We start from the raw sequence: 55527 nt of genomic DNA on the forward strand, positions 1-55527 counted from the left end.
GTGATGGTCAAAGGCCTCGACTTCGTCGAGACAGGTGTGGCTCAATACGAGGCGAGGGTATTGGAAACCAAGCACCGCATTCTGCACCGACTGGCCCGCCAGCTCGGCCAGCGAATCGTCCCCAATCCAGCCGCCGTCGTCTGACAGACGTGTTCATGGAGAGGATCTCAATCCAGCCCCGCACGCTTCGCAGGCTTCTGCGTCTTCGGCAACGTCACGTCGGGCAGCGTCTCGCGCACGATCTCCGCGGCGGGGGCATCCGCCGCGACCGTCTCTGCGCGCACCGGCGCCACCCTCATCTCGCCGAGGCGCGCGCGAACCTGCGCCGTGAGGCCGGGATAGGAGGCAACCGGGGTGAAGTCGGCAGCCTGGTCGTTACCGACGCGGATACCGGTGTAGGCGACGAGGCCGTCGGTGGTGGCGATCACGTCGCCGGGTTTCAGCGACGAGTCCAGTGCCAGATCGACCGGAGCGAGGCCGACCGGCTCGCGGCCGTTGCAGGTGCAGTCGGCGCGCAGCGCCTTGCGATAGGCGAACGCATTCTCGCTGTCGGCGTAGCGCTCGCCGGTCTGCGACGCGGCGCCGTCGATCGACAAGCCGAAATAGATTTTTGTCGTGCTGGCAGGACAGAATGCCTGACACATCTGCGCGGGCGAGGTGAGGCCGCGCATCAGCGGAAAATATTTGCCGTCGCAGCTGCGCACGCAGAATGCGGGTCCCGAGCCGCCAGCCGCCGCCGATCGCGTCGGCGGCACGTATTGCGGGGATGCGGCGTTCTGCTGGCCGGTGAAGGGGTCGGTGTAGGAGCTCGCCTGTTGCGGCACCTCACGCTGCGGCCGTTGCTGCTGCATTCCGCCGAAGAAGAAGTCGAACAGGCCTTCGGCCGAAACCGGGGCCGGAGCCGCAAGCAGCGGTGCTGCCAGTGTGGCGGCGACAAGCATCACGCGCCGCCGCCGGCGCGCATGGGACATGACTGTACGCAAACGCTTACTCCACCCGACGCTACTCGACCGGCCGGGACCATCAGATCTCAGCACATGATTCACCATAACGCGGGATGGTAAATGAGCGGTTGAGGGCGAGGCTTCGTGCCCCGGATGCTGCGCTGCGCCTGGGACGGGGCGCCCTTAAGCCTTCAAAAACTCCGAGGCCCTGTACAGCGAGCGGAACGGCAGGCCGGCCGCGCCAAATGTGTCGTCGGCGCCTTCCTCGCGGTCCACCATGGTCAGCACCAGCACCACTTCGGCGCCCGCCTCGCGCACGGATTCCACCGCTTTCAGCGCCGAGCCGCCGGTGGTGGTGACATCCTCGACGATGACGACGCGCTTGCCCTCGAGTGTCTCGCCCCTGGGCAGTCCCTCGATGACGAGCTTCGCGCCATGCTCCTTCGGCTTCTTGCGCACGAAGAAGGCCGCGATCGGATGGCCCTTGATCCAGGAGATCTGCGCCAGCGCACCGGCCAGCGGCACCGCGCCCATCTCGAGCCCGCCGATGAAATCGAGCTGGTCGTCCTTCAGCGCTTCATAGGTCAGTTCGGCAAGCAGAGTGGCGCCCTCCGGATCGAGCATGGTCGGCTTGAGGTTGAAGTAGAAATCGCTCTTGCGGCCCGACGCGAGCGTCACCTCGCCGCGGCCGAAGGAGCGCCGGCGGATGATCTCGAACAGTCGGGCGCGGGAGGCGGATTTAGACACGGCGGGCCCTCGGGAGCGTTTTTGGAAGTGGCGGAATTTATCCGCGACGGACGCGACATTCCAGAGGGGGCTTCCCCCGTCAACAGGGATCGGCCATCCCGGCCCGCCGGTTGTGGGGGTGCAACCTTCTGGAGTAGGTGGATGCCAGATATTTCTTGGGCAGGAAACTGGACCACGAAACTGGTCAAGGAAACTGCGCAAGGAAACGGGGCAAGGAAACGCGAAAAATGACCATCGAACTGCACACCTGGAACACGCCGAACGGCCGCAAGATCTCGGTCGCGCTGGAGGAAATGGGGCTGCCCTACAAGGTGGTGCCGGTGAACATCAGCAAGGGCGAGCAGATGGCGCCGGATTTCCTGAAGCTCTCACCCAACAACAAGATTCCGGCGATCCTCGACCCCGAGGGGCCGGACGGCAAGCCCGTCAGCCTCTTCGAGTCCGGCGCGATCCTGCTTTATCTCGGCGAAAAGACCGGCAAATTCCTGCCGAAATCGCTGGCCGGCCGCATCCCGGTCTATGAATGGCTGATGTGGCAGATGGGCGGCTTCGGCCCGATGCCGGGCCAGGTGCACCATTTCATCGCGCTCGAGAACGAGCAGGACCGCGCCTACGGCCTCAAGCGCTATATGGCCGAGACGCGCCGACTCTACGGCGTGCTCGACCGCCGGCTAGCGGACCGCGATTTCGTTGCCGGCGAGATCTCGGTTGCCGATTTTGCCATCCTGGGCTGGGCATGGCGCCACCCTCGCCACAAGGTTGAGCTGCCCGATTTCCCCAACGTCAAGCGCTGGTACGAGGCCCTGATGGCCCGCCCGGCGGTGAAGCGGGGCATGGAGGCAAAGCTGGATTGAGGTTTCTTCTCCCTCCCCCCGCTTGCCCTTTGCGGGGAGGGTGGCTCGCCGCGCAGCGGCGAGACGGGTGCGGGGTCTGTCTCGCCGAACTCACCTGCATCTGTGCTCGAGGAGAGAACCCATCATCCGGTGCTTCGCGCCACGTTCTCCGCAAGGGGAGAAGGAAGAAAGCAATCACACCTTCTTCGCTTCCACCGCCATCCGCACCGCGAGCCCGGCCAGCACCGTGCCCATCAACCAGCGCTGCACCAGCATCCAGCTCGGCCGACTCGTCAGAAACAGCGCGATTGATCCTGCCGCGAGCGCGATCATCGCATTCACGCTGACACTGATCGCGATCTGGATCGCACCGAGCACCACCGACTGCGTCAGCACGCTGCTGGCGGTAGGGTCGATGAACTGCGGCAGCAGCGCGAGATACAGCATCGCGATCTTCGGGTTGAGCAGATTGGTGACGAACCCCATTGCGAACAATTTGCGCGGGCTGTCGATCGAAAGCTGCTTCACCTGGAACGGCGAGCGCCCGCCGGGCTTCACCGCCTGCCAGGCGAGCCACAGCAAATAACCGGCACCGGCGAAGCGCAACGCGTCATAGGCAAAGGGAATGGCGAGCAGCAGCGCCGTGATGCCGAACGCCGCGCACAGCATGTAGAACACGAAGCCCAGCGCCACGCCGCCGAGCGAGACGATGCCCGCCGCCGGTCCCTGCGTGATCGAACGCGAGATCAGGTAGATCATGTTCGGCCCGGGCGTGAGCACGAGGCCGAGGCAGACGAGGGCGAAGCCGAGCAAAGCGGAGGTGTGGGGCATGGCTGAACCGGTGCGGGAGACGGCACGGTTTTAGTGTGCGGGGGATCGCGAGGCCATCGCGCAATTGCACGGAGGACAATTCAGGTGCGGCCGCACGCGCTACGCTGCCTCGCCCCGTAAGCAGGGCGAGGCAAGAAAAATCAGTGCGCCTCGTCCCAATTGTTCGCCGCGCGCGCGTCCACATGCAGCGGCACCGAGAGCAGCACCGCCGGGAACGGCGCGTCCTGCATCACGTGCTGCACGACCGGCAGCGTCGCTGCGACCTCGGCGTCGGGCACTTCGAAGATCAATTCGTCATGCACCTGAAGCAGCATCTGCGCCGACAGCTTCTTTTCGGCCAGCGCATCCTCCATCCGCGTCATGGCGCGGCGGATGATGTCGGCGGCGGCGCCCTGGAGCCGCGCGTTGATTGCCGCGCGCTCGTTGAAGGCGCGCACCGAGGCGTTCGAAGCCTTGATGTCGGGATAGTACATCTTCCGGCCAAACAGCGTGGTGACGTAGCCGTGGCTGCGGCAGAAATCCCGCGTCTCGTCCATATAGGCGCGGATGCCGGGGAAACGCTCGAAGTATTTCTTGATGTAGGCGGAGGCCTCCTCGCGCGCGATGCCGAGCTGGTTGGCGAGGCCGAACGCCGAAATGCCGTAGATGATGCCGAAATTGATCGCCTTGGCGCGGCGCCGGATTTCGCTCGGCATGCCCTCGATCGGCACGCCGAACATCTCCGATGCCGTCATGGCGTGAATGTCGAGACCGTCGCGAAACGCCTGCTTCAGCACGGGAATGTCGGCGATCTCGGCGAGCAGCCGTAGCTCGATCTGCGAATAGTCGGCGGAGACGAGCTTGTGCCCCGATGTTGCGATAAAGGCGCGCCGGATCTTGCGTCCGTCCTCGGTGCGCACCGGAATGTTCTGCAAATTCGGCTCGTTCGACGACAGCCGGCCCGTCGTGGTCGCGGCCAGCGCGTAGGTCGTGTGCACGCGGTGGGTCTGCGGATGGACATAGGTCGGCAGCGCGTCGGTGTAGGTCGATTTCAGCTTTGAGACCTGGCGCCACTCCAAAATCTTCTTCGGGAGGTCATGGCCCTGCTCGGCCAGTTCGTCGAGCACCTGCGCGGTGGTGGACCACGCGCCGGTCTTGGTTTTGGTGCCGCCGGACAGTCCCATCTTGCCGAACAGGATGTCGCCGATCTGCTTCGGGCTGCCGACATTGACGGGCTCGCCCGCGATCCCTTGGATCTCGGCTTCGACGCGGGCCGCGGTCTGGGCGAAGTCGCCGGAGAGACGCGACAGCACCTGGCGGTCGATCGAGATGCCGCGCCGCTCCATACGTGCGAGCACTGTGACCAGCGGGCGTTCCAGCGTCTCGTAGACGGTGGTCATGTGCTCGGCGACAAGGCGCGGCTTCAGGACGCGCCAGACGCGCAAGGCGATGTCGGCGCCTTCCGCCGACAGCGGCGCGGCCTTGTCGATCGGCACCTGGTCGAACGTGATCTTGCCCTTGCCGCTGCCGAGCAGCTCGTTCTCCTTCAGCATGGCGTGACCAAACCAACGCTCGGAAAGCGACTCCAGTCCATGCGAGCCGCGGCCGGCGTCCAGCACATAGGAGATCAGCTGCGCGTCGTCGGCGTTGCGCAAGGTGATGCCGTGTTGCGCCAGCATCACGGCGGTGAATTTGACGTCGAAGCCGATCTTGAGAATGCCTGATGATTCCAGCACCGGCCGCAGCGCTTCGATAGCATCGTCGTGCTTGACTTGATCGGGCGCGAGGCCCGCGTCGAACAGGCCGGCGCCGCCGCCGGACTGCTTGTGCGCCAGCGGCACGTAGCAGGCCTCGTTCGGGGCCAGCGCCAGCGCGATGCCGCAGAGATCGGCCTGCATCGGGTCGATCGAGTTTCCCCGGATCTCGACCGAGACATGGCCGGCATCATGGATGCGCGCGATGAACGCGTTTAATTCCGCGAGTGTCTTGATGGCCTGGTACTTGCCGCGATCGACCGGAAGCTTGCGCAAAACATCTTCGCGCGCGGCTGCGAGAGAAATCGGCGCGCCTTTCGGGCTCGCGGCCTTGTCCTCTTTGCTCGCCGATGCGTTGCGCTGGCCCGCCTGAACTTGCGCCGGCGTGCCGGCTCCTGGTGCCGGCACGACGTCCGAAGGCGGCAGCGGCGAGAAGACGCTGGCGCCGCTGGCATAGCCGGGATCGGCATCGACGTTGGCAGGATCGATCTGCGAATAGTCGGCAACGCGGCGCGTCAGCGTCGTGAACTCCATCGCCTTCAGGAAAGCGACCAGCTTGCGCGCATCGGGCTCATGGACGGCGAGATCGTCCAGCGGCACCTCCAGCGCGACCTTGTCGTCGAGCAGCACGAGCTGGCGCGAGATGCGCGCCTTTTCCGCATGCTCGATCAGCGCCTCGCGCCGCTTCGGCTGCTTGATCTCGGTGGCGCGGAACAGCAATTGGTCGAGATCGCCATATTCGGTGATCAGCTGCGCCGCGGTCTTGATGCCGATGCCGGGCACGCCAGGAACGTTGTCGGTGGAATCGCCGGCCAGTGCCTGCACTTCCACCACCTTCTCCGGCGGCACGCCAAACTTCTCGATCACCTCGGGGATGCCGATGCGGCGGTCCTTCATGGTGTCGTACATGGTGACGCAATCGGTGACGAGTTGCATCAGGTCCTTGTCGGAGGACACGATGGTCGCGCTGGCGCCGCGCTCGCAGGCTTGCCGCACATAGGTCGCAATCAGATCGTCGGCCTCGAAGCCGACCTGTTCCAGGCAAGGCAGGTCGAACGCGCGCACCGCTTCGCGGATCAGCGAAAATTGCGGGATCAGATCGTCAGGCGCAGGCGGCCGGTGGGCCTTGTACTCAGGATAGATCTTGTTGCGAAAGGTCATTTCCGACTTGTCGAAGATGATTGCCAGATGCGTCGGCCGGTTGTCCTCGGGCATGTCGCGCAACAGCTTCCACAGCATGTTGCAGAAGCCGAGCACGGCATTGACCTGCAGGCCGTCGGACTTGCGGTTCAGCGGCGGCAGCGCATGGTAGGCGCGGAAGATGTAGCCGGAACCGTCGACCAGGAAGACGTGGTCGCCCTTGCCGGCCGGCTTGGCGGCGACGGGTTTGGCGGCGACGGGCTTGGCGGACGTGGGTTCGGCAGCTTTCGGGGAGATTTTGGGCATGCCGCAATGTATGAATTTTTGCGGGCTTTGACAGCCTTGCGGGTGGGATTTTTAGGGCAGTGACGCAGCTATCCCCCGCTGTCGTTCCTCGCGAAAGCGGGGCATCCAGTACGCCGCGGCTTATCGGTCGATCACTGCGGTTTCTGGAATACTGGGTCGCCCGGTCGAGCCGGGCGACGACAGCGAGCCCGGCTGCAGCCGCGCCCCGGCCTTCTTCGGTACAATCCAGAATGCATCCGGCCGCTCGAACAGGAAATTGGCGTCGAGCCGCAACGCCGCCTGCCAGATCGCGAGTGCTCCGATCACGCCGACGATGGTGACGATCAGCGACACCGTGCCGATGTCGGGAATGACACCCGTGCGTAGCAGCAGGGTTCGCGTGGCCGCCATCGGCAGGAAGAAGGCAAGATAGATCACGATCGAGTGCTCGCCGCAGAAGCGGAAAAAATTCAGCCAGCGGGCGCGTGCGAGCAGCGTGCCCATGGTGATGATGGCGCAGGCGCCGGCGAAGCCGAGCACGAGCGACACGATCTTCCATTCGCTGGCCCCACACACGACGAGGCCGGCATTGACCAGCGCCCACGTTGCGAGCGCTGCCAGCGCCCATGCGGGATGATTGCGCGCGCGATCCGCCAGCGCGAACACGTAGGGCGCGAACAGGTAGCCCGAATAGAAATAGACGAAGCGCGCGCAGAACTCGTCGATCGCGGTCCAGCCGGTTGCAACACGCGCCGTCTCCAGCGCGGCCGCGATGAGCCAGATCGCGGGCGGGGGGATTCGTCGTGTCAGTTTTGTGACGACGAAAAAGATCGGCAGCAGATAGATGAACCAGAGCGTGCCGAACGGCTCGACGAAGGATTCCAGATACAGCAGGCCGGCGTCGCGCCAGCTGGTTTCGGCGGCGAATGCGGGGGCCTTGAAGCCGAACTGGATTGTCACCCACACGACATAGAAATAGGCGAAATGCACCACCTTGCGGTCGAGATAGGTTCGCCAGTCCCGGTCGATCACCAGTGGCAGGAACAGGCCCGAAATCAGGAAGAAATCCGGCATCCGGAACGGCTTTGCGAAGGCCACGGCGACATGCATGAAACCGGTCTGGCCGGCAGCGAGCTCGACCCCCAGCACCGAATGCATCATCACGACCATGACGATGCAGATGCCCTTGGCGTAATCGACCCAATCGACACGCGCAGCAGAGGGGGCCTTGAGCCCCCCGCTCGTGGCGATTGTGCCCGATGATGCCATGGTGTCCCTTTTCGAGGCGTGTTCCGCCCGGATCTGTGTGAACGCGGAGCAGTGTGGCGCCTTGCGGCTTTCGATTTGTTTACCGTTGCAATTCAAGTGCCCGGTTTTTGCGGGCTGACGGTTCCCTTCCATGGGGAAAATGCTAAACCTTTCCCCGAATTGGGATTTCATTAACCAAGCCAAAACAGGGTTTTTCATGCGAATCGCGATGATCGGAACGGGCTATGTGGGACTGGTGTCCGGGGCCTGCTTTGCAGATTTCGGTCACGACGTCATCTGCGTCGACAAGGACGAGAAGAAGATCGCTGCACTTCATCGCGGCGAGATCCCGATCTACGAACCCGGGCTCGACGAACTCGTTGCGACCAACGTCAAGGCCAAGCGGCTGGAGTTCACCACCGACCTGTCCAAGCCGGTCGCCGATGCCGATGCCGTGTTCATCGCGGTCGGCACGCCGTCGCGCCGCGGTGATGGCCACGCCGATCTGTCCTATGTCTACGCCGCTGCGAAAGAGATCGCGCAGTCGCTGTCCGGTTTCACCGTCGTGGTGACGAAGTCGACCGTTCCGGTCGGCACCGGCGACGAGGTCGAGCGCATCATCCACGAGACCAACCCCAAGGCCGACGTCGTCGTCGCCTCCAACCCCGAATTCCTGCGCGAGGGCGCCGCGATCCGCGACTTCAAGTTTCCCGATCGCGTCGTCGTCGGCACCTCCGACGAGCGCGGTCGCAAGGTGATGGGCGACATCTACCGTCCGCTGTCGCTGAACCAGGCTCCGCTGATGTTTACGGAGCGCCGTACCGCCGAGATGATCAAATACGCCGCGAACGCCTTCCTCGCGACCAAGATCACCTTCATCAACGAGATCGCGGACCTCTCCGAAAAGGTCGGCGCCAACGTGCAGGAGGTCGCGCGCGGCATCGGGCTGGACAACCGCATCGGCACCAAATTCCTGCATGCCGGCCCCGGCTTCGGCGGCTCGTGCTTTCCGAAGGACACCAAGGCGCTGATCAAGATCGCGCAGGACTACGACGTGTCCTTGCGCATCGTCGAATCCGTGCTGGCGGTCAACGAGAACCGCAAGCGCGCGATGGCCCGCAAGGTCAGCCAGGCGCTCGGCGGCTCGCTGCGCGGCAAGACCATTGCCGTGCTCGGCCTCACCTTCAAGCCTGACACCGACGACATGCGCGATGCCCCGTCGATCCCGCTGGTCACGGGCCTGATCGACATGGGTGCGAAGGTGAAGGCGTTCGATCCCGTCGGCATGGAGCAGGCCAGGGGCGAACTGCCCAACATCACCTATTGCGAGGACGCCTATTCCTGCGCTGAAGGTGCTGATGCGCTGGTTGTCGTCACCGAATGGGTGCAGTTCCGCGGCCTCGATCTCGACCGGCTGAAGGCGACCATGGCCCAGCCCGTCGTCGTCGATCTCCGCAACATCTACCGCCCCGAGGACATGGCTGCGGCCGGCTTCACCTACGAAAGCATCGGCCGCCCGCCGGTGCAGGGCTGATCGCCACATATGATTGTCATACCCCGCGAAGGCGGGGTATCCAGTAATCCTGATCTTCTTAATCACGGGGATCTGAGTTTACTGGATCACCCGCCTTCGCGGGTGATGACGGGACGGAGATACTTGCCCCGCACTTTCGACACGCCCCTTCCGATCGATGCCGTGCTCGACCACCTCTCGCGCACGCTGGAGGCGCACAATGCGGCCGTGCTGGTCGCCCCTCCGGGCGCCGGCAAGACCACGCGCGTGCCGCTCGCGCTGCTCGATGCCCCCTGGGCCAAGGGCAAGAAGATCATCGTGCTCGAGCCGCGGCGCATTGCTGCGCGCGCCAGCGCCGACCGCATGGCCAAGTCGCTTGGCGAGAGGGCCGGCGAGACCGTCGGCTACCGCGTTCGCTTCGGCTCAAAAATCTCGCGTGCGACCCGCATCGAGGTGGTGACCGAAGGCATCTTCAGCCGTCAGATACTTGACGATCCCGAGCTGTCAGGCGTCGCCGCCGTCCTGTTCGACGAATTCCACGAGCGCTCGCTCGATGCCGATATGAGCCTTGCGCTGGCGCGCGACGCGCAACAGGGCCTGCGCGAGGATTTGCGCATCCTCGTGATGTCGGCAACGCTCGATGGCGCCCGTGTGGCAAAGCTGCTTGGGCAAGCGCCCGTCGTCGAAAGCGAGGGCCGCGCCTTTCCCGTCGAAACACGCTATCTCGGTCGCAAGGCGGATGCGCCGGTGGAGCGGCAGATGGCGGATGCGATCGCATCCGCGCTACGCGCCGATAGCGGCTCGGTGCTGGCGTTTCTGCCGGGTGCCGCCGAAATCCGCCGCACGCAGAATTTCCTCAGCGAACGCGTGCAGGATGCCGGTATCGAAATCGTGCCGCTGTTCGGCGCGCTCGATGCCGCCGTGCAGGACCGTGCCATCTCGCCGGCGCCGAAGGGCACGCGCAAGGTGGTACTGGCGACCTCGATCGCGGAAACCTCGCTCACCATCGAAGGCGTGCGCATCGTCGTCGATTCCGGTCTTGCCCGCGTGCCGCGTTACGAACCCGACATCGGGCTGACGCGGCTCGAGACCGTGCGCGTCTCGCGCGCGGCGGCGGACCAGCGCCGCGGTCGCGCCGGCCGCACCGAGCCCGGTGTCTGCTACCGGCTCTGGGACGAGCCGCAGACGGCGTCTCTCGCGCCCTATACCCAACCGGAAATCCTCAGCGCCGATCTGTCCTCGCTGGTGCTCGATCTCGCGCAATGGGGCGTCGCTGACGCTGCCGCGCTGTCGTTTCTCGACCCGCCGCCGCAGCCGGCCTGGAAGGAAGCCAAGAGCCTGCTCTCCGAGCTCAATGCGCTCGATGGCGACGGCCGCATCACCGCGGAAGGCAAGAGCCTGCGTGCGCTGGCGCTGCCGGCGCGGCTGGCGCGCATGATCGTGGATTCGCATCGTGCCGGCGAGGGCGAAGCCGCCGCCGAGATCGCCGCCATCATCACCGAGCGCGGGCTCGGCGGCGACAGCGTCGATCTCGAACACCGTCGCGACCAGTTCCGCCGCGAGCGCTCGCCACGCGCAACGAGCGCGCGCGACCTCGCCCGGCGCTGGGCTTCACAGGTGGCGGCGTCAGAGAAGACGGCGGCCGGAGAAGGTGACCTCTCGACGGGCCTGATGCTCGCCTATGCCTTCCCGGATAGCGTCGCGCGGAATCGCGGCAATGGTAGTTTCGTGCTTGCCAACGGTCGTGGTGCCGCCGTCGATCAGACATCGTCACTTGCCCGCGCACCTTATATCGCGATCGGCGAGATGACGGGGACGGCGGCGAGCGGCCGCATTCTGCTCGCCGCGCAAATCACGCAGGACGAGATCGAGCAGCATTTCGCCGAGCATATCGAGCCCGTCGACGAGATCTCGTTCGACCGCGGTGCGATGGCGCTGCGGGCGCGGCGCAAGCGCGCGCTGCACGCGATCACTCTCTCCGAGGCGACGCTTGCCGTGTCGCCCTCGGAAGACACCGCGCGCATCTTCGCCGACGGGCTCATTGCCGTCGGCCTCGACCGGCTGCCCTGGTCGAAGGCAGCAAAGCAATGGCGCGACCGCGTGATGTTTTTGCGTAAGGCCGAAGGCGGCAGCTGGCCCGACCTGTCGGACGAAGGCTTGATCGCGCGGCGCGACGACTGGCTGGTGCCGGCGCTCTACGACAAGATCGCGCTGAAGGACATCTCCACCGGCGATCTCTCCGACGCGCTGATGGCATTGTTGCCGTGGGAGACGCGCGCGCGGCTCGACCGCGAGGCGCCGACGCATTTCGAGGCGCCGACCGGCAGCGTGCTCGCGATCGACTACGAGGCCGAGCAGGGGCCGACCATCGCGGTGCGGCTCCAGGAATTGTTCGGCCTCAACACCCATCCGTCGGTCGCCGCGGGCAAGGTGCCGCTGGTGCTGGAATTGCTGTCGCCGGCGCAGCGCCCGGTACAGGTGACGCGCGATCTCCCCGGTTTCTGGCGCGGCAGTTACAGCGCGGTTCGCTCCGACCTGCGCGGCCGCTATCCGCGCCATCCCTGGCCGGAAGATCCGGCGAATGCGTTGCCGACCCGGCGAGTCAAGCCGCGCGGCACCTGAGAGTTACGAAGGCGCATTAACCGTCCGCTCATCCTTTTCGTCAAAATAGCACCGCTCTGGCCGCAGCGTCGCTCGCGGGCAGGCTTGCCGCGTGGTCAAATCGAGCTTTCCGGCTCGGAAGTGGTGTAATGCGTAACATAATGATCTTGGCGGCGATCATGATCGGCCTCGGCACTTTCATGGCGCAGATGGCGGACAGGATGAGCTCCGCCTCGGCGACGTCGGTGCCACGCACGACCGTGGCACTCGCGTCCACCGCGCCGGCCGGCGGCCGCAGCCTCAGCATCCCCCGCGACGGACGGGGTCATTTCCAGACCGACGGCCGGATTGAAGGCCAGCGCATCGGCTTCATGGTCGACACCGGCGCCTCCGTGGTTGCGCTGAACGAGACCTCGGCCGCCCGCTTTGGCCTGCGTCCCTCGCGCGGCGATTACAATGCGACCGTCTCCACCGCCAACGGCACCATCAAGGCCGCGCGCACCCGTATCGCCATGCTCGATGTCGGCGGCCTAATCGTGCGCGACGTCGACGCCATGGTGCTGCCCGACGAGGCGCTGTCCGAGAACCTGCTCGGCCTCTCCTTCCTCTCCCGCCTCAAGCGTTTCGAATACGCCAACGGCCAGATGGTTCTGGAGCAGTAAGGTCTCCCCGGCGGCCTTGTTAGGCCCTCCCGCTGGGGCGGGCGGAGTGCTATATTCCGCCAATGAACAGTCCCGATGCGATTGCCATCTTGCGACAGTCCGAACCTGCCCTGCGCGAGCGGGGCGTTTTGCATGCCGCGTTGTTTGGCTCGGTGGCGAGGGGCGAAAGCCATTCCGGCAGTGATGTCGATATCATAGTCGAGATCGATCCCGATGCGCGGATCACGATCTTCGATTACGTCGAGCTCAAGGAATATATTGCCAATCTTTTTGACGAGCCCGTTGACGTCGTCAACCGCGACGGCCTGAAATCATACCTCGCTCCCGCAGCGACGGCTGACGCTGTCTATGCCTTCTGATCGCATCGAGGGGACTCTCCGCGACGTCTTGCATCACATCGATCTGGCGATCGAGTTCGCCGGAGGCCTTGATCGTGATGCGTTCGCGGCGGATCTACGGACCGTCTATGCGGTAACGCGGTGCCTCGAGATCATTTCAGAAGCATCTCGCCGCCTGCCTGATGACTTGAAAACGAGGCACCCAGCGATCGCGTGGAAGCAGATGGCGGCTGCGGGCAATGTCAATCGCCACAACTATGAGGACGTTGCGCCCGTTTTGGGTGGGTGACGGTTCAACAGGCTCTTCCGCCTCTAAAGGCCGTCGTTGAAAAGGAGGTTGCACGCCTGCAGAGTTAGCCCATTCTGGTCAGAGATGCATATCACGTCGCGGGTACAAACCCCGTTACCAAACCGCCGCAATTATCCGCCATAAGCCTTCATTCCCGCCTTCCGCTGCGGCCCGGCATTCGCTAAGGCTGCACCAAATCCTGCCTCATTTCGCGAGACCGTCTCAATGTTTCCCAAGCCGAAATCCGTCTTGCTGCCCAACACTTACGCCTTCGAATCCGAGCCGATGGTGAAGGCCACGGGTTTTCGCGAATACGACGCGCGCTGGTTGTTCCAGAAGGAAATCAACCTGATGGGAATCCAGGCACTCGGCATGGGGCTGGGTGCGCTGATCGCCGAGCTCGGGGTCAAGCAAGAGATCGTCACCGGTCATGATTTCCGCGGCTATTCGGCCTCGATCAAATACGCGCTGATCTCCGGCCTGATGGCAGCAGGCTGCAAGGTGCACGACATCGGGCTCGCGGTGACGCCGATGGCCTATTTTGCGCAGTTCGATCTCGACGTGCCCTGCTGCGCCATGGTCACAGCCTCGCACAACGACAATGGCTGGACCGGCGTGAAGATGGGCGCCAATCGCCCGCTGACCTTCGGTCCCGACGAGATGACGCGGCTGAAGGAGATCGTGCTGGGCGCCGAGTTCAAGAACAAGGCCGGCGGCTCCTATCAGTTTCACGAGAATTATCCGGCGCGCTACATCGCCGATCTTACCAGCCGTCCGAAGCTCAAGCGCAAGCTCAAGGTCGTCGCGGCCTGCGGCAACGGCACCGCCGGCGCGTTTGCGCCGCAGGTGCTTGAAGCGATCGGCTGCGAGGTGATCCCGCTCGACACCGAGCTCGACCACACTTTCCCGAAATACAATCCAAACCCTGAAGACATGGAGATGCTGCACGCCATCCGCGACGCGGTGCTGCAGCACAAGGCCGATGTCGGCCTCGGCTTCGACGGTGACGGCGATCGCTGCGGCGTCGTCGACAACACCGGCGAGGAGATCTTTGCCGACAAGGTCGGCGTGATGCTGGCGCGCGACATGTCGGCGATCCACAAGGACGCGCAGTTCGTCGTCGACGTGAAGTCGACCGGCCTGTTCGTGACCGATCCGGTGCTGCAGAAGCAGGGCGCGAAGGTCGCCTACTGGAAAACCGGCCATTCCTACATGAAGCGCCGCACCCACGAGATGGGCGCGCTCGCGGGCTTCGAGAAGTCCGGCCATTTCTTCTTTAACAAGCCCTATGGCCGCGGCTATGACGATGGCCTGGTGTCGGCGCTCGCGATCTGCGATATGCTCGACCGCGCCCCCGGCAAGTCGATGGCGGACTTGAAGAACGCGCTGCCAAAAACCTGGTCGTCGCCGACCATGTCGCCGCATTGCGCCGACGAGACCAAATACGGTGTCATCGACAAGGTGGTGAAGCACTTCGAGGGCTTGCAGGCGAAGGGTGCCAAGATCGGCGGCCAGTCGATCCGCGACCTCGTCACCGTCAACGGCGTGCGCGTCACGGTCGAGGACGGAAGCTGGGGCCTGGTGCGCGCCTCCTCCAACAAGCCCGAGCTCGTCGTCGTGGTCGAGAGCCCGGTCTCCGAGCAGCGCATGCACGACATGTTCGAGATGGTGAACAGCGTGCTGCGCACGCATCCCGAGATCGGCGAGTACAATCAGAAGATCTGAGGCGCGAGGCTAGCGTCACTTGCTGTCATGCCCCGGCTTGACCGGGGCATCCAGTACGCCGCGGCCTCAAGCCGGGCGATGACAGCGTCTGGGTGGTGAGACCCTACGCCGTCACCACAGCCGGGATCGGCAGCGTGGTCACCGACTTGATCTTCTCCATCGCGAAGCGCGAGGTGACGTTCTTCAGCGGCACGGCGCTGATCAGCTTCTTGTAGAACACGTCATAGGCTTGCATGTCCGCGACGACGACGCGCAGCATGTAGTCGACGTCGCCGGCCATGCGATAGAACTCCATCACCTCGGGCATGGCGCTGACGGCTTCGGCGAACTTCTTCAGCCAGGCGTCGGAATGGTCGGCGCTCTCCACCGACACGAACACGGAGATGCCGAGCCCGATCTTGTTCTGGTCGACCAGCGCCACCCGCTTGATGATCACGCCGTCGGCCTCCAGGCGCTGGATACGCTTCCAGCAGGGGGTCGAGGACAGGCCGACGCGGTCGCCGATCTCGGCGACGGAGAGGGAAGCATCGTCCTGAAGGACCATCAGAATCTTGCGGTCGATGGCGTCGAGGCGGCGGCTGGTCTCGGGGATCTGGACAGCGAGATCGGTCATTTGAAGAACTTTGTTCCATTTCAAGGGGCGTTTTCCCTGATATAGAGAAAATCTTTCTATAGCAAGTCTATAATCTCGGCGCTCGATCGAGCGTCGCCGTCTGCGACATGCTTAAAAGCTTTTCAACTTCAATACGTTGCGGAGACGCCATGCCGCCGCCGTGGCGGGTGCATTTCAGCGCTGCGGCGGCCGCGGCGAATTGCAGCGCCTCCCGCACGCCGCCGCCTTCGGCGAGACGTAGCGTGAAGGCGCCATGGAACACGTCGCCGGCGCCGAGCGTGTCGACAGCCTGAACCGCGAACGCCAGCGTCTCCTCCAGCTCCCCCGCCTCGTTCAGCCAGATCGTGCCGCGCGGGCCGCGGGTGGCGGCGAGGAAGGCGGGCGTGAGCGCGGCCAAGCGCTTCAACGCCGCGCCGTCATCGGCGATGCCGGCCGTCTCCTGCACCTGTTCGCTGGCAAACAGCAGGTGCGAGGCGACCGTGAGCAGGCTGTCCTGCAACGACATCGCGCGATCGACGCCGACGATGACGGCAATGCCGCGCCGGCGTGCCTCAGCGCAGAGCGAGGTCGCGAATGCGGCGCAGCGGCTTTCGACGAGAACCGCCCGGCAATCGGCGAGCAGTGCGTCGGCGTCCGGCAGCTTCACGGTCGACAGCGCGGGATCGCGATAGATGGTGAGCGTTCGTTCGCCCGACGGATCGATCATGATCGCCGACACAGGCGTCATCAGCCCCGGCATGCGCACGATTTGTGTGGTCTCGATGCCTTCAGCTTCCATCCGTTCGAGGATGAAGCCGCTCGAAATCTCCCGGGCATCGCCCATGGGGCCCGCGAAAGAGACGCGGCCGCCAAGCCGCGCCATGGCGATTGCGGCATTGAGCGCGTTGCCGCCGCAGATCTCCGCGAGATGGGTGGCATTCGCCTTGCTGCCGCGCGCGGGCACGGCCTCGACCCGAAAGGTCAGGTCGCGCACGGGAATGCCGATGCAGAGGATGCGCGGCGCGATCCCTGATGCAGCCATCGGCGGTCTCAGCTCTTGCCGTGCACCCAGCGGCCGAGCAGGTGATGGGCGATGGCGAACGGATGCGGACCGGCGAGCCCGTCGGGATGCGTCCGCGTCAGCATCAGGGCGGCCTCCTCGCGCGTGAACCAGCGCGCATCCTCAAGCTCGGAATGATCGACGACGATGTCCTCGCTCACGGCCCGCGCGCTGCAGCCGATCATCAGCGACGACGGGTAAGGCCAGGGCTGGGTCATGTAATACTGCACGTCGGTGCAGCGGATCCCGGACTCTTCGAGGATCTCGCGGCGCACCGCGTCCTCGATGGTTTCGGCGGCCTCGACGAAGCCGGCGAGGCACGAATACATGCCGGGCGGAAACTGCTTCTGGCGGCCGAGCAGGCATTTTTCGCCGGAGGCGACGTGCATGATCACGACAGGGTCGGTGCGCGGGAAATGCTCGGCCTTGCAACTCGGGCATTCGCGCTTCCAGCCGCCTTCCTTCATCCCGGTCCGCGTGCCGCAATTGGCGCAATAGCCGTGGCGCTGATGCCAGCTCACCATCGATTTCGCCATTGCGATCGCCGACAGCTCCTCCGGGCGAACTGCGCCCTGCATCGCCATGCCGCGCAACTCGGTGAGGGCGTAGTCCTCGCGTCCGACCAGCTTCTCGGACGCGGCCTGCGACAGGCCCATACCGAACATGGCGGCGCCGTCGCGCAGACCCAAGAAGATCGTACCGGGATTGGCGCCGCATTTCAGCGCCTCGTCGATTCCCAGCAGGGCGCGCATTTTTTCGCCCTCGCGCTTCACCAGCAGCGAGTCTCGGTAGACGATATAGGCGCGCGACGACGGCTTCTGCTCCATCGCGAACAGCTTTTCGTCGTCGCGGCGCAGATGCGCGGCACGGTCAAGAATGTTGGTGACGAAGGCCGGTTGTCCCAGCGGAAACGAGTCGAATGCTGACATTTCTTGTTCTTTTCTCGTTCTTTCAACCCAACCAGATCTTGCGGCGAAGCGCGCTGATGAAATTCTGCACCTCTGTGGCATCGTGCGCCAAGGGCTGCATCACGCCCCAGACCGGCCGCGGCCAGGCGGCGTCGCCAGTGCGGCGCGCGATGATGTGGACGTGAAGCTGCGGAACGAGGTTGCCGAGCGCCGCGATGTTGAGCTTGTCGCAGTTGGTGATCTCCTTCAGCGCGCGCGAGACGCGGGAGATCTCCGTCATCAATTGCGCCTGCTGCACCTCGTCGAGATCGATGATCTCGACCGCATCCGCACGCCGCGGCACCAGCAGCAGCCAGGGATAATGCGCGTCCTTGATGACCAGCACCTTGGACAGCGGCAAATCGCCGATGTCGATGGTGTCCTCTTTCAGGCGGGAGTGCAGCGACCAGGCGGGATCAGACATATGTGTTTCCAGATTGCCCGGCGACCGGGCTCGTTTGGTCGGACCATACGATACCGATTCCGATAGGGGAAGGATCGGGGCTCCGCTGCCGCTGCATACTCGCTCGTCGTCCTGGACAAGCGAAACGCTGATCTAGGACCCCCGTGCGAGCGTTTGCGGGAGGCGTCTACGCCTCCGCCAGCACGCGCGCGTTGGCGCGGATCGAGGCTTCGCTGACGCGGATGCCGAGGCCGGGGCCATCGGGCACCACGACGTGCCCGCCGCGATTCGCGACGCGCTCTTCCAGCACGTCCTCGGTCAGCACATGATGCGGCATGTAGAATTCGCAGCCGAGCGAGATGCCGGGTGTTGCGGCGATCAGCTGCGTGCCGGCGGCCAGCCCAATGCCGCCTTCCCACAACGTGCCGCCATAACCGGGCAGGCCGGCGATGTCGGCGATCGCCATGATCGCCTGGGCCTCGAACAGGCCGCCGGCCTTCATCAACTTGATCGAGACGGCGTCTGCCGCCTCGCGGCGCACCACCTCCATCATGTCGCGGCGGTCGAAACAGCTTTCGTCGGCGAGCACGGGCGTTTCCAGCGCCGCCGTGAGCTGCGCCATCACGTCGAGATATTTGCGTGGCACCGGCTGCTCGATGAAGGTCGGCGCGAACTGCTCGACGTCGCGCAGGATCTTGATGGCGCCGAACGGCGCCAGCGCCTGGTTGTAATCGACGCGCAGATCGACCTTGTCGCCGAACTCGTTGCGGATCGCCTCAAGATGATCGAGGTCCTCGCTATGCGGCTTCACGCCGGTCTTGACCTTGTAGATGACGTTGCCGTCCGGAACCATCGTTCGCATGCGTTCGAGATCGGCGGCGAAATCCGGATCGGCGATGGAGAACGACAGCGGGATCGTGTCGCGCACGCGGCCGCCGAGCAAATCGGCAACCGAAAGTCCCGACGACTTGCCGACGATGTCGAGCAGCGCCATCTCGATCGCGACCTTGGCCTCGGCATGTCCGACCAGCGCACGGTCGAGCTCAGCCATCAGCGCGCGGATGCGGCGCACCGGCTTGCCCAGCACGATCGGCCGCAAATAGATGTCGAGCGCAGAAAACGCCGCTTCCGGCGTTCCCGTGAACACCTCCCACGGGGCAGCCTCGCCCCAGCCGATCACGCCGTCGCTCGAGGTGACCTCGATCAGCACGCGCTTCACCGTGCCCTTGACGTTGCCGACGCCCTGGAGGCGCGCCATCTTGATCGGGCTTTCGATCAGGAACAGCCTGATGCGTTCGACGGTCGCTTCGATCATGTCAGGCCTCCATTGACGTGCCAAACCTGGCCGGTGACGTAGGATGCTTTTGGTGACGCCAGGAAGGCGATGATCTCGGCGACTTCCTCCGGTCGTCCGCGACGCCCCATCGGGATCAGCGCCTCGGTTGCGGCGATCTGCTCGGGCGAAAGCCTGCTCTCGCTCGGTCTGTCCTTGAGGATGAGGCCCGGCGCGACCGCGTTGACGGTGATGCCGTCCTGGGCGAGCTCGACCGCAGTGAGGCGCACCAGGGCTTCGAGCGCGGCGCGGCTTGCGGCGGTCGCGGCGAACGGCGCGAATTCAGGCCGGATCGCATGCGCCACGAACGACGACACCGCGACGATCCGCGCATCGTGTCCCGCCCGCAACAGCGGGAGCGCGGCGTCGACCAGGCGCGTGAACGCCAGCGCCGATTCGTCCATCGCCTGACGGAACTGATCCGCCGGCGTGCCGATCGCGCTGCCGCGGCGGGCATGGCCGCCGACCAGGATCAATCCATCGAGCCGGCCGTAAGCGCGTTGCGTAGCGGCGATGGCGTCAGTGGCTGCAGTCTCCTCAGCGAGATCGCCGAGGCATTTTGCGACGATCGCGCCTTGCGCTTCGGCTTCCGCCGCCGTGGCGTCGAGGCCGGCTGCATTGGAGCGCGTGTGCAGTAGCAGCGCGTTGCCGGGGGCGGCGAGCAGTTTTGCGGTGGCGCGGCCGATGCCGCTGGCGGCGCCGGTGACGAGATAGACACGATCGATATCAGGCATCACGATATTGCGTTGGCCGGCGGAAGCGCGCCGGTGCGGTGGAAATGGCTGAGGAAGGCGCGCGTCGCCGCTTGCTGCGGATTGTCGATCACCTGTCGCGCCGGACCTTCCTCGACCACGACGCCGTCGCGCATGAAGATCAGACGGTCGGCGACTTCGCGGGCAAAGGCGATCTCGTGGGTCACGATCACCATGGTCATGCCCTCGGACGCCAATTGCTGGATGACGGCGAGCACCTCGCCGACCAACTCGGGGTCGAGCGCAGAGGTCGCCTCATCGAACAGCATCACGTCCGGCTCCATGGCGAGCGCGCGGGCGATCGCGACGCGCTGCTTCTGTCCGCCTGAGAGCGTTGCCGGATATTGGTCCGCCTTCTCCGCAAGCCCAACTTTGGCAAGCTGTATCCGCGCCAGCTTTTCGGCGTTAGGCTTGGCCATCCGACGCACCGTGACCGGTCCCTCCATCACGTTCTGGAGCGTCGTCATGTGCGGAAACAGATTAAAGTGCTGGAACACCATGCCGGTGGTGGCGCGGAATCGTGCCAGCGTCCTCACATCGGGGAGCTTCGTACCCTCGCCGAACGAGAAGCGCGTGTCGCCGACGCGAACGCTGCCGCCGTCGGGCGTCACCAGGAGATTGACGCAGCGGAGCAGCGTCGACTTGCCGGAGCCGGACGGTCCGATCAGCGCCACGACGCCGCCCTTGGCGACCTCCAGGCTGATGCTCTTCAAAACCTCGTTGCTGCCAAAGCTCTTGCGCAGGCCGCGGATCTCGATTTTCGACGTGTCGCTCATTCGCTGACCGCCAGTCGCTTCTCGCCGCGCCGGACCATAATGGTCAGGGGAATCAGGATTGCCGCATAGGCGACCGCGACGGCGGTGTAGGTTTCCAGCGGACGGTAGCTGTCATGGGCGGCGACCTGGCTCTGATAGACGAGGTCGGGCACCGCCAGCACCGAGACCAGCGAGGTGTTCTTGAACTGGATGATCGACTGGTTCATCAGCGCCGGGATCATGCGCTTGATTGCCTGCGGCAGCACGATGCGGCGCATGCTCTGTCCCGGCGTCATGCCGAGTGCCGCGCCGGCTTCGGACTGGCCACGGTCGATCGAGATGATGCCGCCGCGGATGATCTCCGAATAGAACGAACCGCCATAGAGCGAGAGCGCCAGCGCCGAAGCCGTGATCGGCGTCATCTCGACTCCGGCCAGGATCGGCAGCGCGTAATAGAACCAGATCAGCTGCACCAGGATCGGCGTGCAGCGGAACGCCTCGATGAAGGTCAGCGCGAGCAAACGCACCGCCTTGAAGCGCGAGAGGGTGCCGAAGGCGCCGAACAGGCCGAATACGAGACCGAGCACGACGATGACCACGGTGAAGCCGACGGTGACGCCGAGCCCGTTGAGAAAGAGCCAGCGATAGCTCCAGAGGATGCTGAAGTCCCACTGATACATGCGTGCTTTCTTGCTTCACCTCTCCCGCTTGCGGGTGAGGGCTCTGTCCTCACGGGGGTTCTTGGTTGTGGAGACACCCTCACCCCGACCCTCTCCCGCAAGCGGGAGAGGGAGCGCACCGCGCCTTGCGGGCTGAGCTCGACCCGAACTCATCACACCTTACAGCGAAACGCCCGGCGGAATGTCCGCCTCGGTCACGCCCACCAGCTCCATGTTGGTGATGATCGCGTTGCGGATGAAGCCGAGGCCCTTGTTGAAGTCGATCCAGGTGTTGACGTAGTCGCGCCAGGTCTTGTCGCTCTCGCGGCGGAAGCCGGCATTCGACGTGGTGGCGAAGATCGGCGTCGGCAGCACGAACTGGCCGAGCGAGGGATTCTTCTTCAGCACCGTCAGCGACAGCATGGTGATCAGGCACTGCGCGTCGACGCGGCCGGTCTGGAGCGCGGCGGTGGCGTCGTCGGCGGTCTTCAGCCGCGAGATCTGCGCCTTCGGCGTCAGACGGCTGACGACCTGGTCGTGCGACGAGCCCTGGTCGACGGCGATCTTGACGTCGGGCGAGTTGAGCTCGGCCCAGCTCTTCGGCTTGAAATCCTTCTTGCAGAGGATGCCGAAGGCGTTGTTGAAGACCGGCACCGAGAAGTCGACCACCAGCGCGCGCTTCGGGGTCGGGTTGAGGCCGAAGAAGATGTCGATCTTGTTGGATTGGAGATCGAGCACCGAATTGCCCCAGGTGGTTTCGGTGATGTCGAGCTCAGCTTCCATGTCGTCGGCCAGCGCCTTGGCGATGTCGACGTAAAAACCCTTCCACTGGCCGCTGGCGAGGTCCTTCATGTAATAGGGCGCGCCGCCGCCGACCGCGCCGATCCGCATCTTCTTGGTGCGGCGAATGCGGGCGAAGGTCGATTCGTTGGGATCCGCTGCGGTCTGCGCCACGGCCGGGGAGGCCAGCGTGGCCGCAGCCATCGCGCCAAGTCCGACAATCGATGCGACATCACGACGTGTAACCATTTTGAGGAATCGCTTTTCTGGTTGGATGAAGGTGTGTGATTGATCTCGCGCGAAAATTCCCATCAATCGGCGTCAGCCGGCTGAAAAAACGCTCTGGATCGGACTTTCGCGCACCCTTTGTTTTGGTTCTGGCAGGATTTCATAGAAAGGCGCTGCCGGGCGGGCCCTGTCAAGACTCGATTGCCTCAGGGATGAGCGGGCCTCGAAGATAGGCACGGAGCCTATCGGCGTGACGCATTCCGAGGCGAATGTCCGCATCTGCGCCTGGTGGCGAGAGTGGCGCGGCGATGCCTGGCACGGCCCGGCGAGCGGCTCGGTTCAAACTATTTTCGCGAAAAATTGAGAGGCTTCGGTGGCTCGCTTTAAAAATGCGAACGGCACCTGTCGGTGCCGTTCGTCGAAGACGACCAGAGGTCGGTCAGGATCGGCCGATCCTATTCTGCGGCCTTTTCTGCAGCCTTTTTTGCAGCCTTGGCGCGAACAGTCGCAAGACGCGTCAACGCGTCGCGGACGCCCGCGCCGTAGGCGGGATCGGCCTTGGTGCAATTGGCGATGTGCCGTTCCTGGATCGGGATGGCCGCCGCTCCGACAGCGCGCGCCGTGTTGTCGAACAAGGCCTGCCGCTGCTCAGCGTTCATCTTACGAAAGAGGTCGCCGGGCTGCCGATAATGATCGTCGTCGATGCGGTGATCCCAATGTGCCGCTGCACCGTCGATCTCGAGCGGCGGCTCGTTGAGATCGGACTGGTCCGTCCATTCGCCGCGGCTGTTCGGGAAGTAGGTCGGCGTGCCCCCGAGATTGCCGTCGGTCCGCATTGCGCCGTCGCGATGGTAGCTGTGATACGGACATTTCGGCGCGTTGACCGGGATCAGATGATGGTTGACGCCGAGGCGATAGCGCGCCGCGTCGCCGTAGGAGAACAGCCTTGCCTGCAGCATCTTGTCGGGCGAGAAGCCGATGCCCGGAACGACATGAGCCGGCGAGAAGGATGCCTGCTCGACCTCGGCGAAGACATTTTCCGGATTGCGGTTCAGTTCGAAATAGCCGACCTCGACCAGTGGGAAGTCCGCCTTGGGCCAGACCTTGGTCAGGTCGAACGGGTTGAAGGCAAACGCCTTGGCCTGATCGTCGGTCATGATCTGCACGAACATCGTCCAACGCGGGAAATCGCCGCGTTCGATGCTCTCGAACAGGTCGCGCTGGTGAGTCTCGCGGTCCTTGCCGATGAGTGCTTCAGCCTCGGCATCAGTCAGGTTTTCGACGCCCTGCTGCGTCCGGAAGTGAAATTTCACCCAGGTCCGCTCATTGGCGGCATTGATGAAGCTGTAGGTGTGGCTGCCGAAGCCATGCATATGCCGGAAGCTTCTGGGAAGGCCGCGCTCGCTCATCACGATGGTGACCTGATGCAGGGCTTCCGGTAACAGCGTCCAGAAGTCCCAATTGTTGTCGGCGCTGCGCATTCCGGTCCGGGGATCGCGCTTGATCGCATGATTGAGGTCGGGAAAGCGCAGCGGATCGCGGAAGAAGAACACGGGCGTGTTGTTGCCCACCATGTCCCAATTGCCTTCCTCGGTGTAGAACTTGAGCGCAAAGCCGCGGATGTCGCGTTCGGCGTCGGCCGCGCCGCGCTCGCCGGCGACCGTCGAGAAGCGCGCGAACATCGGCGTCACCTTGCCGATCTCCGAGAAGATCCTCGCCTTGGTATAGCCTGAGATGTCATGGGTGACCGTGAAGGTCCCGAAGGCGCCGGATCCCTTGGCATGCATGCGTCGCTCGGGAATCACCTCGCGATCGAAATGGGCGAGCTTCTCGATCAGCCAGACATCCTGCAACAATGCGGGGCCACGGCGGCCGGCGGTCATGATGTTGAGATTGTCGCTGACGGGAGCTCCCGTCGCGTGCGTGAGGTGGGGGCGTTTATCGCTCATGTCGTACTTCCTGATCGGTGATTGAGGCGCGGATTTGCAACGGGCACGAAGTGCGTTCAGCCGTGCCAATGGGAGTTGCGGATGACGCTGCAGAAATTGCCGCGATGGAAATGCGGCTCCTTGTCGGCAATGACATCGGCCTTGACGTTGCCGAACGTCGTATCCGGCCGGTGCTTGATGCCGTCGTAGAAGGCCTGGATGATGTCTTCCTTGAAGTGCGGTGTGCGCGGAAACGCCTTCACGACCGCCGTGCGCTCTTCGTCGGAATATTCGCCGTAGGTGAGTCCGAGAACGTCCATCTCGACGCCTGCGGTCACCAGCGCGACGACAGGGTGCATGTGCTGAGGGACGCCCGGCGTCGTGTGCAGGGCGATCGCGGTCCAGACGGTGTAGGCATCGGCTTCCGAAATGCCGTGGCTACGCAGGAACGCGCGCGCGGCGTGCGCGCCGTCGACCTCGAACCGCTCGTGCTTGCTGCCATGGTGCGGCATCAGGCCGATATCGTGAAACATGGCGCCGGCGTAAAGCAGTTCGCGGTCGAATGTCAGTCCGCGGCGGACGCCCGCTATCGCGCCGAATTGGTAGACGCGGCTGGAATGGTTGAAGAGCAGGTCGGTTTCGGTGTCGCGGATGTATTCGGTGATGGCGCGCGCCAGCCTGCTGTCGGGAATGACGGTGGCCTCGATGATGTCTGACATGGTCAGCTCCTGAAATTTCGGTCGCGCGCATCGTAAATCCCGGCTAGTCTGTCTGGAATCGACGTAATACGTCTAAAGCGGACAAATCCGGACTGAGGCGGCCATGGGCGCGAAACCGAAGCCAAGAACGATCGTGATCGTGGCGCTGCCGGGAGTGCAGTTGCTCGACGTTGCCGGACCACTCGACGTGTTTGCCGAAGCGAACGTGCAGGCCGGCTATCCGGCCTATGCCTTGTTCGTGGGCGGCGCGGAGCCGGGGCCGATCCGCAGCTCCTCAGGCATCCGGCTGATGCCTGACCGGATCGTCGACCGTGACTTCCAGGACCCCATCGACACCTTGCTGGTGGCGGGATGCCCGAACGCCGCCGAAGTCCCTGCGGATGGACGCGTGGTCGACTGGCTTCGGCGACGGGCTTCGAGGACCCGTAGATTCGGCTCGGTGTGCAGCGGGGCGTTCTTTCTTGCCGCCGCCGGTCTTCTGGATGGCAGGCGGGTCACGACGCATTGGGCGGTCGCAGACATGCTGGCCAGCAGATTCCCATCGGTCACGGTGGACAAGGATGCCATCTACGTCATCGACGGAAAGCTCCGCACAGCCGCCGGCGTGACTGCGGGGCTCGATCTGGCGCTGGCACTGGTCGAGGAAGATCTCGGACGCGATACGGCCATGAAGGTCGCAAGCCAGCTCGTGATGTTCTTCAAGCGCCCGGGTGGGCAGATGCAGTTCACCCGCAAGGGCGAGGCTGTCCCCGCCGGCCGCGCCGCGCTGCAGGAGCTGCAGCGCTGGGTCGCCGCCAATCCCGGGCTGGATCACAGCGTCGCCAGCCTGGCGACGCGCATGGAGCTCAGCCCGAGGCATTTTGCGCGGCTGTTCCGCGCCGAGGTGGGGGTCACGCCTGCGACCTGGGTCGAAGAGGCCCGCGTCAACGCGGCGCGGCGGCTGCTCGAGTTTGGCAATGAAGCCCCGAAGCAGGTGGCGCTGCATTGTGGATTTGCCGACGCCGATACGCTGCGCCGCGCATTCCATCGTCACGTCGGTGTGACGCCCGCGGAGTACCGTAAGCGATTTGCGCGAATCACGGAGGTTCCAGGCAGCGGACCCTGAGCCGTTGTCAGCGGCCCAAATGGTTCGACGGGCCGCCCCGCCGGGTGCGCGGGACCGACGCATACCCGCTTGCTTTCCGGCCCTTTTGGCCCCAAATAGGGGCCGGGAGATTGGCGGTGGACGAGCCACTCGCCAACCGGGTCAGGTCCGGAAGGAAGCAGCCCTAACGAGGTCCGGATCGGGTCGCTCGTCAGTCTCCTACTTGTTTTTCGAGCGAATTGCGCCGGCGCAAAACCGCCAGCGCGCTCCTTTCCGCAAACGCCGGCTGAAAGACATTCCATTGCGGATCGACCGATGACCGACGCCGGCGCCCCTCCCAATTCCGATAGCGCCAGCCAGGCCGGCTTTGCCCTCGGCGCCCAGCCGGGAACGCCCTACCGGGTGCTGGCGCGGAAATACCGCCCTTCCTCGTTCGACGATCTGATCGGCCAGGAGGCTGTGGTCCGCACCGTCTCCAATGCGTTCGAGACCGGCCGCATTCCGCAGGCCTGGATCCTCACCGGCGTTCGCGGGGTCGGCAAGACCACCACCGCGCGCATTCTTGCCCGTGCGCTCAACTACGAGATGCCGGATAATTCGGTGAAGGGCCCGACCGTCCACATGCCGACGCTCGGCGTGCATTGCCAGGCGATCATGGAAAGCCGGCACATGGACGTGCTGGAGATGGACGCGGCCTCGCATACCGGCGTCGACGACGTCCGCCAGATCAATGACAGCGTGCGCTACGCGCCGGCCAGCGCCCGCTACAAGGTCTACATCATCGACGAAGTCCACATGCTGTCGACGGCGGCGTTCAACGCGTTCCTGAAGACGCTGGAAGAACCTCCGGAGCACGCCAAATTCGTGTTCGCCACGACGGAGATCCGCAAGGTTCCGGTCACGGTGCTGTCGCGCTGCCAGCGTTTCGACCTGCGCCGGGTCGAGGCCGACGTGCTGATGAAGCATCTCGCCAACATCGCGGCCAAGGAAAACGTCGAGATCGAGCCGGAGGCGCTCGGAATCATCGCGCGCGCAGCGGAAGGCTCGGTGCGCGATTCGCTCTCGCTGCTCGATCAGGCGATCGCGCATGCAGCAGGCACCGTGAAGGCCGATGCTATCAGGCAGATGCTGGGGCTCGCCGACCGCACCCGCGTCATCGACCTTTTTGACTCTCTGGCGCGTGGCGACATCGCCAGCGCCTTCAGGGAGTTCCGCGACCAGTACGACGTCGGCGCCGATCCGATCGTCGTGCTCTCGGATCTCGCCGAGTTCGTCAATTTCGTCACCCGCGTGAAGATCGTGCCGGCGACCGCCGACAACGTCGCCTATGGCGAGACCGAGCGCGTGCGCGCGCGGGATTTCGCCTCGAAGATCTCGATGCGCGTGCTGTCGCGGATGTGGCAGATGCTGCTCAAGGGCATCACCGAGGTGCAGGCCGCGACGCGGCCCGCGGCAGCCGCCGAGATGGTGCTGGTGCGCATCGCCTATGTCGCCGACCTGCCGACGCCGGACGAGGCGCTCAAGATGCTGGAGCAGGGCGGAGGCGGTTCGCCGGTCGTGAGCGGTGGCGGTGCCGCGCGTAGCGCGCCGGTTGCGTCCGCTGCGCCCGTTCGCATGCCGAATTCGTCTCCGCCCTCGTTTGGCGGCGGCGGTGGGGCCCGTCCGCAGATGGCAGCGCCCGCTTCTGACCCGCAAGGCGCGACGCCCGCGCTGCGCGTCACGAGCTTCACCCAGCTCGTCGCGCTCGCCGGCCAGAGGCGCGACCTCATGATCAAGGGCGCGCTCGAAGGCGACATGCGTCTCGTCCGTTTCGAGGAGGGCCGGCTGGAAGTCGCGCTCGAGCCCAACGCCTCCAAGACCATGATTTCCGACCTCGCGCGAAAATTCGAGCTGTGGACCGGGCGCCGCTGGACCGTGATCGTCTCCAACGAGCAAGGCCAGCCGACGCTGCGCTCGGTGAACCAGGCGGCCAAGCAGGAACATGCGCGCACCGCGGAGGCCGATCCGCGCGTGCGGGAGGTGCTGTCGCGTTTTCCGGGTGCGAAGGTCGTCGAAGTCCGCAGGCTTGCCCCCGAGGCGCCGGCATCCGATATTAACGCCGACTATGGCAGTGACGATCCGCCCGACGGTTCCGACGGCGACGATCTCTAGAGCCTAGCTTTCCAAGGACAGCACCGATGGTCGATATTTTCGGCATGATGAAGCAGGCGCAGCAGCTGCAATCCAAGATGCAGGAGATGCAGGACCAACTCGCCAACGTCGAGGTCGAGGGCATTTCCGGCGGCGGTCTCGTCGCCGTGCGCATGACCGCGAAGATGGACGTCAAGGGCGTCAGGATCGATCCCTCGCTGATGAAGGTCGAAGAGCGCGAGGTGCTCGAGGATCTGCTCGTCACCGCGTTCGGTGACGCCCGCCGCAAGGCGGAAGCCGCCATGCAGGAGAAGATGCAGGCGCTCACGGGCGGGCTCAGCCTGCCGCCGGGGATGCTCGGCCAATAGTATGGGCGCTGTTGCGGGTCCTGAAATCGAGCGGCTGGTCCAGCTTCTCGCGCGGCTGCCGGGCCTCGGTCCGCGCTCGGCGCGGCGTGCGGCGCTGCATCTGATCAAGAAGCGCGAAGCGCTGATGATGCCGCTGTCCTCGGCCATGCAGGTCGCGCTCGACAAGGTCCAGGTCTGCAAGACCTGCGGCAACATCGACACGCAAAGTCCCTGCACGGTCTGCCTCGATCCGAAGCGCGATCCCTCGATCATCGTCGTCGTCGCCGACGTTGCCGATCTCTGGGCGCTGGAGCGGGCCAATGCCACTCAAGGGCGCTACCATGTGCTGGGCGCGACGTTGTCGCCGCTCGACGGCGTCGGCCCGCAGGACCTCACCATCGAGGCGCTGGTGGCGCGCGCGCATGACACGCAGGTGCATGAAGTCATTCTGGCGCTGAATGCCACCGTCGACGGCCAGACCACGGCGCATTACATCACCGACCTGCTTCAGGACGCCAACGTAAAAGTAACCCGGCTCGCCCATGGTGTGCCGGTCGGCGGCGAGCTTGATTATCTCGATGAAGGTACGCTATCGGCCGCGATGCGGCAGCGCACCTTGTTCTAGCCATCCAGACTTACGGAACGAACGACATGACGAAACTTTTCGCCACACGATGGGCTTTGGTCGCAACGATGTTGATGCTGGGGACACCGGCCATCTCCGCGCAGCAGGACGACGGGGCTCCGCCGCCGGCGAAGCCCGGCAAGCTGATCAATGCCGGCGAGGTGCTCTCGGGCGAGCTGAACACGATGAAAGTGCGCGACGTCAAGAACGTCGGCAAGCGGGTTGCGACCTACCAGATCACCACCGAACCGCGCCGGCTGCCGCCGCCGAGCGGGCTGTGCAATCTCGAGACCGGGCCCGAAACCTTCCAGCTCGTTCCCAACGGCGACGCGCAGGCCGCACAGTTGAAGACATTCGCCGGCAAGGAGATCTCGGTCAAGGTCGACGAAATCGCCTGCGCCAGCGATCCCGGCCAGATGAGCGAAGCCGTGATCACGAAGTGGAGTTTGATCAACAAGCAGTAGGGGCCTCCGCTGTCATTGCGAGGAGCACTTGCGACGAAGCAATCCAGACTGTTTCCGCGGCAGTCTGGATTGCTTCGCTTCGCTCGCAATGACGAAGGTGAGAGAGCCGACCTAAACCCTTACCGGGCCCAGCGCGTCAAAGTGCCCGCGCTTCTGCAGCCAGGCCAGCAGCACCAGGCTCGGGATCGCCACCAGCATGCAGATCACGAAGAACAGCGGCCAGCCGGTCGTATCCGCCACGAAGCCGGCGCCTGATGAGAGATAGGTCCGCCCCACCGCGGCAAGCGCGGTGAGCAGCGCATATTGCGTCGCCGTGTGCAGCGGGTTCTGGCAGAGCGCCGAAAGATAGGCGACGAAGATCACGGTGCCGATGGCGCTGGTGAAATTCTCAGCTGTGATGGCAAAGGCGAGCGCCCATTGGCTGGTCCCGACCAAGGCCAGCCAGGAGAAGGAGAGGTTCGCGAGCGCCTGCACCACGCCGCCGATCCAAAGGCTGGTCGCAAGCGAATAGCGCCGCGCGACGAAGCCGCCGGCAAAGCCGCCGATCAGCGTCGCCGCGAGGCCGACGCCCTTGACGATCGCCGCATAGTCGTTGCGGGAGAAGCCGAGGTCGATCACGAACGGCGCGGTCATCGTTCCGGAGAAGGCGTCGGTGAACTTGAACAGCACGACGAAGGCGAGCGCGGCGAGCGCGTCCTTCCGCGTCAGGAATTCCGAGAAGGCGCCGATCGCCGCGCGCAGCACGCGTGCGAACGCGGTCTCCGTTTGCGTTGCGGCTTCCGCCCGCACCGACTGCTCGGGCTCGGTCGCGACCAGTGCGGTGATCGTCCCGATCAGCACCATTCCCGCCATCACCACATAGCCCCACATCCAGGCCGATGTGCGGGTGATGCCGGTGCTCTCGAAACCCGAAACGATGAACAGCGCACCGGCGGTCGAGACCAGCATGCCGATGCGATAGGCCGCGACATAGGACGCCATGCCGGCGGCTTGCTCGCCCTCCGGCAGGCTCTCGACGCGGAAGGCGTCGACCACGATGTCCTGCGTCGACGAGGTCGTCGCCACCAGCAAAGCGCCGAGCGCGACGAAGAACGGCGAGCGCGCGGGGTCGGTCAGCGCCAGCAGCAGGATCGCGACGATCAGCAGCGATTGCGAGAACAGCAGCCAGCCGCGCCGCCGCCCGAACGCGCGCGTGAACAGCGGCACGTGCAGCGCGTCCACCAGCGGCGCCCACAGGAATTTCAGCGTGTAGGGCGTGCCGACCAGCGCAAACAACCCGATGGTTTTGAGATCGACGCCAGATTCCCGCATCCACACCAGCAGCGTCGAGCCCGACAGCGCCAGCGGCAGCCCGGACGAGAAGCCGAGGAACAGCACGATCAGCACCCGCGGTTGCAGGTAAACGGCAAGGCTGTCACGCCAGGAGGAGGGCGCGTCAGCGGTGGCGGAAGAGGTCGCGTCGGGTGCGGTCATAGGGTGGTGTTAGCAGATTCTGGCGGCCACAAGCGAGGTGTCGTCGCCCGGCTTGACCGGGCGATCCAGTATTCCAGAGGCAGGGGTTATGGGGGACCTGCTATCTCCGGATAAAGATCATTCCAGTCCGGATTGTCTTTCTCGATCAGCGCGATCTTCCATGCTCGCTTCCATTTCTTGAGTCGCTTCTCGCGCCTGATCGCGTTCTCGGGATCATCGAACTGCTCGAAGTAGACGAGCCTGACGACGTCGTACTGCTCTGTGAAGCTCTCAATCAGCTTTGATTTGTGTTCCGCTACCCGGCGGATGAGATCATTGGTCACGCCGATATAGAGGGTGCCGCCGATCTTGCTAGCGAGTATGTAGACGTAGTAGCTGCGCGTTCCCATTTGGCGTCTCTGGAATACTGGGTCGCCCGGTCAAGCCGGACGACGACAGCCGAGATTGTGGCGGCAGTCTCGAACAGGTCACTCCCCCGCCTGGAGCTTCCTTGGGAACAGCTCCGGCGCGCCGGTCGCCACCAGATGCGGGCCTTCGGGTGCGTCGGTCTTGCTGAAATCGAGCTCCTCGATTCGGCCAGCGCGCTTCTCGATCTTGTCGGCGGAGATCAGCACCTGCCGCACGTCCTCGTTCGCGTCGGCAAAGTGCTTCTGCAATTTCACCACGCGATCCCTGAGGCGGCCGAGGTCGTCGCCGAGCTTGATCACTTCGGTGCGGATCTGATCGGCGGCATCGCGCATGCGCGCGTCCTTCATGATCTGCTGCATCACCTGGATCGCCAGCATCAGCAGCGATGGTGACACCAGCACGACGCGGGCGCGATAGGCCTTCTGGATCACGTCGTCGAAGCCGTCATGGATCTCGGCGTAGACCGATTCCGACGGCACGAACATCAACGCCATTTCCTGGGTCTCGCCGGCGACGAGGTATTTCTCGGCGATGTCGCTGACATGCTTCATCACGTCGCTGCGCAGCCGCTGCGTGGCGACGCGCCGTTCCTCGTCGGTGCGGGCATCGTGCAGCGCAGTCATCGCTTCCAGCGGGAATTTCGCGTCGATGCAGAGCGGACGCTGGTCGGGCAGGAACACGACGCAGTCGGGCCGCTTGCCGGTCGAGAGCGTGAACTGGAACTCGTAGGCCCCCTTCGGCAGACCGTCCTGGACGATCGCCTCCATCCGCGCCTGACCGAAGGCGCCGCGCGACTGCTTGTTGGCGAGCACGTCGCGCAAGGATGTCACCTGCGTGGTGAGGTCGGTGAGGTTCTTGTGCGCGCTGTCGATGATGCCGAGCCGCTCGTGCAGGGCGCGCAGGCTATCCATGGTGTTGCGCGTGGTGTTTTCCATCGATTGGCCGACGCGGTGGGTCACCGAATCCAGCCGTTCGTTGACCGCGCGCGCCATGTCGGCCTGGCGGCCGGCGAGCGTCTGGGTCATGGCATCGACCCGGCCCGAAGCCTCGCCCTGGGCGTGCAGCACTTGGCTCAGGCGCTCCTCGAGCTCGTCGGCGCGGATGGCGTTGGCCATCGCAAGTTCCGCGCCGCGCCGTCCAGAGCGCGCGATCACGACGGCGATCACCACCATCAGGATGAGGATGAGCGCGCCGAAGCCGATCAGCGCGTCCACGGTGCGCACCGGCCAATCGCCGAGCATGAAAATGATCTCGTTCATGCCCCTGCTTCTAGCCGATTCGCTGCGCGGCACGAACGAATAGCGAACATTTATGGTAAATGCCCCGTTAATTTTTACGGTTAACGGAACCTGAAGTTTTATGGTTAGCGGAGGGTTAACGGGGTTCCGGGCCGGATTGACCGCATCGGGCGCGCGGCTTAAATCGCGGCCATGGCCCTCAGAGAAATCATCATCCTGCCCGACAAGCAGCTGCGTCTGGTCTCCAAGCCGATCGAGAAGGTCACGCCGGAGATCCGCAAGCTTGCCGACGACATGTTCGAGACCATGTACGACGCGCCCGGCATCGGGCTTGCGGCGATCCAGATCGCGCAGCCGTTGCGGCTGATTACCATGGACCTTGCCAAGCCCGACCAGGACGGCGAGACCAAGCCCGAGCCGCGCGTCTTCATCAATCCGGAAATCATCGCCTCCTCGGAGGAGCTGTCGGTCTACGAGGAAGGCTGCCTGTCGATCCCCGAATATTACGAGGAGGTCGAACGTCCCGCGAAAGTGCGGGTGCGCTTCACCGATCTCGACGGCAAGGTGCACGAGGAGGACGCCGCAGGCATCTACGCCACCTGCATCCAGCACGAGATCGACCATCTCAACGGCGTGCTGTTCGTCGATTACCTGTCAAAACTCAAGCGCGACCGCGTGATCAAGAAGTTCGAGAAGGCCGCCAAGCGCGCGGAGTGAGTTGGTTCTCTCTCGCCGTCATGGCCGGGCTTGACCCGGCCATCCACGCCTTGCTTGCTTTGTCGCCAAGACCGTGGATGCCCGGGACAAGCCCGGGCATGACGGAGAAACAGACCTTACCGAGCGCCGCCACATGCCCCTCCGCCTGATCTTCATGGGCACGCCCGATTTCTCCGTGCCGACGCTGCTCGAGCTCGTCGCGCATGGCCACGACATCGCGGCCGTGTATACGCGCGCGCCGAAGCCCGGCGGCCGGCGCGGCCTGCAATTGCAGCCGACCCCGGTGGACGAGGCCGCACGAAAACTCGGCGTTCCCGTGCTGACGCCGAAGACGTTGAAAACCGAGGGGGCGCTGGCAGAATTTCGTGCCTTCGACGCCGATGCGGCCGTCGTCGTCGCCTATGGCATGATCCTGCCGCAGGCGATCCTCGATGCGCCAAAGCTCGGCTGCTACAATCTGCATGCTTCGCTGTTGCCACGCTGGCGCGGTGCTGCTCCCATCAACCGCGCGATCATGGCCGGCGATGCCGAGAGCGGCGTGATGGTCATGAAGATGGATGTCGGCCTTGATACCGGCGACGTCGCCATGGCCGAGCGCCTTGTAATCACTGACACCATGACTGCGGTCGATCTGCACGACCGCCTGTCCCGGCTCGGCGCCGATCTGATGGTGCGCGCCATGGCCGCGCTTGCCCGCGGCGGGCTTCAGCTCGAGCAGCAGAGCGAGGACGGCGTCACCTATGCGGCCAAGATCGACAAGGCCGAAGCGCGGATCGACTGGACCAGGCCGGCGCGCGAGGTGCTGCGCCACATCCACGGCTTGTCGCCGTTCCCCGGCGCCTGGGCCGAGCTCACCGGGGTGAGCGAGAACGCGCGCGTAAAAATCCTGCGCTGTGAATTGGCGAAGGGTTCGGGTAGGCCGGGCGAGGTGCTCGACGATCACCTCACCATTGCCTGCGGCGATGGCGCAATCCGCCTTATCGAGCTCCAGCGCGAAGGCAAGGCGCGCATGCAGGCCGCGGACTTCCTGCGCGGCGTGCCGCTGAAGCCGCCGATGCGGCTGGCCTGATGCCACGCTACAAGCTCACCATCGAATATGACGGCGCGCCGTTCTTCGGTTGGCAGGTGCAGGAGACGCTGCCGTCGGTGCAGGGTGCGCTGGAGGCTGCTGTCAAGGCGATGACCGGCGCGGATGCGCGCGTGCACGGCGCCGGACGCACCGATGCCGGCGTGCATGCGCGAGGCCAGGTCGCGCATGTCGATATCGACAAGCAGTTTCCGCAGGGCCGTTTTCGCGACGGCTTGAATGCGCATCTGCGCCCGCATCCGGTCGCGGTGCTCGAGGCGGAGATCGTGCCTGATACTTTCGAGGCGCGCTTCTCGGCCGTGAAGCGTCACTACCGCTACCGCATCGTCAACACCCGCGCCAATCTCGCGCTCGATGCCGGCCACGCCTGGCGCGTGCCGCGCCGGCTCGATGCCGACGCAATGCACGCGGCGGCGCAGCGCCTGCTCGGCAAGCACGATTTCACGACGTTTCGCGACACCGAGTGCCAGGCCAAATCGCCGGAGAAGACGCTCGACCAGCTTGACGTAGAGCGCGACGGCCGCGAGCTGACGGTGATCACCTCGGCGCGCTCGTTCCTGCACAGCCAGGTGCGCTCGATGGTGGGGTCGCTGATGTGGGTCGGCGAGGGACGCTGGACCGCGGACGATCTCTCCGCAGCACTCGCCGCGCGCAACCGCGCCGCCTGCGGCATCGTCGCCCCGCCGGACGGGCTGTATCTGATGAAGGTGGATTACTGAGAGGAGGGCGTTTGCTGTCTCCCCAGGCATGACGGCGGAGTGAGTAGCTGGCAGCAGAGCCTACGCAAAATACCTTGCCAAAATCCCGCGATACACCTGCGTGAGCTTCTCCAGATCAACCACCGGCACGCGTTCGTCGACCTGGTGCATGGTCTGGCCGACCAGCCCGAACTCGATCACCGGGCAATAGCTGGAGATGAAGCGCGCATCCGAGGTGCCGCCTGAGGTCGACAGCTCCGGCTTGCGGCCCGTCACGTCCTCGATCGCGGACACCGCGAGTTCGGTGAACGGGCCGGGCTTGGTTACGAACACGTTCGAGTTCGAGGGATCCCAGACGATGCGGGCGCGAATGCGGTTGCCGCAGGCCTTTGTCAGCCGCGTCTCGACCAGCTCGCGCAGGCTCGCCTGGCTGTGGTTGTCGTTGTAGCGGATGTTGAATTTTGCGCGGGCCTGGCTAGGGATGACGTTGTTGGCGGTGTTGCCGACGTCGACCGAGGTGAATTCGAGGTTGGAGGCCTGGAACTGCGCGCTGCCATGGTCGAGCGGCTCGTCGGAGATGGCCACGATCAGCCGCGAGATATCCGGCACCGGATTGGCGGCGCGGTGCGGATAGGCGACGTGGCCCTGCACGCCGTCGACATACAGCGTGCCGGATTGCGAGCCGCGGCGGCCGACCTTGATGGTGTCGCCGAGCGTCTCGACATTGGAGGGCTCGCCCAGCACGCAATGGTCGAATTTCTCGCCGCGCTCGGCCGCCCACTTCAACAGCTTGACGGTGCCGTTGATGGAGACGTCTTCCTCGTCGCCGGTGATCAGGAACGAGATCGAGCCCTTTCCGTCTGCGCGCGGCTTATCGTCGTTCGCGGCGAGATGCTCCAGCACGGCTGCCACCGAGCAGGCGATGCCGCCCTTCATGTCGACCGCGCCGCGGCCGTGCAGAAAGCCGTCCTTCACCTCGCCGGAGAATGCGCCGACGCTCCAGGCGCTCTCGTCGCCCGGCGGCACCACGTCGGTGTGGCCGGCGAAGGTGATGTGCGGCGCGTCAGTGCCGACACGCGCATAGAGATTGTCGACGTCGGCCGTGCCGGGCTCGCTGAAGGTGACGCGGTGGCACGTGAAGCCGGCTGCGGTGAGAGCTTTTTCGAGCACGCCCAGGGCACCGGCATCGGCCGGAGTTACCGAGGGGCAGCGGATGAGATCGCGGGCAATCGAGAGAGCATCGGTCATGCGCCCCGCTTAACATGCATGCCGCCGGGCGGGCTAGCGCTGCGCGGGACAAATTCGATCTCGCCCTGCTGGTCCCAGCCCTTTGCAGGAGCAGAGGCGGTCGTCGAAGCGGAAGAGAAACCAGGTCCAGTCCGTGCCAAAGGCTCCGGGCGGGAGAGGTCGCCCGGATATTGGTGCCGATGGAGGGAAGGTGGGTTCGATGCAGCCAGCAGCCGGGCCGTCGCCCTTCGAGGGCCGCTGAAGGAGCGGCCGCCTCACGGTGACGGTGAGCGAGATTTAATCCCGCAGCAGCTCGTTGATGCTGGTCTTCGAGCGCGTGCGCTCGTCGACGCGCTTGACGATGACGGCGCAGGCGGTGCTCGGGCCGATCTGGCCGTTCTTCATGGGCTTGCCGGGCAGCGCGCCGGGAACGACGACCGAATATTCCGGCACCTCGCCGATAAAGATCTCGCCGGTCTCGCGGTCGACGATCTTGGTCGAGGCGCCCAGGAACACACCCATCGACAGCACCGCGCCCTTGCGCACGATCACGCCCTCCGCGACTTCGCTGCGCGCGCCGATGAAGCAATCGTCCTCGATGATGACGGGTTCGGCCTGCAGCGGCTCGAGCACACCGCCGATGCCGACGCCGCCGGAGATGTGCACGCGCTTGCCGATCTGCGCGCAGGAGCCGACGGTCGACCAGGTGTCGATCATGGTCGACTCATCGACATAAGCGCCGAGATTAACGAAGGACGGCATCAACACGACGTTGCGGGCGATGAAGGCCGAGCGGCGCACGATCGAGCCGGGGACGGCGCGGAAACCGGCGTCGCGAAAGCGGTTCTCGCCCCAGCCGTCGAACTTCGAGGGCACCTTGTCCCACCAGGTCGCCTTGCCGGGGCCGCCGGGAATGGCACCCATGTCGTTGAGGCGGAACGAGAGCAGCACGGCCTTCTTCAGCCACTGATTGACCTTCCACTTGCCGTCGGTGCCGCGCTCGGCAACGCGGGCCTCACCCTTGTCCAGAATCTCCAGCGCCTGATCCACGGCCTCGCGCACCTCGCCCCTGGTCGAGGTCGAGACGCCGTCGCGCGCCTCGAAGGCGCCGTTGATGGTGGATTCGAGGGCTTGGAGGGACATCGGCATTTCCTCTAGGGAATGGGAATTTTGATGGATTGGGGCGCTTTTTCGGGATTTGGGGGACGGAGTCAAGCTTGGTTCGCTGTCATCACCCGCCTTGCGCGCAATTGCGCGCCGGAGCGGGTGATCCAGTACGCCGCGGCGGTCGTGATGAATCGAGACGGCGGCGATGACCGGATACCCGCCTTCGCCGGGTATGACGGCTCACCTGGGATGAGACAACCTGCCTAAAAACCCCGCCAGATCATCCGTGACGTGGTCAACATGGGCGGCGTCCCGGCCTTCCAGCTCCCAGTCCTCGCGCACCACCTCCCTGGTGCCGTCAGGCACCACCAGCACCGTCGTCATGCCGAGCTCGTGCGGGACGGTGAGGTTGCGGGCGAGGTCTTCGAACATGGCCGACCGCATCGGGTCGACCGAATGGTCCAAGAGAAATTTCCGGTAGGTCTGCGGCGCCGGCTTCGGCTCGAATTCGGCCGCGATAATGTCGAACACGCCATCGAAATGTGCAGCAAAGCCCAGCCGCGCCAGCACCGCATCGACATGATCGACCGAGCCGTTGGTCAGGATCAGCTTTCGTCCCGACAGTTTTGCGATGGCTTCGCCCAGCGCCGGGTTCGGCTCCAGCGGCGAGTGGTCGATCTTGTGGACGTAGGCGAGATAGTCGTCGGCGCGTACGCCGTGCAGGGTCATCATGCCGCGCATCGTGGTGCCGAAGCGCTGGTAATAATCCTTCTGGATCTTGCGCGCTTCCACCGGCGTCAGGTTCAGCCAGTTGCAAACGAACTCGGTGATCCGCGCATCGACCTGCTGCCACAGATTGACGTGGTGCGGATACAGCGTGTTGTCGAGGTCGAACACCCAGGTGTCGATATGGGCGAAGGCGCGGGGTGGGGTCATCACAGCTTTCTCAATCACGGCATCGCAAACCGCAGCGTCTTGCCGCCGCTTGACATGTCCACCGCGCCGAAACCCGTCGCCGCGAAACCGCGTGCGCCGCAATCGGTCTGCTCGTGGGTCTCGAACTTGGTTTCGCGCGTGCAAAGTTGCTTGTCGCCGCCCCAGTTCAGCGGCTTGTCCTTCAGCTTGACGACGCGGTTGTCGGCGTCGATGGCCTCGGCGAAGCTGAAGATCTGCCTGGGCTGGCCGGCCACGTCAGGGTGCAGGCAGGTCTTGGGATCGATGCGATACCAGCCGCGGCTCGTCACCGACTTGCCGTCGTCGGTGGCGACCGTCGCCATCACCTTGTGCGGGGTGTCGTTGCACCAGGTGAGGCCGGTCGGAGACGGCGTCTGCACCGCATCGACCATGGTCTTGAAGAGGTTCGGCGACGACACGATGTCCGACGACAATCCGCGACTCTTCAGAAAAGCGGCCAGCGCGCCTTGCGTCTTCGGCCCGTCGACGCCATCGATCGGCGCGGCATCGTAGCCTGCAATCACCAAAAGCCGCTGGATGGCGGCAAGGCGAGCCTGCTCGTCGTCATATTCGGAATCCTCCGCGAGATAGGCGACGAGATTGCCGTCCGCGCCTTGCGTCGGCGTGATCTGCGTGAAGGCGGCCTGGGTCTGGCCGCTGCGGCACTGCCGCGCGGCCGCGATGACGAAATTGTCCTGCGCGACGCACAGCGTGTCGCTGCCGTTCTGCGGGATCGGGGATGCGCCGTAGACGCCGAGCGCGCGGGCGTTGAGCAGGATGCGGTCGGCGGAGAGCGTGCCCTGCACCACCACGCGACAGGTGGCGGGATCGATCCTGAACCAGCCGCGCGTGGCGGTCGCCGCCTTGTCGTCGATGCCGATCGCGGCCTCGACGACATAGGACATGCGGTTGCAGATCTTGAGGTCGGCGAAGGCCGGCGCGGAGGAGAACACAAACGAGATGGCTGCGGCAGGGAGCGTCATCAGGAAGCGCGTGAGAGTGGAGCGGCGCGGTCGCTGAACTCTCCGCCCGTTGTTGCTGGGCTTGTCCCGGGCATCCATGTCCTTGGCGCGGGACGAAAGATCGTGGATGGCCGGGACAAGCCCGGCCATGACGGCGTCTCTCGGTTTCTCATCTCTCACTTGTGGATCAGCGTTCCCGTGCCCGTGTTGGTGAAGAGTTCGAGCAGCACCGCGTGCTGCATCTTGCCGTCGATGATGACGACGCCCTCGACACCCTGTTCGAGCGCGTAGATGCAGGTCTCGACCTTCGGGATCATGCCGCCGGAAATGGTGCCGTCGGCGATCAGCTTTCGCGCGTCCTTGACCGAGAGCTGCGGGATCAGCTTCTTCGACTTGTCGAGCACGCCGGGTACGTCGGTAAGCAGCAGCAGCCGCTTTGCCTTCAGCGCGCCGGCCACGGCGCCTGCAAAAGTGTCGGCGTTGACGTTCAGCGTCTGACCCTCTTTCGAGGTCGCGAGCGGCGCCAGCACCGGGATCAGCTCGTAGCCGATCAGCTGGTTGAGCAGCGTGAGGTCGACTTTCTCGGGGTCGCCGACGAAGCCGAGATCGACCGCCTTCTCGATGTGCGAGTCCGGATCGATGATGGTGCGCGTCGTCTTCGACGCCTTCACCATGTTGGCGTCCTTGCCTGACAGGCCCACGGCCTTGCCGCCGGCTTCGTTGATGTAGCCGACGATCTGCTTGTTGACGGAGCCGGCTAGCACCATCTCGACGATCTCGATCGTCGCGGCATCAGTGATGCGCAGGCCGGCGGCGAATTCCGAGGCGATGCCGAGCCGCTTGAGCATGGTCGCGATCTGCGGGCCGCCGCCATGCACCACCACCGGATTGATCGCGGTCTGCTCGAGCAGCACGATGTCGCGGGCAAAATTCTTCGCGGCCTCCTCGTCGCCCATGGCATGGCCGCCATACTTGATGACGATGGTTTCCTCGTCATACTGCTGCATGTGCGGCAGCGCTTCGGACAGGATGCGGGCCTGGTCGAGCGGTGAGATTTCGGTCATGAGGCGGATCTCGCTGGCGGGATACTCCGGCGGCGTTCTATCTGATTGGCGGGCGAGGCGCAAAGTGGTCTTCGTGCCCCGACGCAGCCGCTACGGACCGCGCTTCACCACCACCGCCGCGAGCGTCACCACCAGCCAGCTCGAAATCATCACCGTTCCACCCGTCGGTGCCGCATATGGAAACAGCGAATGGCCGGCATATTGCCGCAAGGTGAGGTCGCCCGCGAACAGCGCGGCACCGAGCACAAAACCAAACGCGGCGATCAGGCCAATTCTGTCGTGCAGAAGGCGGTGCGCGAGCAGGGCTACACCTGCAAGTATGGCAGTTGCATGAAACAGCAGCATGGCGCTCGCCGAGGCAAGCCGGCTCGCATCGCCACCGTGGGCGGAGGCGGCGGCCAGCGCGACGCCGGCGGCGCCCATCAAACCGGCAAGCCCGATCAACAGGCGCGCCATCACTTGGTCCGCTCCTCCAGCAGCTTCGCCATCGCGGCGCGCAGCTCGGCCATGCCGGATCCGGAGCGGGACGAGGTCGTCAGCACATCCGGAAACGCGGCGGGATGTTTGGCGAGCGCAACGCCGGTCTCGGCAATCCGCTCAGTGAGCTCGGCGGCCTTCACCTGGTCGGCCTTGGTCAGCACGATCTGGTAGCTGACCGCGGAGCGGTCGAGCGTCTTCAGGACTTCGTGGTCGACCTCCTTGAGGCCATGCCGCGCGTCGATCAACACGTAGACGCGCGCGAGCGAGGCACGGCCGAGCAGGAATTTGTGGATCAGCTCGGTCCAGGACGCGACCTGGCTCTTCGGCGCCTTGGCATAGCCATAGCCGGGCATGTCGACGAGGCGGAGCTCGGTCTTGCCGGGGACCTCGAAGAAGATCAGCTCCTGGGTGCGGCCCGGCGTATGCGAGGTGCGCGCGAGCGCGTTGCGGCCGGTCAGCGCGTTGATCAGGCTCGACTTGCCGACATTGGAGCGGCCGGCAAAGGCGATCTCTAGCCCCGCCATCGGCGGCAGCGTTTCAATCGAGGGCGAGGCCCAGATGAACTGCCAGTCGCGGGCAAACAGCTTTCGCCCGACCTCGATCAGCTTCGCATCTTTGTCGTCATTCATGCGAAAGCTTTCGGTTGTTACCGTGTCATTGCGAGCGAAGCGAAGCAATCCAGGGTGCCTCCGGGGAAACGGTCTGGATTGCTTCGGAGCTTCGCTCCTCGCAATGACGGAGAGCTACGTCGCCTTCTTCGCGAACGTCGCCTTGAGATTGTCGAACAGCTCTACCTTCACGCCGTTGCGGCGCATGATGAAGCTCTGCTGGAGCACTGAGAGCGTGTTGTTCCAGGCCCAGTAGATCACGAGACCCGCCGGGAAGCCCGCCAGCATGAAGGTGAAGATCAGCGGCATCCAGTTGAAGATCAGCTGCTGGGTCGGATCCGGCGGCGTCGGGTTCAGCTTCATCTGGAACCACATCGTGATGCCCATGATGATCGGCCAGATGCCGAGCGCGAGGTAGTGGCCGAACAGCGGCAGCGTGGTCGGATCGAACGGGATCAGGCCGAACAGCGTGAACAGATTGGTCGGATCCGGCGCGGACAGGTCCTTGATCCAGCCGAAGAACGGCGCGTGCCGCATCTCGATGGTGACGAACAGCACCTTGTAGAGCGAGAAGAACACCGGGATCTGGATCACCACGGGAAGACAGCCGGCGACCGGGTTGATCTTCTCCTTGCGGTAGATCTCCATCATCTCCTGCTGCTGCTTCACCTTGTCGTCGGGGTAGCGCTCCTTGAGCGCCTGAAGCTGCGGCTGGACCGACTTCATCTTCGCCATCGAGGCGTAGGACTTGTTCGCCAGCGGGAAGAACAAGAACTTCACGATCACGGTCACGAGCAGGATCGAGATGCCGAAATTGCCGAAGAAGCGGTAGAAGAAGTCGAGGCCGAGGAACATCGGCTTGGTGATGAAGTAGAACCAGCCCCAGTCGATCAAGAGATCGAAATGGTTGAGGCCGAGCTCCTTGTTGTAGCCGCCGAGGCCGGCGAACGGGAACACGCCGACGACGCCGGCTTCCTTGGCGCCGGCGAACAGCCGCGCGTTCGTCGTCGTCGTGCCGCCGATCGGGACGGTCTGCTCGCTTTGCAGATAGTCGGTCTGGTATCGGATCTGGGTGCCGGGCTCGGCGACAAAACGGGCCTTGAGCGTTGCCGACGTGTCGGGAAGGAGCGCAGACGCCCAATATTTGTCGGTAATACCGAGCCAGGCATTGGTGACGTTGTTGAATTCGAACCCGTGTCCGCCGTTGCCGATCGCGGGTGCTTCGCCGACAGCCTTATAGGCCTTCTCCTGCAAGCCCTGCTCGCCCAAATAACCGATCAGGCCTTCATGCAGGATGTAGTATCCCGAGACGTGCGGCGTGCCGTGGCGCGAGATCAGCGCGAAGGGATAGAGTTTGACCGGCGCGTTGCCGACATTGGTCACCTCGTCCTTGATGCTGAAGAGGTAGTGGTCGTCGATCGTGACGGTGCGGCGGAAGGTGAGGCCTTCGCCATTGTCGTATTTCAGCATGACCGGCGTGGACGGCGTCAGGCTGTTGGTGCCCTCCTGCTGCCAATCGGTGGTCCGGTCGGGCACCTTTGTGCCGCCTGTCCCGGCCACCCAGCCAAATTCCGCGTAATAGGGCTCTGCAGTGCCCGACGGCGAATAGAGGATGATCGGCGGCGACTTCGGGTCGACCGTTTCGCGATACTGCACCAGCGCGAGATCGTCGATGCGCGCGCCCTTCAAGGCAATGCTGCCGGTCAAGCGGGGTGTATCGATCTTGACGCGGGGGGAGGCGGCAATCGCCGCCTCGCGGCTGACGATCGGCTGGCCCGGCTGATTGGCGGTCTGGGGAGCGGAGGGCGTGCCTGCGCTGCCGGGCTGCGGCGTGGCGCCCGGCGTCCCGGAAGCCGTCGGCTGCGGCGTGGTCTTCTGCAGCTCGGCCTGCGTCTGTTGCTGGACGCGCTGCTTCTCCATCGCCGGCATGTTGTAGAAATATTGCCAGGCGATCAGCACGAGGCCCGACAGAATGACGGCGAGGATGGTGTTGCGGTTATCGGTCATCATTCTCGTCATCAATCCGGTTTGCGGCTGGTCGCAGGAGCGGGGCCGGGCTTTAAGCCGTCGGTTCTTTGGCCGTCGGTTTTTGGGCCGCGTCCCTTGTGCGTATGCCGCGCGGGCTTCGCGAACGCTATGCGCAGATCGTCGAGCATGGTGGCGAAGCCGCGCGAGAGCGCGTCCCTTCGGCCGACCAGCACATAATCATGATGGGGCTGCATCGACACCGGATCGAGCCGCTTCACCAGTTCGCGAAGCCGGCGCCGGATGCGATTGCGCTCGGGGGCGTTGCCGTTCTTTTTGGTAACGGTGAAGCCGATCCGGATCGGGCCGCTGTCGTCACGGCCACGGCTTTGCAGGACGAACGCGGGACTATTCACCCGCGCGCCATTGGCAACGGCGAGGAAATCCGCTCGCTGCCTCAGCCGATCCATGATGAAATCCCAAAAAGGGGGTCCGGCTCAGGCGCTCAGACGCTTGCGGCCGCGAGCGCGGCGTGCGGCGAGAACCTTGCGGCCGCCGGCAGTAGCGAGACGGGCACGGAAACCGTGACGGCGCTTGCGCACCAGTTTGCTGGGTTGATAAGTCCGCTTCACGGGTTTTTCTCCGCTGACCGGGCAATTTGCCTGTAGAATTGATGATAAAGTCCGGAAGATGCTGCCCAAAACGGGCCCGCTTTCGGCCCCAAGAGAGCCGCTCCCGGCGTTACACCGGGTCATCGCGGACAATTTGGCCGGCTTATATGCGAGCGCCTCCTTTTCGTCAACGCCGCACAAGGGCTCTGATCCGGTGAATATCGCTGTTTGTGCGGGGTTTTTAACCATCGAGGTAGCGATTAGCGATATCGGCGCTTACATCCCACCTCGGCAGATTAGCGATCTGTAATTTGACCGGCCCCCGGGCGGGTCGCATCCTCCATCAGCCAGGCCAACAGGGGCGAATACGTGGCAGCGACAGACCTCCAGCCGATCCAGGATCAGGATCAGCGGGACCCGCCGGCGGCGCAGCCGCGCGGGACGCGCGGGCTTGGGCTATCCGGCAAGCTGTTGCTGCTCACTGTTCCCCTGGTGATGATCGCGGCCGTCCTGCTCTACGTGCCTGCCATCGCCAACTTCTGGGTCAACCGGCTGAACGACCGCGTGGCGGCGGCCAACACGGCGGCGCTGGTGCTCGATGCAGCTCCGCTCGGCATGGTTCCCGATTCGCTGTCGCGCCAGATCCTGAAAAGCATCAATGCCCGCGCCGTCGCCATCAAGATGGGCCAGCAGCGCCGTCTGCTCGCCAGCGACAATCTGCCGACCGCCATCGAGCACGACATCGACCTGCGCGACATGACGGCGTGGGAGGCGATCACCGGCTCGTTCCGGATGATGCTGGAGACCGGCAACCAGGCCATCCGGATCGTCGGGCCCGGGGTCGGCAACGCCCAGTTCATCGAGATCGTGACCGACGAGCTGCCGCTGCGGCAGTCGATGTACCGCTTCTCCCGCAACGTCGTGGTGGTCGCGCTGATCATCGCGGCGCTGACCGCGGGCCTCGTCTATCTCGCGCTCCATTATCTGTTCGTGCGCCCGATGCGGCGGTTGACGGCGAGCCTGGTCGGCTTCCACGAAAACCCCGAAAGCTCGGCGGGGATCATCGTGCCGAGCCAGCGCAGCGACGAAATCGGGGTCGCCGAGCGCGAATTGTCGGACATGCAACGCGATTTGATGTCGATGCTGCATCAGAAGAGCCGGCTTGCCGCCCTCGGCCTCGCCGTCTCCAAGATCAACCATGATCTGCGCAATTTGCTGGCCTCGGCCCAGCTTTTGTCGGACCAGCTCGCCAGCGTGCCGGATCCGCGGGTGCAGCGCTTTGCGCCAAAGCTCGTGCGCTCGCTCGAGCGCGCCATCGCCTTCTGCCAGTCGACCTTGTCTTACGGCCGCGCCCAGGAGGCCGCGCCCGACCGGCGCATGATCCTGATCGAGCCGGTGGTGCTGGAGGTGCGCGAGACCGCGGGCCTTGCCAGCGATGCCGCGATCGTCTGGGTCGCCGCGATCGAGCGTGGGCTCGCGGTCGACGCCGATCCCGACCAGCTGTTCCGCGTGCTGCTCAACCTCGTCCGCAACGCCGCCCAGGCGCTGGAAAGCCATTCGTCGGCCGAGGGCGGCGCGCAGCAGATCCGGATCACGGGAAAACGCGAAGGCGCCGTCGCCATCCTGGAGGTCTCCGACACCGGCCCCGGCGTGCCCCAGAAGACCCGGGACCATCTGTTCGAGGCGTTCCAGACCTCCGGCCGCCCGGGCGGCAGCGGCCTTGGCCTTGCCATCGCCGCCGAGCTCGTCCGCGCCCATGGCGGCGACATCCATCTGGTCGAAGGCACCCTCGGCGCCACCTTCCGGATCGTCATCCCCGACCGCCCCGTGGAACTCCTCTCCATCCGCAACGAGCGGGCAAGGGCGTAGTCGGCCGGAAGCCCACCGGAAACCGTCGTTGCCCTGCAAAATCTCCCCAATCCGGACCTTGCCAATTCGGGCAAGAGCGGTTAGTCAGAGCGCTCTTTCGCACCCCTTCGGCGTTGTCCGGAGGGTGCATGTAGGCCTTGCCCGCATTGCTGTTCGCGAAAAACGCGCCCGTAGCTCAGCTGGATAGAGCATCAGACTACGAATCTGAGGGTCGGACGTTCGAATCGTTCCGGGCGCGCCATTTTTCGGGGCTTTTTTCGGTATTTTTTGTGCGACATTGTCCCTGATGTTGTTCCGGGGGCGCGCTGGGGACGCAAAACAGTGGTTCGCCTTACTCACTTGCTGCCGGAGTTGATGGGGGCGGCAAGTGCAGTGCTCCTGGAGCGCCCCTCGAACACCTTCGCATAATGGGTGCGACGGCAATCAAGCCCGGGAATGCGGCCTCAACTCTGCTTAATGGTCGTTGCGCGGCGGTACGCTGCTCCAAACGCCGTCTCCGTTTGAATGGCCACAACTTTCTCGACGGTCCTCAAAGTGAGGCGCTTTGCGGGGAGAGGTTTTTTCTTTGACCGCTCCATTACGGTGCTGTGCGTCGCTAGCGAGTGCACTCTTGCCCAAAAAAAATCTTCGTAGGCCTTCAAATCGGACCATTCTTCTCCGCCAAGGCGGTGAGTCCAAAGCTTGCCAACAATCGCGGCGATCCAGTCGGCAGCTTGCATATTCTGATTTAGATGGCTTTCGACTTCGAATGGTGGGCTCGCCAAATGGCGGGCTGGATTCTGCCCATACATTGTCTTCACTGCAGTTTCCAGAAGCTCCCGCCGCGCGGAATGTTCGTCTACGACCAAAACAAAGTTCTGCTTCTGCTCAGTGCAGTATGCGTCGAGCTTTCGGATCGCGTCTGAGAAAACCGTCTTGTAGAGGCCGTTCGGATTGACGTCATCAGTGCCCGATATCTTCTCGCGGCCGTGATAGAAGATTTTCCCGCCGCATTTATTGATGCGATTGAGAATACGGAAGGTGGTCTGCTTGATCTCTGGGTACAGAGTTATTGATTTGGTGGTGTATAGGTTCGACCCGTGTTTTTCCCATTCGTAGGGCTGTTTGTTCGATTTCTTGATCTCAAAATCAAGCAATTCGGTTTTTCGTTGTAGGAAGAATGATGCAAAAGGCCGAATGGCCTCTTCGGGAAAAATAATGCCCCCGATGCCGAATACCGGACTGCTATTGAATCGAGGATGGGCCCTGCCGAAATAAGGGCCAACGTGTCCGAATTCGTCCAGGTAAACAAAGAGCATCCCGGATGAGTATCACAGGATGCCAAAAACGCGGAAGCCCGCGCATGAGTTGTGCACGGGCCCCGGAACGGACGCGAGTAGGTAAACCCATCGCGTCCCAAAAACTGTTATATATACGGCCTGATCCGACCGCAAGGCGTTTCGAGGGTATATAACGAGACCGTTAACGGATGGTTCCGATCTAGCCTAATTAGTTCATACCGCTCAAGAAATAGATGCTGTCCACCCCCATTTACCATGGATGCCGCCGCCATGCCCAAAGGCGCCAATGGTGAGAGACGTCACGCCGACACCGTACAGAACGCCATGCTGATCGGCAGGATCGCCACCGGAAGTATGTCCTGCTTTGCGGGACCTGGCGGTGGCATACCGTAGCACCGGCTTCTCAAAGTCGCCAATCTAGGTGTTGCCAGCCGGACTCCGTGGGTAGAACCGGCACAGCCATTCTGATTTCGCTTCGATGAAGGAATTGCGGCTGCCTGATGCCGGGCCCCACCAACTCGGAATGAACGGACCTAATACCTCCCCAACCTGAATGGCTAGCCTTCCAATTTCCGAGAGTTGCACCGCTAACGGTTCCTTCTCAACAAATGGACCAATCACGGCATCGCCGCCAATCTCAGGGCGCAGCATAACATCGGATTTCATTGTCGGGTGAGCGGCGAGCTCCGAAAACAGCTGGTAAAGCTCGGCCCGTTTTTTCGATGTGTGCCCGTACCTTTCGTCGAGCGCCTCCCTCACTTTAATGGGAGAGAATTTGTTTCTGAGCTGTCGCTTGTCGGCAAATCTCCACTCCTTGATCAACGAAGGGGCGCCCCTGAACAGATCAAGGAGGAAAACGGTCTCCAGTATGTCGCGCATTAGGAGCGTACTGTTCTGCATATACCCCGACAACGCCAATTTGAGAGATGAAGCAAAGGCGTTGAACGTTCGCATTCCAAGAACTTGGACGACCTTGAGATCCTCATCGTCTGTCGGGAACTGTCTCAAGACATCGGCTAGGTCCATCGCAAGTTCAACGAGCGTGAGATGTAATCCGAGGTCGTTGTCGCGAATGATCTCCAATGATTTGCATCGTAGCGACTGTTCAACGTCGTGCAGCCTCTGAAAGTTTTTGGGCAGATGGTATGCCATTTACAGTAACGCTTCCCTTGCTTCGCCAGCCTCACGCCTACTCCGCCCCTCGATCCACAACGGGTCGTAAATCGAAATGTATCCGCGGTGCGCTAGCTCCGCCACTGTGACGCTTCTCCGAGCACCACGGCCTCGCCGTCGATCACGAATTGCTGCTCGCGGTTCTTCAGCGCGGCATCCACGATCCAAGGAAATCGATCGGTCCAGTTGTGGCCGTTCTTGGTGATCAATCGCACGGTCTTGCCCTGGCGCTCGACGCGCAGGCGGTAACCGTCATATTTGATTTTGTGGATCCAGTCGGGACCGACAGGCACGGCTTTTGCTGCCGTAGGCAGGCAGAACTCGAACGCTTTCAACATGGCAAACAGATAGGGCGCAGCGCTGCTTTTTGGAGTCCTCCGGCACAGGGCATGTACCTGATGGCCGGTTTACCGCCAACAGCGGCGGAAGAGCGGATGGTCTGCGAGGTCGCAGATGGGCCAGGAGCAGACTACGGCGCAGCGATGCAACGGGCCGCGTACCAGTTGTTTTCAGCAAGCGTGCGAAGCATGTCGTCAGTGATCGAAACTGAGCAAATGGCGTCCAAAAGCCGACTTGAGCCGAGGACCGCTCCTGAGAACGTTACGCTGAATATCTTTTGCTCCACCACGAGTTTCAGAAAATCTATGTCCGACACAAAGTCGGCCCCCTGCTGGCAGCTAATTTGCGTGCTCACTTTGGGGATGCAGTCTTTCACTCGCGGGGAGAACGTCACCATGTGGCTCACGGCTCCGCCGCCATCCACGACGAAGGGATGCGCGGTTTCCTTTATGTCGAGAGACAACTCGGTGTCTCGCCGAGTTATCGTTGCGAATGAGAGCCAATATTCCTCGATCTTGCGGTCGCCAAGTTTGATCGTGGCTGTCACGTCTCGAAGGATAGCATTCCGCCCTGGTTCCGCATTGTTGGTGAAGCTCAGTTGGCCGGCAATACGGGTGGCCGTCACTCCGTTAGGAAATCTATCAAAGAATAAGTAGAGCGTATCTGGGGGGTATATGATCGGGTTCGAGCCCTTAGCGAACTGCCAGAGTTGATATGAGAGAGTGGAGAGTGACAGGACGAAGGCAGTGGCGGCGAGCAGATCGGTGCGCCTAACGATAACCAACCCTAATACTGAAAACCATTTTTCTGGAACGGAAGTCTTCTCAGAAGGCTTTCTGCTCATCGAGTGACCGGCCCCATCGGCGGTGCGTTTGGAAGACCCGGCCCCACGTTGTAAGCCGGGGAAACACGATCTGCGGGGACGCCATTCGGGTAGTTTGCCTTGCAGACCTCGTAGTCTGGCAAGTGTTTTAGTGCCGGTACGCTTTCGGCCCGCAGTAGAAGCCTTCCGCACTGTTCAATTAGCGGTGCGAAGTGGGTGGACCCCGCTGGCGACAGGGGGCTTGCTTGTGGCGACATGGGGGCCGCTTGCGAAGTTAGGGGAGCGGTGGGCCGAGTTGCCGCGGGAGGAATAGCCCGAGCGCCCGCGTCCGGGGCATTGACCTGAGAGAAGGCTGGTTTAGCCAACACCACAGTCGCCAACAGCGCTGCGGCCAAATTTAGTGGGGCCAGACGGACCATAATAATCTCCGCACAAGCAATAGGTGGAGCATAATACACGCCGAAATAGGAAGAACCAGCGTGCTATTTTGGCCGAAAGTTCGCGACGTTCTGAAGGCATCGAATAGTTTGCTTTCGTCCGCGCACGGTCACAAGTCGCCGATCACGGCTAAGGTGGAGACTTCCGCTTGGCGTCGGTAAGCCGACGTTTATGAGTACACGTCCTAGCTCCGCGGCTTCCGACGTGGCTTTCCCGCCGGGTTCCTCAACAGCGGGCGCATGACGTCGATGCTGGTGATGCTGTTTTCAAATCCGGGTGGCAGCGGCATCTCTTCGGGCGCGGCACCGTTGCAGGCCGGGCAGGGGTCGCCGGCGCCGCCGCAGCCGCAGGCCTTTGGCCCATCCCAGGGGCGGTCGGGATGGTTCTCGCAAACCCAGTGGGTGCCGTCACAGCGGGCGCAGGTCACGGTCGGTCCTTCTATCAGTGGGTCGTGGGCTCTTCCTCGATCTCCTGGCCGTGCAGATGGTCGAGCACGTCGCCGAGGTCGCGCATGTCCAGCATCTTGCCGCAGATCGTGCAGCGGATGAAGTGGTCGCGCTCGCTTTCCGGCGCAGGGCCTTCCGGCTTACCCTCTCGGAACATCATGCTCGCCCTTCAGCGGCAACGTGAGCTGTTTGTCGAAGCGCCTGGTCGCGTTGGCGCTTATGAAGCCTTCCATGGCCGCGGAAAGATCCCCATCACTGTCGACCGCGCGCTGGGCCAGCGCGTCGGCGACGTCGGAAGTCGCGTCGCGCGACCATCCTTCGATCGCGTTGAAGCACACGATCCGGACGGGATAAACGTACTGGCCGGAGAGGAGGCCTTGCAGCACAGTTTCAAAATCGGTGTCCTCTTCGTCCGTCTCGCGCCAGGCGCAGCCGGCACGCGCGCCGAAGTCTTCAAGGACAAGGTAGATGTCGCGGTCGAGGCGATCAGCCGGTACGATCGAGGGCGAGGAACGCATACGCTTACTCCGATACTAGGATAGCGGAGACACGGCCCCGACTTCAGGGGGCTCTTGAGGGTGGCCGGGGCCGCTCCGCCAGCTCGGGCGGTGAGCCGGCGCGGATTCAAGCAGATGCCCCTTATGGGGTTCCTTTGCCGGTCAACAAATCCCCGCCCTGGGACAGCACCCGCACATAAGTCCCGCTTTCGTGCAGATCAAGCCAGCCCTTTTCGACGGCATGCCGGATACCGGCACCGAATTCCGTACCGTTTCCCTTGAGCGTGAAGAGAAACGGATAGTTGATTTTCTCAATGTGGATCCTGCCGTCCTGGACCGGCTCGATGCTGGCTGCGAGCTCAACCAGCTTGCGCGCTGCAGCTTCTGGGTCAGCGAAAGGGCGCTGTTCGGCGAATTTTATCATCGGCTGATTGTCACCGTTCCTCGTTCGGATGTACCCACTTGTACGGCGTAATGCTCTGGCTTTCGGTCAGCTTTATCATATGGACTCCGGGCGCATGGCGACCCTTGCGGCACGACCGGCATTTGAGCGAAGCCTCCAGCTTCCAGATCGGTGTTTCTGGAGGCCGCCGGATTGCATTAAGTGGCAGGCTCGCACGCGTCTTACATCTGTTGCACTCAACTTCCAGCCAGCCCATCCGGCCGTTGAGGCATTGAGCAATGGTCGGAGACGGTTGCGCCGGCCCCCCGTATCCTTCCATCCGCACCGACCACGCCTCTGCCTCAGCCCGGTCCGCCTCACGAATGGCGTGCTTAGCGCGCTCGCGCGCCCCCTCGGCGCGGATCTTCGCGCCCATGATCTGGCCGCCCCAGATGACCTCTCTCGACTTGGTGCTCATGCCGGAGGATTCCTCCGCGCGCGCTCAATCGCAAGCCGCTAGGTTTTGTAGCTTCGACGGACGGGAATGCCACCTGTTCGTCAAGCAAGACTTTGGAAAGCCCGCATTCGGCCCGGCCAGAGACAATTCGCGGCGCGTAGCGCTGCCTGCTCGATCAGCGCGAGGGCCCGACAAGTAAGCGCCGCTCTATAAAAGCGTGGACAACTGATAGCCGATACCCAGCGGTGATATACTCGTGAAGCGATTCTCTGAGTCGCACCACAACCTAAAAGGAACGCCACTATGGGTAAGAATGAGAAAACCGGCAAAGGTGTCGGCAGCATTGCTTCAAAGGGTCTACAGAAGCCCGGCTCCCTGACGAACAAAGAAATCAAAACACTCTCGGCCTCTGCGCTCACGCAGCGTCCGGACCATAAGAAGCCTACAGGGCGGAAGTAAGCTTTTCGATTTTGGTTATTGCTACGGTGGGGATCGTAAAAAGTCCCGACGCCTGATCCCAATCCTCCGCGCCGTTACTTGCACTCAAGTTCGGCGCGAGGACTTTTGTTTGCTCATCGTCCTGCACTAGGAAGCCAACGGACACGCACTTGTGCGCGCTGCGGGCCTGCACCTCGGAAAGCCACTGCCAACCGGGGATAGGCTGACCACTATCAACCCATTCGATTCTAACTAGCTCAGGCATGTACCTATCTCTCTAGAATTTCAAACTGAGACGACCGACGTCTTCCCATCCTGCTCATTTCTTTTTTCCGCGCTTCGCCAGCCTGACGCCGGCCCCGCCGCCGTTCTCCGGTATGAACTCGACGCCGGCTGTTTCTAAGGCGGCCTTGATCTTGGTAAGCGTCTCTAGCCGCGTCTTCAGCTCCCCATCCATCAACTCAAGTCGCTTGATTGTCTCAAGGGAAACGTCCGCCGCTTCTGCAAGGTCTGCTTGGCTTAAGCGAAGCAGCGCTCGCGCACCGCGGATCTGATCAGATGATATCAATTTGCACCTGTGGGGTAAATAATTACACCTGAGGTGTTGACACCTGAGGTGCCCTAACTTACACTTTTAGTGCAAATCAAATCAAGCCCTGAGACGACCGATGAAGAACAGCAACACCATTCGGGTGAACGGCGGAGCTTTGCCTGTGATTACCCTCACCATCGCGAACCTCACAGACCAACAGGCGGACCAGATCAACAGCACCGCAGCCGCTATCTGCCGTGCGGCTTTGCACGCAACGGCCGGTATCAAGCCGCGCCATCCCCATGCCGGCGTTCTATCGAAAATCATGATCGAAGCCCACGCCCGCGCGAAGGCGGACTATGCCGACGAGCTTTCGTGTCGCGGTCGCGCCCACCACGTGAACCGCCCCTACAGCTATTACCTCGGGCTCCAGATGCGCAGCGGCTTTGCTGAGGCGCGCGTGGCGCGCACTGGTATGGCACCGGCCTTCGAACTGCCCCCGCAGCGTTGGGCATGAGGAGGGCCGGACCATGCTCGCACCTTCCAATCAAGCCGCACTCGTCAAGGTCCCCGCGCGCCACCTTCTACGTGGAGACGTGACCGGCTCCGGAGAAGTCGTGCTCAGCGTCAGTGCTGGCGCTCGCACCCCGCGCGGCATGGTCGACGTTCTCTTGCAGAAGGGCGAGCGCAAGCGCGCGGCTATCTGGAGTGCCAGAACCATTGTCGGCGTACGCCGCGGCGGTCCGGCTCCCGCAGAAGTCGCCGCTCCCGACACCGAAATTCCGCTGTCGGATCGGCTGCCCACGTTTCATGAATTGGCATCGTTCGATGCCGGCAGGGCTTGGGATCGGCTTTCGCTCGAGCAGCAGCGCGCAATCGGAATGCTCGCGCTTAGGTTCGGTACAGTCGGCCAATGCGAGGGCTACTTCCACGAGACCATCGAGGGCGTCCGCAGCGGCTTTTCATCGAGCCATTGGACGCCCCAGGTGCAAGCCACAGCGGTGTGGCCGCGCCTGCATATCGATCTGGTCGAAAGCGCAGCGCGCGCGGCGTTTGAAGCGCTCTGCGAACACTTCGACCCCCTTTGGCCCCAACTGTTCGGTTGGCAAGCCCGAAAGGAGGTGAAGTAACCGGCCTGCCTATATAGACGCGAACGGCCGGGCGAGGGCGGAACCATACCGCTCGGCTGCAAGCGAGTAGTTGCGTTCATAACCCCTCACATTGCGAGAGACGACATGAGCAACGCGGTATCCACCGCGCGGCAACGGGGACGTGCGCCCGCGACAAGCGAGCAGAACGTCACCTCAACCGCGCTTCATCCTATCTATGGCATCACAGGCTCGAATGGCGCGGGACTCGAGCGCTATCCTGTTTCCGTTCTTGCCCTTCTGCACGCAAAGGCGATGCGGCTTTCCACTGTGTTCATTAACGAACGGGGCGGGGACGAAGCGAGCAACAGCGCCCACTATGACGCGCTCTACAATGCTCAATGGGACACGCTCAATGCAGCTCTCGCGGCCGATTTGAACAATGGCCGCGACGTTGCCACTGTCTTGGGAATGATCGCAAGCCAAGCTCAGGATAGCGGCGACCTCGAATGGCTTAAGATCGATGATCTCAAACAGCTTGCTTGTCGCGCGGAAAAAGCGACTGCGCCTGTCCTGCCCACAAAGGCTACCACAGCCTTACAACGTGGCCGCAAGCTCACCGCGTTTGGACTGATCCACCGCTACCAAGCATTCCTGATCCAGGAACTAGAGACGATTGGTTGGCACGTCTACGGGGCGCGGGACTATCCCCTTTTCTACAGACCATTTGACAGCGCGGTTAATACTCGCTGCCGAACGCCTGATGGACGAGGGCGCTCACCGATTTTCTTCAATACAGCGAAGCTGAAAAGCCGCGCCAGCGCGGTGCTGCGCTCCCTCAAGATCGATACCGTTAAGGGGGGCGACACGCCATGACGGTAAGCACAATCATCCCGGACGCAGGCCGCGCAGAAAACATTCGCTTGCAGGCGGAGCGGAGGAGCGCGGCCCTCGTCACGCTCCGCAACCTTCGCAACCAGGCGCGGGCTGAAATCGAGCGGCTGATAGCCTTTCTCGATGCCAGCGAAATAGACCCGGATTTAGAACCGGCTCTTGGCTTTCCTGAAGCAAATATCAGTGTGAGCGGCGGCGGCTTCTACGGTCCATCCTACACGTCGCAAGGCAACCAGACCCGCGGCGCTGGCACTACAGACGACCGGGAGGCTGACAATAGCGACCTTGAACCGTCGCTGTGCGGCGTGACGGCGGATGGCTTCCGCGTCAATGCGCATTGCCGATTGACCGGCGCAATGGCCGTCGACGACGGAGAGCAGGAGGCAGAGGACGAGCCGAGCCTTGGTTCCGTCGATACCGACAATCAAGAGCGATGGGCGGCCGGCAAAGCCAACGATACCGAATGGCAATGCGACGACGAAGGCGCGCACGACGAGCTCGAGCTTTCTCTTGGATGGACTGTGGACGGCTGCCGCGGCGGCTTTAGCAATGAGGAGGTTCTATGATTACGCGTCGC

General features: G+C 63.6%; 59 protein-coding genes, 1 tRNA gene, 1 other RNA gene and 1 pseudogene (1 of these 62 only partly in view). 23 read left to right on the forward strand and 39 right to left on the reverse strand.

What is annotated here, in order from left to right:
* Positions 1-167: 167 nt before the first annotated feature.
* Positions 168-941, reverse strand: coding sequence for a DUF2865 domain-containing protein (locus tag ABIB06_RS23665; RefSeq protein ID WP_354051280.1), 774 nt, complete (start codon positions 939-941; stop codon positions 168-170).
* 186 nt (positions 942-1127) lie between these two features.
* Positions 1128-1691 (reverse strand): orotate phosphoribosyltransferase, encoded by a 564-nt coding sequence (gene pyrE, locus ABIB06_RS23670; protein ID WP_354051125.1) that lies wholly within the window; start codon positions 1689-1691, stop codon positions 1128-1130.
* A gap of 227 nt (positions 1692-1918) precedes the next feature.
* On the opposite strand from pyrE, the gene ABIB06_RS23675 reads away from it, so the two are divergent.
* Positions 1919-2545, forward strand: a complete 627-nt coding sequence (locus ABIB06_RS23675; RefSeq protein ID WP_354069254.1) for a glutathione S-transferase family protein — start codon at positions 1919-1921, stop codon at positions 2543-2545.
* A 174-nt stretch (positions 2546-2719) separates the two neighbouring features.
* On the opposite strand, the gene ABIB06_RS23680 is transcribed toward ABIB06_RS23675, so the two are convergent.
* The 3 genes and pseudogenes from ABIB06_RS23680 to ABIB06_RS23690 form a co-directional block, all read right to left on the reverse strand.
* Positions 2720-3355 (reverse strand): LysE family translocator, encoded by a 636-nt coding sequence (locus ABIB06_RS23680; RefSeq protein ID WP_354051129.1) that lies wholly within the window; start codon positions 3353-3355, stop codon positions 2720-2722.
* A gap of 140 nt (positions 3356-3495) precedes the next feature.
* Positions 3496-6534: a DNA polymerase I gene (polA, locus tag ABIB06_RS23685; RefSeq protein ID WP_354051131.1), complete on the reverse strand. Its 3039-nt coding sequence runs from the start codon at positions 6532-6534 to the stop codon at positions 3496-3498.
* Positions 6535-6726: 192 nt separating this feature from the next.
* Positions 6727-7782 (reverse strand): annotated as a pseudogene (locus ABIB06_RS23690) (acyltransferase family protein); the annotation flags it as partial.
* Between the two features lie 196 nt (positions 7783-7978).
* Here ABIB06_RS23690 and ABIB06_RS23695 point away from each other — a divergent pair.
* The 6 genes from ABIB06_RS23695 to ABIB06_RS23720 all read left to right on the forward strand — a co-directional run bounded on the left by ABIB06_RS23695 (position 7979) and on the right by ABIB06_RS23720 (position 14889).
* Complete coding sequence (locus ABIB06_RS23695) at positions 7979-9295, forward strand: UDP-glucose dehydrogenase family protein (protein WP_354051133.1); 1317 nt, start codon at positions 7979-7981, stop codon at positions 9293-9295.
* 123 nt (positions 9296-9418) lie between these two features.
* On the forward strand, positions 9419-11896 hold the full coding sequence (gene hrpB / locus ABIB06_RS23700) for an ATP-dependent helicase HrpB (RefSeq protein WP_354069256.1): 2478 nt from the start codon (positions 9419-9421) through the stop codon (positions 11894-11896).
* A gap of 128 nt (positions 11897-12024) precedes the next feature.
* Positions 12025-12537 carry a TIGR02281 family clan AA aspartic protease gene (locus ABIB06_RS23705; protein WP_354051138.1) on the forward strand — a complete coding sequence of 171 codons (513 nt, stop codon included), beginning with the start codon at positions 12025-12027 and terminating at the stop codon, positions 12535-12537.
* A gap of 62 nt (positions 12538-12599) precedes the next feature.
* The gene (locus ABIB06_RS23710; RefSeq protein ID WP_247351471.1) at positions 12600-12896 is read left to right on the forward strand and encodes a nucleotidyltransferase family protein; all 297 of its coding nucleotides are present in this window, start codon (positions 12600-12602) and stop codon (positions 12894-12896) included.
* Between the two features lie 28 nt (positions 12897-12924).
* Positions 12925-13164 (forward strand): HepT-like ribonuclease domain-containing protein, encoded by a 240-nt coding sequence (locus tag ABIB06_RS23715; RefSeq protein WP_354125641.1) that lies wholly within the window; start codon positions 12925-12927, stop codon positions 13162-13164.
* Positions 13165-13389: 225 nt separating this feature from the next.
* On the forward strand, positions 13390-14889 hold the full coding sequence (locus ABIB06_RS23720) for a phosphomannomutase/phosphoglucomutase (protein WP_354051141.1): 1500 nt from the start codon (positions 13390-13392) through the stop codon (positions 14887-14889).
* A gap of 103 nt (positions 14890-14992) precedes the next feature.
* On the opposite strand, the gene ABIB06_RS23725 is transcribed toward ABIB06_RS23720, so the two are convergent.
* From ABIB06_RS23725 to ABIB06_RS23775, 11 genes are all read right to left on the reverse strand, one after another.
* A complete protein-coding gene (locus tag ABIB06_RS23725; RefSeq protein WP_247351467.1) occupies positions 14993-15502 on the reverse strand; it encodes an Lrp/AsnC family transcriptional regulator in 510 nt (169 codons plus the stop codon).
* A 67-nt stretch (positions 15503-15569) separates the two neighbouring features.
* On the reverse strand, positions 15570-16523 hold the full coding sequence (locus ABIB06_RS23730; protein WP_354051144.1) for a sugar kinase: 954 nt from the start codon (positions 16521-16523) through the stop codon (positions 15570-15572).
* Between the two features lie 8 nt (positions 16524-16531).
* A complete protein-coding gene (gene nudC / locus ABIB06_RS23735; RefSeq protein ID WP_247351465.1) occupies positions 16532-17470 on the reverse strand; it encodes an NAD(+) diphosphatase in 939 nt (312 codons plus the stop codon).
* A gap of 22 nt (positions 17471-17492) precedes the next feature.
* Complete coding sequence (locus ABIB06_RS23740) at positions 17493-17912, reverse strand: HIT domain-containing protein (protein ID WP_354051147.1); 420 nt, start codon at positions 17910-17912, stop codon at positions 17493-17495.
* 166 nt (positions 17913-18078) lie between these two features.
* Positions 18079-19206, reverse strand: a complete 1128-nt coding sequence (locus tag ABIB06_RS23745) for a muconate cycloisomerase family protein (protein WP_354051149.1) — start codon at positions 19204-19206, stop codon at positions 18079-18081.
* Positions 19203-19958 (reverse strand): SDR family NAD(P)-dependent oxidoreductase, encoded by a 756-nt coding sequence (locus tag ABIB06_RS23750; RefSeq protein ID WP_354051150.1) that lies wholly within the window; start codon positions 19956-19958, stop codon positions 19203-19205. The genes ABIB06_RS23745 and ABIB06_RS23750 overlap by 4 nt, the downstream gene beginning before the upstream one ends.
* Positions 19958-20752 carry an amino acid ABC transporter ATP-binding protein gene (locus ABIB06_RS23755; protein ID WP_354051152.1) on the reverse strand — a complete coding sequence of 265 codons (795 nt, stop codon included), beginning with the start codon at positions 20750-20752 and terminating at the stop codon, positions 19958-19960. Before ABIB06_RS23755 ends, ABIB06_RS23750 begins: the two co-directional genes overlap by 1 nt.
* Positions 20749-21411 (reverse strand): amino acid ABC transporter permease, encoded by a 663-nt coding sequence (locus ABIB06_RS23760; protein WP_247351458.1) that lies wholly within the window; start codon positions 21409-21411, stop codon positions 20749-20751. The genes ABIB06_RS23755 and ABIB06_RS23760 overlap by 4 nt, the downstream gene beginning before the upstream one ends.
* A gap of 159 nt (positions 21412-21570) precedes the next feature.
* Entirely contained in the window at positions 21571-22419 is an 849-nt protein-coding gene (locus tag ABIB06_RS23765; RefSeq protein WP_354051154.1) for a transporter substrate-binding domain-containing protein, read from the reverse strand.
* Between the two features lie 434 nt (positions 22420-22853).
* A complete protein-coding gene (locus ABIB06_RS23770; protein ID WP_354069259.1) occupies positions 22854-24347 on the reverse strand; it encodes a catalase in 1494 nt (497 codons plus the stop codon).
* Positions 24348-24403: 56 nt separating this feature from the next.
* Positions 24404-25045 carry an HD domain-containing protein gene (locus ABIB06_RS23775; protein ID WP_247351451.1) on the reverse strand — a complete coding sequence of 214 codons (642 nt, stop codon included), beginning with the start codon at positions 25043-25045 and terminating at the stop codon, positions 24404-24406.
* 103 nt (positions 25046-25148) lie between these two features.
* Here ABIB06_RS23775 and ABIB06_RS23780 point away from each other — a divergent pair, with 103 nt between their 5' ends.
* From ABIB06_RS23780 to ABIB06_RS23805, 6 genes are all read left to right on the forward strand, one after another.
* Positions 25149-26150 carry a GlxA family transcriptional regulator gene (locus ABIB06_RS23780; protein WP_247445349.1) on the forward strand — a complete coding sequence of 334 codons (1002 nt, stop codon included), beginning with the start codon at positions 25149-25151 and terminating at the stop codon, positions 26148-26150.
* Positions 26151-26255: 105 nt separating this feature from the next.
* Positions 26256-26352: signal recognition particle sRNA small type (gene ffs, locus ABIB06_RS23785), an RNA gene on the forward strand.
* Between the two features lie 92 nt (positions 26353-26444).
* Positions 26445-28280 carry a DNA polymerase III subunit gamma/tau gene (locus ABIB06_RS23790; protein ID WP_354051157.1) on the forward strand — a complete coding sequence of 612 codons (1836 nt, stop codon included), beginning with the start codon at positions 26445-26447 and terminating at the stop codon, positions 28278-28280.
* A gap of 26 nt (positions 28281-28306) precedes the next feature.
* Entirely contained in the window at positions 28307-28627 is a 321-nt protein-coding gene (locus ABIB06_RS23795; RefSeq protein WP_247445347.1) for a YbaB/EbfC family nucleoid-associated protein, read from the forward strand.
* Between the two features lies 1 nt (position 28628).
* Positions 28629-29231, forward strand: coding sequence for a recombination mediator RecR (gene recR / locus ABIB06_RS23800; RefSeq protein ID WP_247445346.1), 603 nt, complete (start codon positions 28629-28631; stop codon positions 29229-29231).
* A 26-nt stretch (positions 29232-29257) separates the two neighbouring features.
* A complete protein-coding gene (locus ABIB06_RS23805; protein WP_354051159.1) occupies positions 29258-29695 on the forward strand; it encodes a hypothetical protein in 438 nt (145 codons plus the stop codon).
* Between the two features lie 111 nt (positions 29696-29806).
* On the opposite strand, the gene ABIB06_RS23810 is transcribed toward ABIB06_RS23805, so the two are convergent.
* The 3 genes from ABIB06_RS23810 to ABIB06_RS23820 form a co-directional block, all read right to left on the reverse strand.
* Complete coding sequence (locus tag ABIB06_RS23810) at positions 29807-31168, reverse strand: AmpG family muropeptide MFS transporter (protein ID WP_354051161.1); 1362 nt, start codon at positions 31166-31168, stop codon at positions 29807-29809.
* Between the two features lie 86 nt (positions 31169-31254).
* Positions 31255-31557 (reverse strand): GIY-YIG nuclease family protein, encoded by a 303-nt coding sequence (locus ABIB06_RS23815; RefSeq protein ID WP_247351443.1) that lies wholly within the window; start codon positions 31555-31557, stop codon positions 31255-31257.
* Positions 31558-31635: 78 nt separating this feature from the next.
* Positions 31636-32835 (reverse strand): DNA recombination protein RmuC, encoded by a 1200-nt coding sequence (locus ABIB06_RS23820; RefSeq protein WP_354051163.1) that lies wholly within the window; start codon positions 32833-32835, stop codon positions 31636-31638.
* Between the two features lie 171 nt (positions 32836-33006).
* Here ABIB06_RS23820 and def point away from each other — a divergent pair, with 171 nt between their 5' ends.
* The 3 genes from def to truA all read left to right on the forward strand — a co-directional run bounded on the left by def (position 33007) and on the right by truA (position 35337).
* On the forward strand, positions 33007-33531 hold the full coding sequence (gene def / locus ABIB06_RS23825) for a peptide deformylase (RefSeq protein ID WP_247351440.1): 525 nt from the start codon (positions 33007-33009) through the stop codon (positions 33529-33531).
* Between the two features lie 133 nt (positions 33532-33664).
* Positions 33665-34600 (forward strand): methionyl-tRNA formyltransferase, encoded by a 936-nt coding sequence (gene fmt, locus ABIB06_RS23830; RefSeq protein ID WP_354051165.1) that lies wholly within the window; start codon positions 33665-33667, stop codon positions 34598-34600.
* A complete protein-coding gene (gene truA / locus ABIB06_RS23835; RefSeq protein ID WP_354051167.1) occupies positions 34600-35337 on the forward strand; it encodes a tRNA pseudouridine(38-40) synthase TruA in 738 nt (245 codons plus the stop codon). The genes fmt and truA overlap by 1 nt, the downstream gene beginning before the upstream one ends.
* Before the next feature lie 60 nt (positions 35338-35397).
* Here truA and dapE read toward each other — a convergent pair whose 3' ends face one another.
* From dapE to rpmH, 10 genes are all read right to left on the reverse strand, one after another.
* Positions 35398-36564, reverse strand: a complete 1167-nt coding sequence (gene dapE, locus ABIB06_RS23840) for a succinyl-diaminopimelate desuccinylase (RefSeq protein ID WP_354051168.1) — start codon at positions 36562-36564, stop codon at positions 35398-35400.
* Positions 36565-36840: 276 nt separating this feature from the next.
* Positions 36841-37686, reverse strand: coding sequence for a 2,3,4,5-tetrahydropyridine-2,6-dicarboxylate N-succinyltransferase (gene dapD, locus ABIB06_RS23845; protein WP_354051170.1), 846 nt, complete (start codon positions 37684-37686; stop codon positions 36841-36843).
* Positions 37687-37890: 204 nt separating this feature from the next.
* On the reverse strand, positions 37891-38586 hold the full coding sequence (locus tag ABIB06_RS23850; RefSeq protein WP_354051172.1) for a pyrimidine 5'-nucleotidase: 696 nt from the start codon (positions 38584-38586) through the stop codon (positions 37891-37893).
* 14 nt (positions 38587-38600) lie between these two features.
* Positions 38601-39587, reverse strand: coding sequence for a DUF1036 domain-containing protein (locus ABIB06_RS23855; protein WP_354051282.1), 987 nt, complete (start codon positions 39585-39587; stop codon positions 38601-38603).
* A gap of 155 nt (positions 39588-39742) precedes the next feature.
* Complete coding sequence (gene argB, locus ABIB06_RS23860; protein ID WP_247445337.1) at positions 39743-40630, reverse strand: acetylglutamate kinase; 888 nt, start codon at positions 40628-40630, stop codon at positions 39743-39745.
* A 90-nt stretch (positions 40631-40720) separates the two neighbouring features.
* On the reverse strand, positions 40721-41086 hold the full coding sequence (locus ABIB06_RS23865; protein WP_354051174.1) for a DUF423 domain-containing protein: 366 nt from the start codon (positions 41084-41086) through the stop codon (positions 40721-40723).
* The gene (gene yihA / locus ABIB06_RS23870; RefSeq protein ID WP_247351423.1) at positions 41086-41739 is read right to left on the reverse strand and encodes a ribosome biogenesis GTP-binding protein YihA/YsxC; all 654 of its coding nucleotides are present in this window, start codon (positions 41737-41739) and stop codon (positions 41086-41088) included. Before yihA ends, ABIB06_RS23865 begins: the two co-directional genes overlap by 1 nt.
* A 114-nt stretch (positions 41740-41853) precedes the next feature.
* Complete coding sequence (gene yidC, locus ABIB06_RS23875) at positions 41854-43725, reverse strand: membrane protein insertase YidC (RefSeq protein ID WP_354051284.1); 1872 nt, start codon at positions 43723-43725, stop codon at positions 41854-41856.
* 11 nt (positions 43726-43736) lie between these two features.
* Positions 43737-44153 carry a ribonuclease P protein component gene (rnpA, locus tag ABIB06_RS23880; RefSeq protein ID WP_247351422.1) on the reverse strand — a complete coding sequence of 139 codons (417 nt, stop codon included), beginning with the start codon at positions 44151-44153 and terminating at the stop codon, positions 43737-43739.
* Between the two features lie 27 nt (positions 44154-44180).
* Positions 44181-44315 (reverse strand): 50S ribosomal protein L34, encoded by a 135-nt coding sequence (gene rpmH / locus ABIB06_RS23885; protein ID WP_008542748.1) that lies wholly within the window; start codon positions 44313-44315, stop codon positions 44181-44183.
* A gap of 348 nt (positions 44316-44663) precedes the next feature.
* Here rpmH and ABIB06_RS23890 point away from each other — a divergent pair, with 348 nt between their 5' ends.
* Together ABIB06_RS23890 and ABIB06_RS23895 are read left to right on the forward strand one after the other, a co-directional pair.
* A complete protein-coding gene (locus ABIB06_RS23890; RefSeq protein WP_354051177.1) occupies positions 44664-46163 on the forward strand; it encodes an ATP-binding protein in 1500 nt (499 codons plus the stop codon).
* 164 nt (positions 46164-46327) lie between these two features.
* Positions 46328-46404 (forward strand) — tRNA-Arg (locus ABIB06_RS23895).
* Positions 46405-46606: 202 nt separating this feature from the next.
* On the opposite strand, the gene ABIB06_RS23900 is transcribed toward ABIB06_RS23895, so the two are convergent.
* The 10 genes from ABIB06_RS23900 to ABIB06_RS23945 all read right to left on the reverse strand — a co-directional run bounded on the left by ABIB06_RS23900 (position 46607) and on the right by ABIB06_RS23945 (position 53004).
* Positions 46607-47461: a DUF3800 domain-containing protein gene (locus ABIB06_RS23900; RefSeq protein ID WP_354125642.1), complete on the reverse strand. Its 855-nt coding sequence runs from the start codon at positions 47459-47461 to the stop codon at positions 46607-46609.
* Positions 47462-47860: 399 nt separating this feature from the next.
* The gene (locus tag ABIB06_RS23905) at positions 47861-48526 is read right to left on the reverse strand and encodes a hypothetical protein (RefSeq protein ID WP_354125643.1); all 666 of its coding nucleotides are present in this window, start codon (positions 48524-48526) and stop codon (positions 47861-47863) included.
* Between the two features lie 161 nt (positions 48527-48687).
* Positions 48688-48954, reverse strand: a complete 267-nt coding sequence (locus ABIB06_RS23910) for an ATP-dependent DNA ligase (RefSeq protein WP_502918122.1) — start codon at positions 48952-48954, stop codon at positions 48688-48690.
* A gap of 131 nt (positions 48955-49085) precedes the next feature.
* On the reverse strand, positions 49086-49799 hold the full coding sequence (locus ABIB06_RS23915; protein ID WP_354125644.1) for a hypothetical protein: 714 nt from the start codon (positions 49797-49799) through the stop codon (positions 49086-49088).
* An 858-nt stretch (positions 49800-50657) separates the two neighbouring features.
* Positions 50658-50822, reverse strand: coding sequence for a hypothetical protein (locus tag ABIB06_RS23920; RefSeq protein WP_354125645.1), 165 nt, complete (start codon positions 50820-50822; stop codon positions 50658-50660).
* A complete protein-coding gene (locus ABIB06_RS23925) occupies positions 50803-51180 on the reverse strand; it encodes a hypothetical protein (protein WP_354125647.1) in 378 nt (125 codons plus the stop codon). Before ABIB06_RS23925 ends, ABIB06_RS23920 begins: the two co-directional genes overlap by 20 nt.
* A 121-nt stretch (positions 51181-51301) precedes the next feature.
* Positions 51302-51583 (reverse strand): hypothetical protein, encoded by a 282-nt coding sequence (locus ABIB06_RS23930; RefSeq protein WP_354125648.1) that lies wholly within the window; start codon positions 51581-51583, stop codon positions 51302-51304.
* A gap of 10 nt (positions 51584-51593) precedes the next feature.
* Positions 51594-52019, reverse strand: coding sequence for a hypothetical protein (locus ABIB06_RS23935; protein WP_354125649.1), 426 nt, complete (start codon positions 52017-52019; stop codon positions 51594-51596).
* 421 nt (positions 52020-52440) lie between these two features.
* On the reverse strand, positions 52441-52701 hold the full coding sequence (locus ABIB06_RS23940) for a hypothetical protein (RefSeq protein ID WP_354125650.1): 261 nt from the start codon (positions 52699-52701) through the stop codon (positions 52441-52443).
* A gap of 54 nt (positions 52702-52755) precedes the next feature.
* Positions 52756-53004 (reverse strand): helix-turn-helix domain-containing protein, encoded by a 249-nt coding sequence (locus tag ABIB06_RS23945; RefSeq protein ID WP_354125651.1) that lies wholly within the window; start codon positions 53002-53004, stop codon positions 52756-52758.
* A gap of 100 nt (positions 53005-53104) precedes the next feature.
* On the opposite strand from ABIB06_RS23945, the gene ABIB06_RS23950 reads away from it, so the two are divergent.
* From ABIB06_RS23950 to ABIB06_RS23970, 5 genes are all read left to right on the forward strand, one after another.
* The gene (locus tag ABIB06_RS23950) at positions 53105-53485 is read left to right on the forward strand and encodes a hypothetical protein (RefSeq protein WP_354125652.1); all 381 of its coding nucleotides are present in this window, start codon (positions 53105-53107) and stop codon (positions 53483-53485) included.
* A 154-nt stretch (positions 53486-53639) separates the two neighbouring features.
* Positions 53640-54098, forward strand: a complete 459-nt coding sequence (locus ABIB06_RS23955) for a hypothetical protein (protein ID WP_354125653.1) — start codon at positions 53640-53642, stop codon at positions 54096-54098.
* Positions 54099-54203: 105 nt separating this feature from the next.
* A complete protein-coding gene (locus ABIB06_RS23960; protein WP_354125654.1) occupies positions 54204-54932 on the forward strand; it encodes a hypothetical protein in 729 nt (242 codons plus the stop codon).
* Positions 54929-55516: a hypothetical protein gene (locus tag ABIB06_RS23965; protein WP_354125655.1), complete on the forward strand. Its 588-nt coding sequence runs from the start codon at positions 54929-54931 to the stop codon at positions 55514-55516. The genes ABIB06_RS23960 and ABIB06_RS23965 overlap by 4 nt, the downstream gene beginning before the upstream one ends.
* Positions 55513-55527: the start of a hypothetical protein gene (locus tag ABIB06_RS23970; RefSeq protein ID WP_354125656.1), read on the forward strand. Its footprint extends 726 nt past the window's final position; the window shows 15 of its 741 coding nt (coding positions 1-15); it begins with the start codon at positions 55513-55515; the stop codon falls past the right edge of the window. The genes ABIB06_RS23965 and ABIB06_RS23970 overlap by 4 nt, the downstream gene beginning before the upstream one ends.

It is taken from the genome of Bradyrhizobium sp. LB8.2, from assembly GCF_040548035.1.
GTDB lineage: Bacteria > Pseudomonadota > Alphaproteobacteria > Rhizobiales > Xanthobacteraceae > Bradyrhizobium.

Excerpts from the sequence above, each read along its gene's own strand:
- ABIB06_RS23665 (WP_354051280.1), bottom strand. The coding sequence starts at position 941 with ATGCTTGTCGCCGCCACACTGGCAGCACCGCTGCTTGCGGCTCCGGCC.
- ABIB06_RS23675 (WP_354069254.1), top strand. The coding sequence starts at position 1,919 with ATGACCATCGAACTGCACACCTGGAACACGCCGAACGGCCGCAAGATC.
- ABIB06_RS23680 (WP_354051129.1), bottom strand. The coding sequence starts at position 3,355 with ATGCCCCACACCTCCGCTTTGCTCGGCTTCGCCCTCGTCTGCCTCGGC.
- polA (WP_354051131.1), bottom strand. The coding sequence starts at position 6,534 with ATGCCCAAAATCTCCCCGAAAGCTGCCGAACCCACGTCCGCCAAGCCC.
- ABIB06_RS23695 (WP_354051133.1), top strand. The coding sequence starts at position 7,979 with ATGCGAATCGCGATGATCGGAACGGGCTATGTGGGACTGGTGTCCGGG.
- ABIB06_RS23705 (WP_354051138.1), top strand. The coding sequence starts at position 12,025 with ATGCGTAACATAATGATCTTGGCGGCGATCATGATCGGCCTCGGCACT.
- ABIB06_RS23710 (WP_247351471.1), top strand. The coding sequence starts at position 12,600 with ATGAACAGTCCCGATGCGATTGCCATCTTGCGACAGTCCGAACCTGCC.
- ABIB06_RS23720 (WP_354051141.1), top strand. The coding sequence starts at position 13,390 with ATGTTTCCCAAGCCGAAATCCGTCTTGCTGCCCAACACTTACGCCTTC.
- ABIB06_RS23725 (WP_247351467.1), bottom strand. The coding sequence starts at position 15,502 with ATGACCGATCTCGCTGTCCAGATCCCCGAGACCAGCCGCCGCCTCGAC.
- ABIB06_RS23730 (WP_354051144.1), bottom strand. The coding sequence starts at position 16,523 with ATGGCTGCATCAGGGATCGCGCCGCGCATCCTCTGCATCGGCATTCCC.
- nudC (WP_247351465.1), bottom strand. The coding sequence starts at position 17,470 with ATGTCAGCATTCGACTCGTTTCCGCTGGGACAACCGGCCTTCGTCACC.
- ABIB06_RS23740 (WP_354051147.1), bottom strand. The coding sequence starts at position 17,912 with ATGTCTGATCCCGCCTGGTCGCTGCACTCCCGCCTGAAAGAGGACACC.
- ABIB06_RS23745 (WP_354051149.1), bottom strand. The coding sequence starts at position 19,206 with ATGATCGAAGCGACCGTCGAACGCATCAGGCTGTTCCTGATCGAAAGC.
- ABIB06_RS23750 (WP_354051150.1), bottom strand. The coding sequence starts at position 19,958 with ATGCCTGATATCGATCGTGTCTATCTCGTCACCGGCGCCGCCAGCGGC.
- ABIB06_RS23755 (WP_354051152.1), bottom strand. The coding sequence starts at position 20,752 with ATGAGCGACACGTCGAAAATCGAGATCCGCGGCCTGCGCAAGAGCTTT.
- ABIB06_RS23760 (WP_247351458.1), bottom strand. The coding sequence starts at position 21,411 with ATGTATCAGTGGGACTTCAGCATCCTCTGGAGCTATCGCTGGCTCTTT.
- ABIB06_RS23765 (WP_354051154.1), bottom strand. The coding sequence starts at position 22,419 with ATGGTTACACGTCGTGATGTCGCATCGATTGTCGGACTTGGCGCGATG.
- ABIB06_RS23770 (WP_354069259.1), bottom strand. The coding sequence starts at position 24,347 with ATGAGCGATAAACGCCCCCACCTCACGCACGCGACGGGAGCTCCCGTC.
- ABIB06_RS23775 (WP_247351451.1), bottom strand. The coding sequence starts at position 25,045 with ATGTCAGACATCATCGAGGCCACCGTCATTCCCGACAGCAGGCTGGCG.
- ABIB06_RS23780 (WP_247445349.1), top strand. The coding sequence starts at position 25,149 with ATGGGCGCGAAACCGAAGCCAAGAACGATCGTGATCGTGGCGCTGCCG.
- ABIB06_RS23790 (WP_354051157.1), top strand. The coding sequence starts at position 26,445 with ATGACCGACGCCGGCGCCCCTCCCAATTCCGATAGCGCCAGCCAGGCC.
- ABIB06_RS23795 (WP_247445347.1), top strand. The coding sequence starts at position 28,307 with ATGGTCGATATTTTCGGCATGATGAAGCAGGCGCAGCAGCTGCAATCC.
- recR (WP_247445346.1), top strand. The coding sequence starts at position 28,629 with ATGGGCGCTGTTGCGGGTCCTGAAATCGAGCGGCTGGTCCAGCTTCTC.
- ABIB06_RS23805 (WP_354051159.1), top strand. The coding sequence starts at position 29,258 with ATGACGAAACTTTTCGCCACACGATGGGCTTTGGTCGCAACGATGTTG.
- ABIB06_RS23810 (WP_354051161.1), bottom strand. The coding sequence starts at position 31,168 with ATGACCGCACCCGACGCGACCTCTTCCGCCACCGCTGACGCGCCCTCC.
- ABIB06_RS23815 (WP_247351443.1), bottom strand. The coding sequence starts at position 31,557 with ATGGGAACGCGCAGCTACTACGTCTACATACTCGCTAGCAAGATCGGC.
- ABIB06_RS23820 (WP_354051163.1), bottom strand. The coding sequence starts at position 32,835 with ATGAACGAGATCATTTTCATGCTCGGCGATTGGCCGGTGCGCACCGTG.
- def (WP_247351440.1), top strand. The coding sequence starts at position 33,007 with ATGGCCCTCAGAGAAATCATCATCCTGCCCGACAAGCAGCTGCGTCTG.
- fmt (WP_354051165.1), top strand. The coding sequence starts at position 33,665 with ATGCCCCTCCGCCTGATCTTCATGGGCACGCCCGATTTCTCCGTGCCG.
- truA (WP_354051167.1), top strand. The coding sequence starts at position 34,600 with ATGCCACGCTACAAGCTCACCATCGAATATGACGGCGCGCCGTTCTTC.
- dapE (WP_354051168.1), bottom strand. The coding sequence starts at position 36,564 with ATGACCGATGCTCTCTCGATTGCCCGCGATCTCATCCGCTGCCCCTCG.
- dapD (WP_354051170.1), bottom strand. The coding sequence starts at position 37,686 with ATGTCCCTCCAAGCCCTCGAATCCACCATCAACGGCGCCTTCGAGGCG.
- ABIB06_RS23850 (WP_354051172.1), bottom strand. The coding sequence starts at position 38,586 with ATGACCCCACCCCGCGCCTTCGCCCATATCGACACCTGGGTGTTCGAC.
- ABIB06_RS23855 (WP_354051282.1), bottom strand. The coding sequence starts at position 39,587 with ATGACGCTCCCTGCCGCAGCCATCTCGTTTGTGTTCTCCTCCGCGCCG.
- argB (WP_247445337.1), bottom strand. The coding sequence starts at position 40,630 with ATGACCGAAATCTCACCGCTCGACCAGGCCCGCATCCTGTCCGAAGCG.
- ABIB06_RS23865 (WP_354051174.1), bottom strand. The coding sequence starts at position 41,086 with ATGGCGCGCCTGTTGATCGGGCTTGCCGGTTTGATGGGCGCCGCCGGC.
- yihA (WP_247351423.1), bottom strand. The coding sequence starts at position 41,739 with ATGAATGACGACAAAGATGCGAAGCTGATCGAGGTCGGGCGAAAGCTG.
- yidC (WP_354051284.1), bottom strand. The coding sequence starts at position 43,725 with ATGACCGATAACCGCAACACCATCCTCGCCGTCATTCTGTCGGGCCTC.
- rnpA (WP_247351422.1), bottom strand. The coding sequence starts at position 44,153 with ATGGATCGGCTGAGGCAGCGAGCGGATTTCCTCGCCGTTGCCAATGGC.
- ABIB06_RS23900 (WP_354125642.1), bottom strand. The coding sequence starts at position 47,461 with ATGCTCTTTGTTTACCTGGACGAATTCGGACACGTTGGCCCTTATTTC.
- ABIB06_RS23910 (WP_502918122.1), bottom strand. The coding sequence starts at position 48,954 with ATGTTGAAAGCGTTCGAGTTCTGCCTGCCTACGGCAGCAAAAGCCGTG.
- ABIB06_RS23915 (WP_354125644.1), bottom strand. The coding sequence starts at position 49,799 with ATGAGCAGAAAGCCTTCTGAGAAGACTTCCGTTCCAGAAAAATGGTTT.
- ABIB06_RS23920 (WP_354125645.1), bottom strand. The coding sequence starts at position 50,822 with ATGATGTTCCGAGAGGGTAAGCCGGAAGGCCCTGCGCCGGAAAGCGAG.
- ABIB06_RS23925 (WP_354125647.1), bottom strand. The coding sequence starts at position 51,180 with ATGCGTTCCTCGCCCTCGATCGTACCGGCTGATCGCCTCGACCGCGAC.
- ABIB06_RS23930 (WP_354125648.1), bottom strand. The coding sequence starts at position 51,583 with ATGATAAAATTCGCCGAACAGCGCCCTTTCGCTGACCCAGAAGCTGCA.
- ABIB06_RS23935 (WP_354125649.1), bottom strand. The coding sequence starts at position 52,019 with ATGAGCACCAAGTCGAGAGAGGTCATCTGGGGCGGCCAGATCATGGGC.
- ABIB06_RS23940 (WP_354125650.1), bottom strand. The coding sequence starts at position 52,701 with ATGCCTGAGCTAGTTAGAATCGAATGGGTTGATAGTGGTCAGCCTATC.
- ABIB06_RS23950 (WP_354125652.1), top strand. The coding sequence starts at position 53,105 with ATGAAGAACAGCAACACCATTCGGGTGAACGGCGGAGCTTTGCCTGTG.
- ABIB06_RS23960 (WP_354125654.1), top strand. The coding sequence starts at position 54,204 with ATGAGCAACGCGGTATCCACCGCGCGGCAACGGGGACGTGCGCCCGCG.
- ABIB06_RS23965 (WP_354125655.1), top strand. The coding sequence starts at position 54,929 with ATGACGGTAAGCACAATCATCCCGGACGCAGGCCGCGCAGAAAACATT.